Source organism: Burkholderia sp. PAMC 26561, assembly GCF_001557535.2.
Taxonomy (GTDB): Bacteria; Pseudomonadota; Gammaproteobacteria; order Burkholderiales; family Burkholderiaceae; genus Caballeronia.
Map to the genome: position 1 here is coordinate 1,147,836 of NZ_CP014315.1, position 56,378 is coordinate 1,204,213.

Sequence of the window (56,378 nt, forward strand, 5' to 3'; positions counted from 1 at the left end):
GCGCGTGTTGTTTGGTTCCGTGCGCATCACGGAAGAGCGCCTCGCGCAGCATTTCAACGTGAGCCGTACCGTCGCACGCGATGTGATGGCGCGCATGCACAGCGTGGGCGCGTTATCGAAGGATCGCATTGGCCACTGGGTTGCCGAACGCGTGACGGCCGAGCGCATCGGGCATTTGTTTGAAATGCGGCGGCTGCTCGAACCGACTGCTTTGATGCACGCGGCCCCCTTTGTAAGCCGTGAAAAGCTGGAGATCATGCGCGAGCGTCTGGAGGCTGAAATAGCGCGTGGCGGCTCGGATATGGACACGGCGGAAACGGATCTGCATATCGATCTGCTTTCGCATTGTCCGAATCGCGAGATCGTCCAGGCGCTCTCGCGCACGCATGTGCTGTTCGTGCCGACGCGTTATCTTGCGGACCCTTACTTGAGCATACCGGGCGAGCTTATCGACAACGCGTTTGCCGAGCACCTGCGCATAATCGATGCGCTCCTTGCAAACAAGCCGGCGCGCGCTGCAAAGGAACTGCAAAAGCATCTGGACGAAGCCGATACCCGCTGGATGCTGCGTTTCGATCTCGTCAGCCGCCTTGAACAGCCGGAACTGCCGTCTTATCTGAGCGCGATTGTTTCGTGAAGCTGGTACGGACCGCGCTGTTGTTTCTGCAAATTCGGCCCCATATGGGTAAGCTCTTGCGATGTCGCGTGCGCAATGACCGCGCCCCAAATTTCAACACTTACGCCAGCCGATAAACTGTTCCGCCAGCGATTTGTCGTGGCAGGATAACGGGATCGTTGCTACGACCATCCGGCGTTCATTGTAAAAAGTGCAAGTATGGAAACAGGTGATATGAGCCTCCTTCCCGAGGCGCACGCTGAATTACTGTGTTATGTCGTCGCCACGGCAGCGGCGACGTACGCGCTCACGAGCGACTGGCGCGTGGATCATGTCGTGATCGCATGCCGGTCATGGCTTTCGAGCAACCGCCTCCATTTACCGTGGCTCGACCGTGTTCGCCTTGGGCAGCTCGCGTTGCAAATTGCACAACGCGATCTGATCGGCGTCGGCATTGCGTTGAAACGCGCCGATGTGCAGGGCCTTTTCACCGGCGACATGAAACTGAACCCGGCAAGTACCGTTGTTCAGCGGATGTTGCAGGTGTGCCGCCATGCGCTGGAGGATCATCGGTTTGCCTGAACGCGGACCGGCCGTCATGCGCCGGCCCAGCGAGGGCATCGAACTGTTAGCTGACCGCGTAACGCTCCAGCCAGTGCGCGTAGGGCGCCGGCAGCGTCCAGGCCGCACGTTCGATCCCCAGTTTCTTCGCCGCGTAGTACGGCCAGTGCGGATTGGCCAGATGCGCGCGGCCTACCATCACGAGGTCGAGCTGGTTGTCGCGAACGGTGCCATCGGCGAGTTCGGGGGTATCGATTCCCCACGCCGATGCAACCGGAATCTGCGCTTCACGGCGTACCCGCTCGGCGACAGGCGCAAGGAACGCCGGCGCCCACGGAATGTTCGCGGTCGGCGTGGAAAACCCAACGCTCACGCTCAATAGATCCAGACCACCACGCTTGAAATTGCGGGCCAGTTCGATGGACTCTGCAAGCGTCTTTTCATCACGTCCGTCATATTCGATCACGCCGAAACGCGCCGTCAGCGGCAGATGCTGGGGCCACACTTCGCGCACCGCGGCAAGCGTTTCCAGCAGGAAGCGGCTGCGGTTTTCAAGGCTGCCACCGTAAGCGTCATCGCGCTGGTTCGAATGCGTCGAGAAGAAACTCTGGCCCAGATAGCCGTGCGCGAAGTGCAGTTCCAGCCACTCAAAGCCTGCATCACGAGCGCGCTTTGCAGCGGCCACGAAATCCTGGCGCACGCGCGCGATATCGTCGAGCGTCATGGCTTTCGGCACCTTGGACAAGCCGCCGCCAAACGCAACCGCCGACGGCGCGATCGTCGCCCAGCCGCGTGGATCGCTTTCCGCGATATGGTCGTCGCCTTCCCACGGACGGTTGGCGCTCGCCTTGCGGCCCGCGTGACCGATCTGGATGCCGGGCACGGCGCCTGCCGCCTTGATGGACGCCACCACCGGCACGAAAGCTTGCGCCTGTTCGTCGTTCCAAAGTCCCGTGCAGCCCGGCGTAATGCGGCCTTCCGGCGACACCGCCGTCGCTTCCACGATCACGAGCCCGGCGCCCCCACGCGCAAGCGCAGCCAGATGCACGCGATGCCAGGCGTTGATCAGCCCGTCGTCGGCCATGTACTGGCACATTGGCGGAACACCGATGCGGTTGCGAAGGGAAACGTCTTTCAGCTTGAACGGCTCAAACAATGTCGGCATCTGCGAGGCTCCAAAAAATGCGCTGTTTCGATAGTTCGATAAAAATCGAATAACCGGAGTATCGCAGAATCCTTTACCATTTGCTTTATGCGCAACTATAACCATCCCGCCCCCAAGGACTTCGCCCTCGAGCGGATTTTCAATGCTCTCAGTGACCCGGTGCGTCTGGACATCGTGCGGCATCTGGCGCGCGTCACCGAGGCCACGTGCGGCGAACTGGACGGCGGCCGCCCGAAGTCGAGCATGTCGCATCACTTCAGGATCTTGCGCGACGCGGGTCTCGTGCAGACGCGCGTGGCTGGCACGGTTCACCAGAATACGTTGCGGCTCGATGAACTGGAAAGCCGGTTCCCTGGCCTGATGAAGGCCATTCTGGAACACTTGCTGGTGGAGGAGATGGCCTAAGGGCGTCGCGCAGATTCAGATCATGCTGCGCGAGGGAGCGCAGTATCGGAAAATATGATCAGTCATCCTTACCACGCTGAAATGCCTTTACGATTTCAGCCTTGTGCGCGTGGTAGAACGCCATGTTCTCGGCGCTGGGGATCTTGGCTTTATCGACGTATTTCGCCTGCTTTGGATCGGCGAGCATTTCGTCTGTCATCTGCACGCGCATCAGGACGATCGCGCCGAGCGCGGCCTGACGCGGAGTCAGGCCGTGTCTGTCGAGCGCGGCCTTGCTCGCGGGCGTCTTTGCAATCGACGCGCTCATTGCATCGATCGACGACAGCATCGCCGTGGCCTTTTTCGGATCATTTTCTTCGGCCCGCGCGCCGCCTTCAGCGGCGGCTGCTTCGAAGCGCTTGAGGAAGTCGTCAGTGAGCGTGAAGTTTTGAACCTCTTTCTGATCCGCGGGCGTGAGTGCGCGGGCGGGAAGGGAGGTTGCGAGCGCCACTGCAGGGAACACAATGACGCTCGCAAGCTTCAACAACCGTTTGATACGGCTTTTCATCACAACGCTCCTCTCAGGCATGCCGGCACGGCCGTCTCCGGCAATTCAGTTGATCTTCAGTTGACCTTCAATTGACCACCGCGGCCCAGGCCACCTTGAACGTCCTGCGCCTTGTAGCTGCGCAGGGCGACGACCATCTTGTTGTAGGCATCGATAAACGCCGCCACCGTCGCCTTGCCTTCCGGCGTCTTCGAAAAGCCGCCCAGACCGCCCGCAGCGCCACCGCCCAGTCCCGACAACGCTGCGCCATAGTTGGTCGCCGTCGCGTTACCTTCGGCGGCCGAAATCTGGACCGCCGAGCGTACGTCGAACAGCGTCAGGGTCACGACGGACGCGCGGCTCTGCATGCCGCCCGCCAGCCTGGCAATCGCAGCGTTCCCGACCAGGCCACCGAGCACGCCGGTGACGCCGCCAATGGCCGAGTCGTTGATGACGATCTGCGGTTCCATGTAGTAATCGGCCGCGACGCGCTGTCCTTTCTGCTGTTTCGACCCCGCCCGATATTCCCCCGAATTGCGCTGCAGCGACGTGATGCGCGAAATGCGCGCATCGGATTTCTGGTTGCCGATGGACGTGATCACAAAGCAGTTCGACTGCTGTACCGCGAGCCGCAGCAACGGGTCGATCGACGTCACTTGCGTGGCGCTGCCGAACGCGCCGAACCAGTCGGCGTTGCGGCCGTCATCGACCGCGATCGTGCCGAGGGGCGCAGTGCAACGTTCGAGCGTTTCATCGGCGCCGGCGCTCGTCGCGCCACCCGCTGCGCCCGAGACACCCGCGCTCTGACCGCCCGTGGATACCATGCCGCCGCAAGCGCATAGCGATACCGTCAGGAGGACCGCAAGTACTTTCTTCACGCCGGGAAATTCTGAACTGAGAGTCATGTTATTAGCTGCGTTGTGAGTGATCGGCATGCGACTCGCCCGGCTTCGCGAGAAGCCGCAACCAGCCGTCTAAAAAGGAATGCTTAGTATCCGTACCAGCTACGCTGCTGCCAGCGACCGTAGTACGGATAGCCCGAAGACCAATAGCCGTAATAGACTGCTCGCCATTCGGTTTGCCATTTGTAGTAGGTCTCCTCTGACTTCTTTGCAGCTCTCGCTTGCTCAAGAAGTTTGCGCGACTCAGCATCGCCTCGCCCCGATGCAATCAGCAGCCATTTCTCGGCCTCGCGGGGATCTGATCCCATCTCTTCGAGGCCGAACAAATAGAAATTTCCCAGCGCTTTTTGCGCTTCGAGATCGCCGCCTTCAGCGGCCTTTCGCATCCACACGAGCGCTTGATAACTATCCTGACGCACACCGTCGCCGCGGAAATACCGAAGCCCCAGGTCGTAGGCCGCGCGAGGCTCTTTTTGCGCCGCCGACTCAAGCGCGGTGATGCGGCCATCGGTGTCCGCGTCATTGCCGTTTCCTGATGCCTCGAACGACACCTGACTTTTTGAGCGGTTGCTGCAACCCTGGTCGTCGCAAATCCGGACTTGATTGCTGTGTGACGGATTTTGGGCGCAGGCTGCCAGCGCCAGGGCGGCGCACAGCGCCAGCCAGCGAGACTTCATCTTGATCCCCGATGCGCTTTGTTTATTGAAACACTTTAGCCTGACGAATAAGCCTGACGAATAAGGCGAGAAAATGGTAACAGCGAGGCGGCGATCCAATTTGCCTCACAGTCTCCAAAACCTGCCTGAGCGTCTCAAAAGCGGCGAATCAATCAAGCTTTCCGAGTACCTCTTTTAATGAGCCAGCGTATTGGGCTGTATCGGTGGGACTAGAAGCTGATTTCTCAAACGAAGATCCCCGGTCGCGCGCCTCACGGGGCGAATAGCCGAATGCCTGGCGAAATGTCCGGCTGAAGTGCGATTCACTTTTAAAGCCATATTCGAAAGCGAGGGTGGAAATCCGATAACCCGCACCAGCCGGGCTCTCGAGTATCTGGCGGATTTTGTCGAGCCGACGTTGTTGAATGTACGAAACAACGCCCGATTCACGACTAAACAACCGATAAAGCTGTGCGCGGGAAATGCCGACATCGCGGCAAATCAATGAGGGTGTGAGATCGGCCGATTTTAGGTTTGCATCGATAAACCGGCGCACCCGGTTAAAGACAGTTTGATTGATCTCGTCTTCCGCGTCCGCCAAAGTTGCGATACATGGCGCGAGGGCGGCCGAAACCATGGCGAGTGTCGCTTGTTCCACATAAGGCATTTCCGCTGGCGCCAGGTTGGGCAATTGCCTGCGCAGCGCATGCATGTGATCGCCGAGCAGCGTGCTGAGCGCGCCTTGCAGTACGGTTCCGTGCAGGTTCGCCGACTTGATGCGTGGATCAAGAAGATCGCGTGCGATCGTCAATATGATCGTGTCGCCGGCAATGATCTCCGAATCGAGTTCCCGCGCGAGATCGAGGATATAAATCTTCGACGGCTCTGCATTGATCGTCGCCCGGGCGGCATATCCCGACAATGAATGTGTAATGCCGAGACAAAGGTAGAAGTGATCCAGTCCATCCCGTCGAATCATTTGCGATGGACGTTTGACGCTATACGCAACCGGATCATCCTCACCTGCCCACGTGCCGCATCCCATTAACAGCGAACCGACGTAACCGGTCGACAAATTGTAGTTAAAGCGCTGGGAAGCCGGTTTTTCGATGCCTACGTCGAATATCGCATTGACTTCGTCCCGCCACACGTCGAACCGCTGGTCCTCGGAATAGGCGTCCGTCGAGAAATGGAAAAGATAGGGATTCAAATTTGAACTCCGAAGTCATGCCTGCACGAAGGGAAGTGATGAGAACCATGTGAACGAATCTGAATAAGCCATTACGAGACGCATTATCCGTTTCTTACAGTGTTTGTGCAGACCGCGCAGCTTTCGTTGAGCGCGGAACGTTGGCGAGATCGAAAACAGACAAGGGTAAACCCCCTCTATCCGGCGTGTTTTTGTGCTCATCTAATAAAAATGAATGTTGTTGACGACGTACATTTAGTCCCGGGCGATGCGCTGTCGCCCGTCGTTACCGCCATAGCACTTGCGTTACACCGCACCCCATTCAAACGAAGGAGCAAGACGATGGCCAAGGAAATCCTGGTGGCATTTGGTATTGACGTGGACGCTGTTGCCGGATGGCTCGGTTCATACAGCGGCGAGGATTCACCTGACGATATTTCCCGGGGCCTGTTCGCGGGCGAAGTCGGATCGATGCGCCTGCTCAAGCTCTTCGAGCGCGAAAAGATCAGGACAACGTGGTTCATTCCAGGTCATTCCATCGAAACATTCCCGGAGCAGATGAAAGCCGTCGCGGACGCCGGACACGAGATCGGCATTCACGGCTATAGCCACGAGAACCCGATCGCGATGACACCGGAACAGGAAGAGGCCGTGCTCGATCGCAGCATTGAACTGGTGACGCAGTTGTCCGGCCGTCGCCCGACCGGATACGTGGCGCCGTGGTGGGAGTTCAGCCCGGTATCGAACGAGTTGCTGGTCAAGAAGGGCATCAAGTACGACCACAGCCTGATGCACAACGACTTCCACCCGTACTACGTGCGCGTGGGCGATACGTGGACCAAGATCGACTACAGCAAGCATCCGAGCGCGTGGATGAAGCCGCTCGTACGCGGTCAGGAAACCGATCTGGTCGAGATTCCGGCGAACTGGTATCTCGATGACCTGCCGCCAATGATGTTCATCAAGAAGTCGCCCAACAGCCACGGCTTCGTGAACCCGCGTGACATCGAGCAGATGTGGCGTGATCAGTTCGACTGGGTGTATCGCGAGCATGACGACTATGCCGTGTTCCCGATCACCATTCACCCCGACGTTTCCGGCCGCCCGCAAGTGCTCCTGATGCTCGAGCGGCTGATCGAGTACTTCCGTGGTCACGAAGGGGTGCGGTTCTGCACCTGCGACGAAATCGCCGACGACTTCCTGGCCCGCTTCCCGCGCGGCAAATAATCCGCTGCACCCACTCTTCGAAGAGAGCCATGATGAAAGAAAATCCGCTCGCTGCGTCCGGATTCAAGCTGGAAAAGATCCTGCCGGTCGATGTCAAACGCGCCACCATCGTCGCGTTTTTCGCCTGGGTGTTCGCTGTCTACGACTTCATCTTGTTTGGCACGCTGTTGCCGGAGATCGGCAAGCACTATGGCTGGGATGCCGCGATGCAAGCCGAGATCGCGACGCTGGTTGCCATCGGCACGGCAGTGATCGCGTTTGCGATCGGACCGGTGCTCGACCGTGCCGGGCGTAAGGCGGGACTGCTCTGGACGGTGGCGGGCGCGGCCCTGTGTTCTGGCCTGACGGTTGTCGGCGGAGCGCTCGGACAATGGCCGCTCGTGCTGATCCGCTCGCTATCGGGCCTGGGCTACGCCGAGGAAACCGTGAACGCGACTTACCTCAACGAGCTGTATTCGGCCGCCAACGATCCGCGCCTGAACCGCAACAAGGGCTTTATTTATAGCCTCGTGCAAGGCGGCTGGCCGATCGGCGCACTGATTGCGTCGGGACTGACGGCCGTGCTGTTGCCGCGCATCGGCTGGCAGGGCTGCTTCATCTTCGCGACGTTTCCTGCCATTGTGATCTTCTTCATGACGCGCCGCCTCAAGGAGAGCCCGCAGTTCCTGCTGCACAAGCGCATCAAGACTTTGCGCGAATCAGGCGATGACCACGGCGCACGAGCGCTCGCCGGCGAACATAGCGTGGACTACGAGCAGCACAGCCGCGCCGGGCTGCGTGAAGCGTTTCGCGGTACGTCGCTGCGCGCGACGCTCGTGCTGGGCGGCGGGATCCTGCTGAACTGGTCCGCCATCCAGGTCTTCAGCGTGCTCGGCACCACCGTGCTCACGCGCGTGCACAACGTGTCGTTCGAGAACTCGCTCTTGATCCTCGTGTTGTCGAACGTGATCGGCTACTGCGGGTATCTGAGCCACGGCTGGATTGGCGACAAGATCGGCCGCCGCAATACGCTCGCAATCGGCTGGATGCTCGGCGGGCTCGCATTCGCCGGCATGCTGCTCGGGCCGAGCAGCACAGGCGTGGTGGTCGCGTTGTATAGCCTCGGGCTCTTCTTCCTGATCGGGCCGTATTCGGCGGCGCTGTTTTTTATCGGAGAAAGTTATCCGACGTCCATTCGCGGCACGGGCAGCTCGATCGTCCACGCGATGGGTCCAATCGGCGCGATTCTCGCGGGCGTCGGCGTCACCGCGATGCTCAACCACGGCGGCGACTGGATGCACGCCGCGATCTGGTTCGGCGCGGTGCCGTGCTTCCTGTCCGGCGTGCTGATCTTCTTTGCAAAACACGTCAATCCCGAGGAAGTCAAATGAGCGCGGAACAAGGGGTACAGAACAAAGGAGTGCGGCGGGTCGCGATCGTGACCGGTGCGGCAAGCGGGATTGGCCACGCGCTTGCCGTCGCTTACGCAAAGGCTGGCGTGGCAGTTGTCGGCGGTTATTTTCCCGGCGATCCGCACGATCCTTCGCAGACGGAACAAGCGGTGCGCGAGGCGGGCGGCGAGTGCGTGATGCAGCCGGTCAACGTGACGTCGGCTGACGAAGTCGAGGCCTTCGCCACGCTCGCCGTGGAGCGTTTCGGCAGGCTTGACTACGCGGTCGCCAACGCGGGCTTGCTGCGCCAGGCGGCGCTCACCGAGATGAGCGACAACCAGTGGTTCGAGATGCTCGACGTCGACCTGAGCGGCGTGATGCGGACCTTCCGCGCGGCGGCGCGTCATATCGAGGATCATGGTTCGATGGTCGCGGTTTCGTCCATTGCCGGGGGTGTGTACGGTTGGGAACACCATGCGCATTATTCTGCTGCGAAAGCAGGCGTGCCGGGTCTGTGCCGGGCGGTCGCAATGGAGCTGGCTCCGCGCGGTGTGCGCTGCAACGCCGTGATTCCCGGGCTGGTCGAAACGCCCCAATCGCTCGATGCCGTCAACTCGCTCGGTCCCGATGGCCTGCGCGAGGCGGCGCGCACGATTCCGTTAAAACGAGTCGGGCGGCCCTCCGAGATCGCGGCGCTGATCCGCTTCCTGACAAGCGATGACGCGTCCTACATCACGGGCCAGTCGATCATCGCCGACGGCGGCCTCACCGTGCGCTGGCCGGGCTAGGGAGAATTCGAATGACCACTTTGTTTTCACTCGATGGCCGCCGCGCGGTCGTCACGGGCGCGGCGAGCGGCATTGGCGCGGCGATTGCGAAGCTGTATGCATCGGCGGGGGCGCGTTTGCTGCTTGCCGATCGCGACGCGGCACGCCTTGCCATTCAGGCCGATCTATGTCGCGCGGCCGGTGCAACCGTGGAAACGGTGCAGGCCGACGTGGGCGTTGAAGCGGAGGCGAACCGCATTATCGATACATGTATTGAAGCGTTCGGCGGCATCGATATCCTCGTGAACAACGCCGGTATGCTCACCCAGGCGCGCTGCACGGACCTCACGACCGAGATGTGGGACGACATGATGCGCGTCGACTTGCGCAGCGTATTCTTGTGTACGCGGCGCGCGCTGCCGTTCATGACCGCGCAACGCTGGGGCCGCGTGATCAACATTGCGTCGCAGCTCGGCATCAAGGGCGGCGCGGAGCTGTGCCATTACTCGGCGGCGAAGGCGGGCGTGATCGGCTTTACGAAATCGCTCGCGCTGGAAGTGGCGCCCGACAACGTGCTCGTCAACGCAATCGCGCCGGGACCGATCGAGACGCCGCTCGTGGACGGCATCAGCGAAGCGTGGAAAAAAGCCAAGTCCGCGGAATTGCCGTTGCGCCGTTTCGGTCTTGCTGATGAGGTTGCGCCGACGGCTTTGCTGCTGGCGTCCGATCCCGGCGGCAATATTTTCGTGGGCCAGACGCTCGGACCGAATTCCGGCGATGTCATGCCGTGATGCATCACTGATCTTCAGGAGGAACAAGCATGTGCGGCATGTGCGGACTGCTTGGCGGCGGTAACCATTGGTCGAACACGACCGCGCCGGCGGCAGGCGCGAACCCGCGGCGCCAACGCCTTATCCAAGCCGCGCTCGCCAATCGCGTGCTGGTGCCGTTGCGGCTGAAACTCGATGACTTTCACGGGCAGTCGTTCCTGTTGTCGTCGCCCACGGGCGCGTGCGAACTGGTCAGTGATTTCTCTCAAGTGTGGCGAGTCGCCGAGCGCATGCTCGGGCGGCCGCTCGATCCATTGACGCTCTTCACCGACATCGGTAACGATAAGGCCGCCCCATGAGCCTCGCTTACGACATCCTGCCGCTCACGCTCGTGACGGGCTTTCTCGGCAGCGGAAAATCGACCTTGCTCGCCGATGTCCTGCAAGGCGACGCCGCGCGTGACACGGCGGTCCTCGTCAACGAGTTCGGCGATGTCGGCCTGGACCATCTGCTGATAGGTGAAGTCGATGCACGCACCGTCCTGCTCGATAACGGTTGCGTCTGCTGCTCCATTCGCGGGGAGTTGAAAGACGCGCTCGCCACGCTTTTTTCACAGCGCGCGCGTGGCGACGTGCCGCCGTTCTCTCGCGTGGTGCTGGAGACAACGGGACTGGCGACGCCTGCGCCGATCATCGCAACCTTGCTCGCCGATCCGGTGATCCGCAGCCACTATGCGCTCAACGCGACGATCACCGTGGTCGATGCAGTGAACGCGCACGAGCAGCACGCACGGTATCCGGAATGGCTCGCGCAAGTAACGGCGGCCGACCGCTTGCTGATCAGCAAACCGGATCTCGTCGATGAACTCCGGCTCACGGAACTGGCCCGCATGCTCACGGCGCTCAATCCGGCCGCCGACGTGCTGATCCGCGGCGATGCAGCGACCGCACAAGGCGTGGATGGCCATGACGGGCGGGCGCTCCTTGACATACTGTTTGCATCGGCGAGTTCCATTGATCTGATCGGGCGGATTGGCGGCGCCCAGCGTCGCGTTGCTGTGAAAGGCGCGCTTGCGCATCGCGGCGAGCAGGCATCGACCATTCAATCCTTCTGCATGCAGGTCGATATACCTCTCGACTGGCAGGTCTTCACCCTCTGGTTCACGATGCTTCTCAACCGTCACGGTGATAAGATTTTGCGTGTGAAGGGGCTGCTCTGCATTGCAGACTCGGACCGTCCGGCCGTGCTGCATGCGGTGCAGCATCTCGTTCATCCCGTGCTGCACCTGGATGCATGGCCGCCGGCGGGCGAGGGTCCGCGGCGCTGTTCCCGGCTCGTGTTCATCACCGAAAGTCTCGGCCGCGACGCAATAGAAGCGTCGTATGCGCGGTTCCAACACCATCTGGAAGAAGCCGTTCATTGAAAGCGAAGCCAGCGTCGCCCAAGTCCAGTTCTCCCGCCTCGGCCGCGATTCATCCGGGGAAAGTCGAATTGCGCGTGCTCGGCACTTCCGTCACGTTGCAGGAACATATCCGCAAGCAGGCCGAGCAGGAGCTTGGCATCAAGTTGCGGTTTATCGTCGACGATGGTTTTGCGGTCCAGCGCGCGGGCGTCATGCATCCCGATCGCTACGAGGTCTACGACCAGTGGTTTCACAGCATCGACTGCCTGTGGCCGGCGCGTGCGCTGCAGCCCATCGATGTCTCGCGTATCCGCCGCTGGGACGAGATCAATTCCCTGCCGCGAACTGGCCAGCTCGCCAATCACGCGTGTACCAACGCGGGCAGCGTGCCCGTCGACCGCCTTTACGTGCAGCCCGATAACTCGCTCGCGCGCACGCCCACGGAGCGCATCAGCATGTTGCCGCTCACGCATAACGCCGACAGTTTCGTTTATCTGGAAGACGCATTGCCGCCCGCGCTGCAAGGCACGCCGGAAAGCTGGGCGTGGCTGCTCGCGCCCGAACTGAGCGGCCGGGTCGCGCTGCAGGCGGACGCGGCGATCGGCGCCATCGATGCCGCCCTGGCCGTTGAAGCTGCAGGGCTGATGAAGTTCGCCGATATCGGCAACCTGAGCATCGAGGAGATCGACGCGTTGATCGATACGCTGATCGGTTTCAAGCAGCGCGGGCATTTCGCGGGCTTCTGGTCCACCTTCGCCGAGGCCGCGCAACTGATGATTGCGAACAAGGTCGCGATCCAGAGTATCTGGTCGCCGGCGACCGTGGAACTCGAGCGCGCGGGGCTGCGCTTCCGGCTGGCGAGTCCGCAGGAGGGGTATCGTGCGTGGTTCGGCGGCATGGCGCTTTCGCGTCTCGCGCGCGGCCGGGTGCTGGACGCCGCTTATGAGTACCTCAACTGGTGGCTCGACGGCTGGGCCGGCGCGACCATGGCGCGGCAAGGTTTCTACATCTCGAACCCCGAACGTTCACGCGAGCATCTTGACGACGCAGAATGGGCTTACTGGTACGATGGCAAGCCCGCGGCGGCCGAACTTCCCGGGCCGGTCAGCCGGCATCTGGTGGCCGCCGGCCAGCAGCGCGACGGTGGCAACTACATGGCGCGCATGGGCCGTATCGCCGTGTGGGATTCCGTGATGGACGAGCATAATTACCTGGTGCGACGCTGGAACGATTTCATGCGCGCCTGATGGAACAACGCCGGCAGCAACCATGATCCAACGATGACAAGAAGCGCACGCGGCGCGCTCAAGCAGCCGGGCCGCACTGAAAAATCCGACATCCGCGCGCCAGACTCGATGGCAGGGTCTGCGTCTGGGTCTGTGTCCGATCCTGCGCAGGAAACATCGGGCGACACCGACACGCGGCTGCGCTACCGGCTGATCCACGACCAGTTGAAAAGCGCGATTGCGCTTGGCCGTATCGCGCCTGGGCTCGTGCTCCTCGAAGGACCTGTCGCGCGTATTTTCGGCACGAGCCGCGTGCCTGTGCGCAAGGCGTTCGAGATGCTGCACGCCGGAGGTTTGCTGCATACCTTTGAAGGGCGCGGTTACCTCGTTGCGCATCCCGATGGCCGCATCCCCGATCCCGTCCGGGCACCGCTTTCGGAAGCCGCGCTCGGTTTCGAGGAGGCACAGGCGCCGCTCGAACTGCCGTCCAACAGCGAGCGGATCTATCACGCGCTGGAAGCGGCCGTTTCGATTGCGGTTGCATTCGGGCATTATCGGATCGATGAAAGCCTTGCTGCCGAGGTGTTCGGCGTCAGCCGTGGCGCCGTACGCGAAGCACTGAGCCGGCTGCGCGATTTTGGTCTCGTGGAGAAATCCGCTTACTCGCACTGGCTTGCCGGGCCGCTGACCGCGCGGGCGGTGGCTCAGGATTACGAGCTGCGTGTATTGCTCGAACCCGCGGCGTTGCGCGCCGGCTATGCGAAGCTTTCACGCGAGACGATCGATGCTGCGTGTGATGAAATTGAACGGGCGATCCTCGATCCTGATTCGATCGATGCCGATGGCCTTCAGCAACTCGAAACCACCTTGCACGTGGACTTTTTGCAGCATGCACCCAACAAGAAGCTGCTGGTCACTATCGACCGGGCGCTGATGCCGCTCACGGTGAATCATGCGTTTTTCAACGCGTTCAATCTGCATCCGGAACTTGCTACGCTGATCGAGCATCGCGCGGTTTTATTCGCGCTGCGAGACGCAGATATCGATACCGCCGCGCGGGCGCTCCTGCTGCACCTGCATGCGGCGCAGAAGCGGACCTTGCAGCGGCTCAAGGTGCTAGCGGTGCTGCCCGAACCCGACCTGCCTTTGTATATGCAGCGGATCGTTTAGCGCGCGTGGCCATGAAATGCCGTTCAACCGGGAGACGCCCTTGAAAACGCTGACGGAGCAACTCACTCAATACGCGGCCTATCATCGCGACCGTCGTAACGTCGCCACGCATTTCGTAGGCATTCCCATGATCGTCCTTGCGCTCGCGGTGCTTCTCAGCCGGCCCGTGTGGATGACCGCCGAGCTGCCGTTTGCGCTTTCGCCGGCGTGCGCCTTGTTCCTCGCGGCGACGCTCTACTATCTTGTCCTCGATGTCCAGCTTGGCGTCATCATGGCGATCGTTTCCGTGCTGTGCCTGGCCGTCGGGCAATGGCTCGCCGCACAGTCCACGGTTGTCTGGCTGGTCACGGGGGCAGGGCTCTTCCTGACTGGATGGGTGCTGCAGTTCGTAGGGCATATGGCGTATGAGCATCGCAAGCCGGCTTTCGTGGACGATGTCATCGGCCTGATGATCGGGCCTTTGTTCGTGCTGGCCGAAGCGCTGTTCCGGTTTGGCTGGCGTCCCGCCTTGCATCGTGCGATCAGGGCGGATGAGCGTGATTGAGCGCTACCGGGTCGTATAGACGCAAGAGCACTGCAACGTCCCTTCAATGCGCGCATTGCGCGGTCATTCTCGAATCTCGTCACACGGTCGTGTTTGCCGGAACGTAGAGCCAAAACTCGTGCCGCCATCCAGGCTTTTGCCGTCCTTGTCCTCGATCCTCGGGAGACAAACTGGCCGACTCTGGTTTTCTTTTGCTCTGAAGTACGCCATTGAACAGGTGTCTCGCGGCCATTCGCAAGCAGGCAAAGTCTTACCCACACGCCCAGCAGGGGATGGTTTCAGCGAGCCGTTTAATGCGATGTTATGTTGCAGCAAGCTTTCGTTGGCGATGCGCAGACCGCTTGACGAACCCATCTTCTGTACGCTCTTCCAAGCCAAATCATGTTGACGGAAAACACATCCTCTATCGGCGACGTCCTGCCCGAAAGCGACACCCCTTCCTCGCTGCGCCAGTGGTTATCGGTGGCGGCGGTGACGCTCGGCGCATTTGCATTTGTCACGACCGAGTTCCTGCCGGTGGGACTTCTGCCTTATGTATCGCGCGAACTGGGCGTCTTGCCCGGTACCGCGGGCCTGATGGTGACGACGCCCGGCATCATCGCAGCGATATCGGCGCCCGGGCTGATGCTCGGAGCCGGGCGCATGGATCGACGGCATGTTTTTCTACTGCTGACGGCGATATTGCTGGCATCGAACCTGTTATCCGCATTCGCTTCCAACTTTGGCGTGATGCTGTTGGGGCGCGCGTTGCTCGGCGCCGCGCTGGGCGGTTTCTGGACGTTGGCGACATCCGCTGCAAGGCGGCTCGTCGAACCCCGCGATGCAGCCAGGGCAATGGCAACGATACTCACCGGCGTCACCTGCGCGACCGTCATTGGCGTGCCGCTGGGGACGTTCATTGCGGGGCTTGCGTCGTGGCGGGTATCGTTCATGGCAACCGGCGGTCTTGTTGCCGTTGCGCTCGTTGCGCAGTTGCTGATGGTGCCGTCGCTGCCGTCATCGACAGCACTGCGCTTCAGCGATCTCACGAAATTGCTTAAGCAATCGCATTCGAGGAAGAGCCTGCTGATGGTGGCCCTTGTCTTCGCCGGCCACTTTGCGTCCTTTACATACGTCACACCATTTTTGCTTGGCGATGCGCATCTCGACATATCGACGATCACCTGGTTATTGCTCGGCTTTGGTGTGATCGGATTCGTGTCGAACTTTGCGGCATCGGCGACCGTGGTCAAGAACCTCAAGATGACGACGGCGACCATGATCTTCATCCTGGCGGCCGCGTTGTTGCTGATGCCCGTATTTCAGCATTGGCAACTGGGCGTAAGCGCGATCGTGCTGGCATGGGGTATCGCGTTCGGCGCGCTTCCGCTTTGCTTCAGCGTCTGGATCCAGCGCGCGACGCCAGATCAACCGGAAGCAGGTTCGGCGCTCTTTGTCAGCATCATTCAGCTCGCGATTGCGGCGGGGTCGCTGGTCGGCGGAACGGTGGTCGATCGCGCCGGCATTCCCGCCGACTTCTTGCTCGGCGGCTCGCTTTCGCTGCTGGGGCTCGTGGCGCTGTTGAGCATTGGCGCGCGCAAGGAGACGGCGTCGGCGGTGCCGGTTCCGTGCAACGCGACGCCTGAGTGAAGCAGAGACTGGCGTTGTCGCGGGTTATCGAGCGTTATCGCGAGTGCGACTTGAACGCTTCGCCGCCGATACCCGCGTGATCCACCGCTGCAATCCGGTTACGGCCATTGTCTTTCGCCTGGTACAACTGGGCATCGACAAGATTGATGAACGCCGTTGCATCCATTCGGTCAGTCGGGACGATCGTGCCCACACCAAAACTCGCAGTCAAACGCTGGTTATGGGGTGAGCGCACGTGCGCAATCGCCTCGTCCGAGATCAGCGCGCGGCAGCGTTCGGCGATCCTCACGGCGTTTTCGGCGGGCATATTGGCTAGGACCAGGATGAATTCCTCGCCGCCGAATCGCGCAAGGAAAGCGTCCGGGCCGGCCGCTTCGCCCAGTACGCGTGCGACGTGCTTGATGCATTCGTCGCCTTGCAGATGCCCGTAGTAGTCGTTGTATGACTTGAAGAAATCGATATCGGCCATGATCAGCGAAAGTGGCGTGCCCGAAGCCTTCGCCGCAGCCCATTCGCGCTCCATGACGCCGTCGAACATGCGGCGATTGCCCGCGTCGGTGAGGCTGTCGTGGAATGACAGTCTTTCCAGATCTTTTTGCAATTGCGCGAGCTTTTCTTCGTTGCGTTTGCGTTCGCTGATATCGAACATGAAGCCGACCAGGGAATCGACTTCGCCACTCGCGTTGCGCACTACGTGCACGACGTCGCGCAACCAGACGTAACCGCCGTCGCGTGTGAGCGCCCGGTAATCGGCTTCATGATCGGAGCCGGCCTTCGATTGCGCGACGCAGAAGTCCACGACCGATTCGCGATCGTCTGGATGCATGCGTTCCGCCCAGTCGTTGACGTTTTTCCAGCTCGACGGCGGCCAGCCTAACAGTCCTTCGATCTGCGGGCCGATGTAGGCAAATTCCATGGTGGCCCAGTCGATTTTCCACGGGATCGCTTTGGTGGATTCGAGCAAGGTCCGGTAGACGGCGCTGTCGTCGTCTCCGAACACACGGGTGGGCGTGACGGGGGACGCGCCGTGCGACAGGAAGGCGGCCTTCAGGTTGCCTGGATTGTCTTGGTTGCTGTCGGAACTGTCTTGGTCGGTCATTTGGCGGCGGTTTTTGATTTTGTGGCTTTGCGGTTGCGGGAGTGCCTGATGATGTTAACGGCAGCGGACGCCTGTCAGTAAAGATTTTGTTTTGAAGCGTTCCACAAATGATGCGCACAGGCGTTCTTGTATCATCATGCGACCTTCTTCATGCACGCACGCCAAACGCACATGTCAGACTATCTCGACGCTCCAGCTTTTCTAACGATCGCATTGGCCGCAGAATCGCAAGCCGCAGCGCCATGCAATTGCACACGAACACCGCTTGACGGCTGGAACTCGCAGCCAGTTTCCCTCGATGAGGAGCGGCTTCAGGAAGTGGGCACGCTTTGCGTAGCCGGCGACCCTGAGCCGAGCTATCAGGAATACCTGCCCCAAGGCGTCGATTACTGGTCATCAGAAGCACCTATCGCACCGCGATATTTTCCCTACAACCGCTGCACCGTATGGCAGTGCACGCAATGCAGCCGGCTTTATCTTCGATACACGGAAGGCGGCGGTTATTTCGTCGATCGCCGGATCCGTGCAGTGCGTTCCGCACTCATTCAGGACGTTCCCCTTTAGAAGGTCCAGATCGGAGTATCGTCCGGCGGAAGATTCGCTAGCGTCCACGGCACGCTTCGAACCGCTCGCGAGAGCCTTCCGCAGCGGCAGACCCGAGGTTCGGCTGACAGCGTCAGGAATGTCCGAAAACGTCCTGTACTCGTCTGCTTCAGGCCTCGCGTGAACGCCTCCTTCGTTTTAGCATGAGAGTCATCCTGCAACGAACCAAGAGGTAGAACGAAAGCCCATGACCACCACTGCACTCATCGTCATCGATGCACAGGAATCATTCCGACATACTCTCTATTGGTCCGAAACGGACCTGTCTTCATACATCGACCGGCAGCAGGCGTTGATTGACGGCTGCGTTGCGCACGGCGTACCGGTGGTCCGTATATTCCATGTCGAGGAGCAGGGGGCGTTTTCACTTGCGTCCGGCCATGTCAGGACGCTGGAGGAGCTGTCGATCTCACCCGCCGCGACATTCCACAAGCATCACCACAGCGCGCTGGCTGGCACTGCGCTCGCGTCCTGGCTGATCGCACAGGGAATCGGACGATTGATCGTCAGCGGGATCAGAACGGAGCAATGCTGCGAAACGACCTCGCGCCACGCATCCGACAGCGGCTTTGAAGTCGACTTCGTTAGCGAAGCGACGCTGACCTTTGCAATGACCCATCCTCGTATCGGGCGGACGTACACTCCACAAGACATCCGCGAGCGCACTGAACTCGTGCTCGAGGGACGCTTCGCTCGTATTGCGACTGTTGGAGAAGCACTCGAGGCGTTGCCTCGACCCTTGGTCGCGTAGTTTCGAAGACGCGAGCGCTCATTGCATACACGATGTGAATCACTGAAACCGGTACGACCGATGCAGAAGTTGTCGCAACGAAAGGAAAGCGGTCCAATGAAGCTGAGAACTCGTACCGGTCACGCGAAGGACCGTGCGATTCCGGTGTTGTTCGTGCTGCTGCCCAATGTGCTGATGCTCGATCTCGCGGGTCCTGCGGAAGTGTTGAGGCTCGCATCGCAACTCAATGCAGAGGAAGCGGGTGGCCCCTTCCGCCGCTTCCAACTGAGCTACGTCGGCCCGGTTGCTTGCGTGCAGACTTCGATCGGCTTGACGCTTGAGGGTATCAAGCCGTTGCCCGAATCGCTTCCCGCAGACGCGATCGTTGTGATCGTCGGAGTGAGTTCGTCCATCGATACCATCAGGCGGCGAAAATTCGACGCGGCGTCCGACGCGGTCACGAACTGGCTGACCCACGTAGTCGCGCCCATCAAGAACCGCGTGATGTGCGTGTGTTCGGGGGCTTTGATTGCCGCGCGTGCGGGACTGCTGAATGGGCGGCAGTGCACCACTCACCATGCGTTGTGTGACGCGTTGCAAGCCATTGCACCCACTGCGAAAGTACTGGAGAACCGGCTTTATGTATCGGACGGTTTGATCAGCACCAGTGCCGGCATCACGGCCGGGATCGACCTGATGCTCCAAATGCTCGCTGAACTCGCAGGCCCGCGCGCAGCGTGCGCAGTCGCGCGTGACATGGTGGTCTACATGCGCCGTACCGGCACCGATCCTCAGTTGTCGCCATGGATCACCGGCCGCAACCATCTGCATCCTGCGCTGCATCGGGTACAAGATGCAATTGCGGTCGACCCGGCGCGCGACTGGAATTTAGCGCAGATGGCGAGCATTGCTTGCAGTAGCACGCGGCACTTGGCGCGTCTATTCCATGAATATGCCGGAATGAGCCCTGTAGACTACATTCACGGCCTGCGTGTAGCGCTCGCACGCGAATTGATCGCCCAATCTTCGCTCGACATGGAGGCGGTGGCCGAGCGTGCTGGTTTCAGGTCTGCACGGCACATGCGACGTATCTGGCGCAAGTACAACGAGGCAACGCCGTCGAACAGCCGTCGTACAAGCGCAGAGGTTTCGTGATCGGGCGAGACATGGCAGATGGCAGTCAGATCGCGGTGCAGCGGAACTTACGTCTCCGGATTTGCGATGTCAGCTTCAACGATCTGCATGCCGAGCGCCGTCGCTGCGCGAAGCGCTTGCTCCTTGTCGTCGAAGGGACCAATCGCGGGGGCGCCTTCAAAAGGAAAAAGGAGCCGGCTATCGGTCTTCCTGACAACTTTGAGCGAACCCACGAAGCGACCATGCATCAATCGGTAAGTGGCATAGATTGCAAAGTCGTCATGGCTCCTGGCTTCACGTGCGGTAACGATGGCATCGTTGCGGGAAAACAATAACTTGGGTTTTATTCCAGCTTGTCGCATGGGATTCCTCCGGCGATCGAACTGAAAGGTGCAGCGTTGTTGATGTGATGAAATGCCCGTCATGCTTCAAGCTTGACGGGGGCATTCCGGCTTGATGGCAAAAAGTCGCTGCAGGTCGCAACGCGTTTTGCTTTAGTCATTTGACGGATTGTCCGGATCGACAGCGCCTTTGCTTACGTTGTCTTTGAAGTCCGCCAGATCTTTTTTATTCGAGCCGTTCGTAATTTCGACTTGTCCCTTGAGTTCGAGATCTTCGTTGCCAGTGAGCTTGCCTACCGTGAAATCAGCAACTCCTTTTAGCTGCTCCTTTACACCCTCGACCTTATCTCTGTCCATTTCCCTCTCCGATGGTCAATTGCAAACCGCATATCGAACCGCTTGATACCTGGTTGCGTTGTTAAATTGCTGCTTGTCCCAAGCCGAAATCAGTGCCAGGAAGACCGCGACGTCGGCCTTATCCTCGCCGACAGTCGCGAGGCCATTGCCGCCATCGTGGCGAGAAATTGCCGTTTTATATAAATGCAACTGCCGCCTTGCATTCGGCGTGCCACGAAGGTCCGCAACTCGCGATCGGCAAGTTTTTCCCGTTCAGCGCACTCGTTAAGCTCGCAAACGGAAAAAAGAGGCCGCCCTGAGAGCGCCCTAAGCCCAATATGATCTGCCGCGAAATGTGTAGCGATTCAAACGGGACCTCTCTGGTTGATCGCGTGACGTTATTCCGGATGCGTCGCCAGCTCGTCCAGATGGTCCAGCAAATCGGCAGGGTCTTCATATACGCGGATCGCGCCTGCTCGTTGCAATTCTTCCTCTCCCACTCCGCCCGATTTCAAGCCAAGGCCCAGTGCGTGACAACGCCGCGCGCCAAGCAGGTCCCATGTGCTGTCGCCGACTACATAGACGCACTCGATAGGCACGCCCAAACGCTCGGCCGCGGCCAAGAAGACGTCCGGCTCAGGCTTTCCCTGGCTGACTTCGTCGCCGGTCAGAACCGTCGCTTTATCGGGGTCGATGCCTAGCTTCTCGAGGCTGGATGCTGCCGCATCGGGGCTGCCACTGGTGGCGATCGCCCAAGGAATGTTTGCCTGGCTCAACGCATCTAAAAGCGCGCGGGCGCCTGGCAAGGGTTGGATTTGCGACTCCTGTTTGCCAAATACCTCGGCTTGGCGTTCTTTCACGCGTGCGATACTTTCGGCCGTGACGTCGCCTCCCAGCTCCTTGAATATTTGCTTTGCAAACAATTCGCTGCTCATGCCAATCTTCCGATGAATCCGCGAGATTGGCAGATTAAAGCCTGCGCTGGTCAACGCTTCGCTCCATGCGATGACGTGTTGATAAACGCTGTCAATCAGCGTTCCATCGAGATCGAAAACAAATGCCGTTTTCATCGAACGCCTCCTGGCGCATGCGCGATATTACGGGAACCTGCCAGCACCGCGAGCAGAGTCAGGCTCGCCAGGGAGAGCGCGAGGATTGGGAAAGCGCCCGCGCTGTTGACCGCAATCTCGGCGGGGCGGCCTGCCACCAGTTGCAGCCGGCGCGTGTTCATTCGCGCGCCGAGACGGCGAAGCTCGGAGGCAAGAATGTCCTCTGCCATGGGAAGCAGGATGGTTTCCTCGTCGGCTACGTGATGAATCACTTCCCGCATCAGCTCCATGACCGTGTCGTCGTACCCGGGCGTCATTGGGTCCATCGCGCGCAATTTGGCGATGTGTTCGCGCATCGCGTTGTGCTCGGGAACGCTTTTATCGATTGCAATAGCGGTCGGTTTTGCAGCGCGAAGCGCGGGGTAGAAGATTTCTTCTTCGAGTTGCGCGTGAATTTCGAGCGCTGCGCAGATGGTGTTGACGATCGCTGTTTTGCGCCAGTGAGGCGCATCGGTGCGGTATCGGTGAAAAGCCGCCAGGACGTGGGTGTGGTCCAGCTTTATCATTGTGGTAATACGGGGTGACAGCCTGAAGGATTGCAAATTCATGGTGATTCTCGCCGGTGAGCACGATTTCTGGGTATCGGCATCTCTTGCAAACGCTATGCCATCGAATGAGTCTGCTAGTCACCGATACACGTATTTCGCTGGAACCCCTTAAAGTTTCGCACCGATGCGGCCGTTAGAGATGATTCGAGCTTCTTCCACTCGTTCGGATTTCAGAAATTTCGAAGTAAAAGGTTCATGTCATGCCCCCGACTCCAGGTGCTGGTTCGTTTCCTATCCACAGTGAAAAGGTCAGTTGTACCGGATGCCGATCCGACGCGAGTGCAGGCATTGAGTTGGCTTTTGCGTTTCAACCGATTGTCGATACCGCGTCCGAAACGACCTACGCATGTGAGGCGCTCGTGCGGGGTCCCAACGGTGAGGGCGCGCACTCCGTGCTTTCCAAAATTGACGAAGGCAACAGGTACGCATTCGATCAATTATGCCGAACCACGGCTATCGCCCAGGCTGCCGCGCTAAGCCTCGACTCGTTTTTATCGATAAATTTCATGCCCAACGCGGTCTACCGTCCCGAAGCGTGTATTCAAAGCACGCTCGCGGCAGCGGAGAAGTACGGCTTTCCCATAGACCGGATCATCTTCGAGACCGTGGAAGGCGAGAATATCGTCAGCCGGCCTCATCTGGTCGACATCTTCAAAGCCTACAAGCGCTTCGGTTTTCAAACGGCGATCGATGACTTTGGCGCCGGATACTCCGGACTGACGCTTCTGGCAGATTTCCAGCCCGACCTCATCAAGCTGGATATGGAACTGGTTCGCGGCATCGACGTCGACGTTGTGCGGCAACATATTGTTCGCGGGGTAGTGGCCATTTGCCGCGATCTGGGCGTCAAGGTTATCGCGGAGGGCATCGAGTCCCATGGCGAGCGCGATTTTTTCGAAGCGCATGGCGTCACGCTGATGCAGGGATATCTCTTTGCCAAGCCTGCGTTCAAAACGATTCCGGAACTCAGCGAAAATTCGTTCACGCATTAGCACGTGCGCTCACTTCATGTGCGTCTGATCTGCCCTTAGCGTGCGCACGCCGTCGAGTGCTTCCGCAAAGAGCGTCTCCACCAAAGCAGAACGATGCGCCAAGACCGCGCGCATGCTGATGGTTCCTTTGTCGGTCAATTCTCCTGCTTCCGCGCAGGGAGCGGTTTCCAGCAAGTGAAGCCAAGCGATGCGGGTGGCGCTGCCGGTGGACCCTTTGTTCAGCGTTTGCAGCAGGTCCGCGAAGTAGGCGCGCACCTGCGACGACGAATGAATGCCCGATTCGAAAGTTTCCCCGAGTGTTGCGCAGGCGACGACGTCCGGAAAAACGAGCAGACCCACCTCGCTATGGCCCATGCCGGCGGGTATCGCGTCACGGACATAGGGCGCACCGAGAGCCACCGCCCGCTCGCGTAGCGCTGTTGCATTGACGAAGACCCCGGTATTCAGCTTGAAATCGTCGGCTATGCGTCCGTCGAACAGCAGTCCGAGTTCGGGACGAACCGGGTCGTAAAAAACGGCCGCGTCGCCGCTGCAGAAGAAGCCTTCTTCATCGAAAGCGCCTGCCAGCGAATTCGCGGGGCCCGTCATGTACTGATGCATGACGTGCGGGCCGCGATATCGAAGCTCCAGCTTTCCGTGGACAGGTGCGAGCTTTACCTTGCATCCCGGCGCAGGCAGGCCGATATACCGCTCCTGCTGTACGTCGCCAATGGTAAACAGGCATGCCGGCGAGGTTTCGGTCATCCCGAGTCCCGATACCACGCGCACACGTTCGCCGCAGTACCGCTTGCTCACCTCGTCCATGCGATCGCGCACTGTCCTGGATAGTCCAGCGCCCGCGAAGAACATCAGCTTGAGCCGCGAGAAAAAGTGATGGCCCAAACCTGCATCCACCTCGAGCGCCGCGACCAGGTCTTCCCATCCCTTGGGCACATTGAAATAGGCAGTTGGCGCGATGTCGCGAAGGTTGCGCAGCGTCTGCCCGAAACGCTCCGCTATCGGCTTTCCTTCGTCGATATACAGCGTTCCGCCGTTATACAGCGCGATGCCCACGTTGTGACTTCCGCCATAGGTATGGTGCCACGGCAGCCAGTCCACCAGCACGGGCGGCTCGATTGCGAATTGAGGAAAGGTCTGCAGCAGCATCTGCTGGTTACTGCAAAGCATGCGATGCGTGGTCGGCACGGGCTTCGGCAAGTTCGTCGAGCCGGAGGTAAAGAGGATCTTCGCAATGGTGTCCAGGCCGATACTGCCGTGAACCGTATCGATTATGGTCGGATCCACCTCGCACAACGTGTCGAAGGACAAAGACCGGCCGGTCTGTTCGCGGCTGACAACAAGTACATCGGGATGCACGGCCGCCTCGATCGCTTCGGCGTACAGTGAGTATTCGTCCGCAAACACCATGGCAGGATCGAGGAAGCCGATCGCGTTCTGCAATCTGACGAACCCATTGAGCGGCAGCGCCCAGGCGGGTGAAAGCGGCGCAACCGGGATGCCCGCGAACATTGCACCGAGCATGAGTTGCAAATGTTCGAGGCTGTTGCCCGACAGGATCACAATGGGGCGGCCGGAGGGCAGTTTCAGGTCCAGCAGACCTTGACCGATCGAACGAGCACGCTCGAGCATCAACGCATATGAAATGCCCGTCCACGATCCGGTGATGTTGCGACTGGCAGCAAGCCATCGCTCAGGATGCCGCAGCGCGCCGCCGACCAGGCAGTCGGTCAGTCGTTCGGGGTAGGGACGCAGCGGGTCGAGTGGCTCCAAATACCAGGCATCACCGATTTGCTCGATGCCTGGCGCGCCGACATGCACGGCGACGGGCCGGAATCCGGACCCCGCGGTCTCCTCACGCAGCATTGATCTGTCCGCTCGGTTTTTCATATTCGTACGTTGGTTTTGCGCCTGACACCGTGAAGCATTCACCGCGCATGCGTTCTGGCGACCGCAGACAGGGATTATTGCACTGGTCCATGGCATTCCCCCGCTAAAGGTACGGCCGTTGCTGCCGTAAATACGCCTTGAAGATTCTGATTGCCATGGACGGAGAACGCAACAAATGATCAGCGACAACGACAAGGTAGACAAGCAATTCGATACCGTTCTATTCGAAGACTTGAGCACCGCTGACAGTCAAAAGCTGGACGGGTATTCCTTTGGCCTCATTGGGTTTGGCGCGGATTACGTCGTCAGTTCGTACAACGCCGTGGAAGCCGCAAGCGCGGGCCTGAGCCCGGCGCGGGTCATCGGCAAGCATGTCTTCGAGGAAGTCGCGCCTTGTATGAACAACTTTATGATCGCCCAGCGGTTTCAGGACGAGCCTGAGCTCGACGTGATCGTTCCCTACGTCCTCACATTGCGCATGAGACCCACGCCTGTTCGCCTGAGGCTGCTTCAATCCGCTCACGGCTCGACTCGCTTCCTGCTGGTCGAGCGCAAGGCAGCAACATGACGCCGGCTGCAGCGGCCGGCTCGCTCGAGGAAGAACACGAAGCGTTGCTGTCGTTCATGTACTTGTCGCCAATCGGCATCATTCGCAGCTCGCTGACTGGTGAAGTCGACATGCTCAACCCCTTATCGGTCCAATTGCTGATGCCGCTCGCAGGGCTGCTTGGCGTCACCAACATATTTGAAAGCCTGAGCCACGTGGCGCCGGAGCTTCGTAATCTGGTGTCGAGCTTCAATGGGGAGCGTGGCCCGGTGTGCGAGGGGCATCGGATCGTGGTGACGCCTGATCGCGAGCGATCAACCGTCCTGTCCTGCAACATCCTGAAGATAAACAAAAGCACCTTGATGACGACGCTGACCGATATCTCGCGTCAGGTCGAAGCGGAGCGCCGGGCAAGGCAGAATGAGTCGTGGCTTGCGGGTATCTTTACGAGCGTGAACGACTTCGCGTTTTTTACCCTCGACGCCAACGGACACGTGGACTCCTGGAACCCGTCCATCGAGCAAATGACGGGCTATGCCGAAACCGACGTTGTCGGCCATTCACTAGATCGCTTTTACGCGCCTGACGACGTCGACGCCTATCGTAGTCCGGAGCACATTGCTCTCACGCGCGAGGAAGGCTGGCACGTGCAGGAGTGCTGGTGCCAAGGCAAGGATGGCCGGCGTTACGCGGCTCAGATCCTCGTTGCGGTACTTCGCGAGGACGACGGTGAATTCGCCGGTTATTCGGTTGTCCTGCGCGACGTATCGGAAAGGAAAATAAGCAGCGACGAACTCACGCGTCTTTTGACGACCGATCATCTGACCGGAGCGATGAACCGCGCCCATTTTTTCAAGGTCGCAGAGAAGGAAGTTGCGCGGTCGAAGCGCTTGGGCAAACCGCTTTCGTTCGTGATGATCGATGCGGATCACTTCAAGAAAATCAACGACACCGCAGGGCACCAGGCAGGCGATAAGGTGCTGGAAAGGATTGTCGCGGAGGCGAGGCGTTCGCTTCGCTCTATCGACGTGATTGCGCGACTCGGAGGCGAGGAATTTTGCCTAATGCTGCGCGGTACGCCGGCGGATGCTGCGGCGCTGATCGCGGAAGGCATCCGGGCCAACATCGAAGCCAGCCGGATCGATACCGCCGTGGGCGAGCAGATGGTGACCGTCAGCCTTGGTTGCGCGTCTTTATCGCACGCGTTGGCGTCGATGCACGACCTGCTCGCCGCCGCCGACAAGTCCCTTTATGCGGCGAAAGCGGCCGGCCGAAACCGGGTGGCGGGTCAGTCGTAATCGGTCATCAGCTATGCGGCGGGTACGTTGAACTTGCCCGCGTGGAAATCGACTACAGCCTGATTCAGTTCTTCCTGCGTGTTCATGACGAACGGACCGCGAGCTGCGATGGGTTCATCGATCGCTTCCGCATGACTGCAAAGCAGGATAGATTCGTCCGCGGCAGTGATCTCGAGCGTGTCACCGTCGTCGTGCAGTTCAGCCAGGTTGAACGCCGAAACCTGTTGCCCTCCGATCGCAACCTTGCCGCGAACCACGTAAAGAAAGATCTGGCGACTCCCTACATTCTCGAATCTGACCCGGCCGCCAGCCGACATGCGGATGACGCCCATGAAGGTGCTCGTGAGCGATTCGACAGGTCCTTGCACGCCTTGCCATTCACCCGAAATCAACTGGACCTGCGCTGCACCGTCAGGGGTGCTCACCACGGGGATATCGTTCTCCTGCAAGCCGACGTAGCGAGGCAACGTCATCTTGAGGCGCGCCGGCAGGTTCAGCCATAGCTGCAGGATTTCAAGCTGGCCACCATGCTCCTTGAACGAACGCGGCGAGAGTTCCGCATGGATAAGGCCACTGCCAGCGGTCATCCACTGGACGCCGCCGGCGTCGATGACACTCTCGTGTCCACCGGTATCCGAATGCGCAAGGCTACCGTCGAGCACGAAAGTCACCGTCTCGAATCCGCGATGCGGATGTGGCCCAAACGGCAATCCGCCATTGTGCGGTGCGTACTTCTGCGGGCCGTGGTGATTCAGGAAGAGGAAGGGATTCAGATGCGGCAGTGCCGGCCCCGGCAGAGGACGGCGGGTGGTCAGGTCGGCGATATCATCGCGATGCGCGCGATGGATCGCTTTCAGCGTACGGCTGGGCATTCGATGGCTCCTTGCAGCGTCCGTGGCGAGATCCAGATCAAGCACACGTTGGACGAGAACGTTGATCAACCGACGCATGCTACCCGTGTGTGCGAGGCTCGGGTAGGGCGGTGGCCTTCGCGAAGCAGGTCAGGTCGCGCATCTTGAGATTCCGGGGCATCGCCGGTCGTCCGGCAAACAAGGCGGACTACTCGATCAGGCGATAACGCTAGAATTGCGGCTTTACCCCGGAATTCGCCAATGTCTTTTGCCTCGCTTGGCCTGATTGATCCCTTGCTGCGTAATGTGAAGGACCTCCATTATCAGACACCTACGCCAGTGCAGGCCCAGGCGATTCCTGCCGTGCTCAGCGGCAAGGACGTGATGGCTGCGGCACAGACCGGCACTGGCAAAACGGCGGGTTTTGCGTTGCCGCTGTTGCAACAACTGGTGCAACACGGCCCCGCGGTGTCCAGCAACCGCGCGCGTGTTCTGGTGCTGGTGCCCACGCGCGAACTGGCTGAACAAGTGCTGCAAAGCTTTATCGATTACGGCCACGGCCTCGACTTACGATTTCTTGCCGCATACGGCGGTGTAAGTATCAATCCGCAGATGATGACGTTACGCAAAGGCGTGGATGTGCTTGTCGCCACGCCCGGCCGTTTGCTGGATCTGAATCGCCAGAACGCAGTGCAGTTTGACCAGATACAAACGCTCGTGCTGGATGAAGCCGACCGCATGCTGGATCTGGGCTTTGCGCGCGAACTCAACGCCGTCTTCGCTGCCTTGCCCGCTCGGCGCCAGACCCTGCTGTTCTCCGCTACCTTTACCGATGATATCCGCGCCATGGCCGCCGCCATCCTCCGCAGCCCGGTCAACATCAGTGTCGGCGCGCCCAATGCCACGGCCAGCAAGATCAAGCAATGGGTGGTGCCGGTCGATAAAAAGAACAAGCCTGAGCTCTTCATGCACCTTGTGGCTCAGAACAACTGGGAGCACGCACTGGTGTTCGTCAAAACCCGCAATGGCGTGGATTACCTGGCGGCCATGCTGGACGAAGCGGGTTATTCGATCGACACCATCCACGGCGATAAACCGCAACCCGCTCGCCTGCGTGCGCTCGAGCGCTTCAAGACGGGCGAAGTACAGATGCTGGTAGCCACCGACGTAGCTGCGCGCGGGCTGGATATCGACGACCTGCCGCTGGTGATCAACGTCGATCTGCCGATCGTGGCTCAAGACTATGTGCACCGTATCGGCCGTACCGGTCGCGCGGGCGCAAGCGGTATGGCAGTCTCCCTTGTATGCGCCGACGAAGCGCCGCAACTGGCCGCGATTGAAGCGCTGATCCGGCAAACGCTGCGCCGTGAAGAAGAGCCGGGTTTCGAAGCCGAACACCGCGTGCCGCAAACCAGCGCGACGGGACAGATCATCAAGAAACCCAAAAAACCCAAAAAGCCGAAATTGCCACAAGCTGTGGCGGGCGTCGTGCCGGTGCTCAGCAAAAAGCCGCGACCGCAGGGTGGCAAAAACGATCGCAAGCCTCGGGTTCAACGCGCTGTTACCGGGAGTGACAACACTAGCCTCTCCAGCGCTAACCCGTTCAACGTGCAAAAGCCACGCGGCAAAGCCGTCAGCCAGCCGGTTGCGGGTTCCCATGAGTCCGCTGGCAAACCCGCTGGTGGCCGCGGCAAACGCCAACCCTGATGTGAGAGGATAATTAACGCCAGCGTTGGAACCGGCTGGCATTTGCGCGAGCGAGGTCGTCTCTGGCGAATGTGTCCGCTGCTCACACGAAATCTTAATCTGATCGGCTCGTCGCGAACTGCCGCTTCAGATCTGAAGTATAAGTTTATGCTTCATATCGCATCCCCTATTTGCCTCGCCAAATGCAAAGGCTAACCTGAGTTTTTTGCCAGAACCATTCGGCACTTTCGACAGGAGTTGCACAATGGAATATGTGAAACTTGGCCGCACAGGTCTCGATGTGTCACGTTTGTGCCTTGGCTGCATGAGCTATGGTGTGCCTGACCGCGGCCCGCATCCATGGTCGCTTGACAACGACGCTGCACGCCCTTTCATCAAACAAGCGCTTGATCTCGGCATCAACTTCTTCGATACGGCTAACGTCTATTCGGACGGCACCAGCGAAGAGATCGTGGGCCGCGCCCTCAAGGATTTCGCAAGCCGCGACGAGATCGTGCTCGCCACTAAGGTCCACGGCCGGATGCGTCCGGGACCGAACGGCGCGGGGTTGTCGCGCAAGGCGATCATGGCGGAAATCGACGCGAGCCTGAGGCGCCTCGGCACTGACTACGTCGATCTGTATCAGATCCACCGCTGGGATGACACCACGCCGATCGAAGAAACAATGGAGGCTTTGCACGATGTCGTCAAAGCTGGCAAGGCGCGTTATATCGGCGCCTCGACCATGTATGCGTGGCAATTTTCCAAAGCACTGCATGTCTCCGAACGCCATGGCTGGACCCGCTTTGTAACGATGCAGAACTACGTGAACCTGCTGTATCGGGAAGAAGAACGCGAGATGTTGCCGCTGTGTGAAAGCGAAGGTATCGGCGTGATACCGTGGAGCCCGCTCGCACGGGGCCGTCTGACGCGTGACTGGAACAGCAGCAGCGCACGCTCGGAGACCGACGAATTCGGCCGCACCCTGTATGCCGCGACCGAAGAGGCAGACCGTCAGATCGTCGAACGGGTGAGCGAGATTGCGACGAAGCGAGGCGTGCCGCGGGCGCAGGTCGCGCTTGCGTGGGTGCTGCAGAAGAAACCGGTCACGGCGCCAATTGTCGGCGCGACCAAGCTGCACCATCTGAGCGATGCGGTCGCGGCTGTCTCGCTTAAATTGACTACGGACGAAATCCAGCTGCTCGAAGAGCGCTATGTGCCGCATGCGGTGACGGGTTTCAAATAGACAATCCTGCTAGCGCTTGCCATCGGCTCGCTGCGCCTCTCAGCAGCTTGCAGGATGCTGAGCTGACCAAGGATTTCATCAGGGACGCGGTTGAAGTCCACGAATCGCTCGATTCAGGACTTCCTGGTTGTAGCAAGCCCTGAATCGCTGATTGGCCGGCCGCGAAGACGATGCTTGCCGGCTTACTGCTTGAACTTGGCAGGCACTTGCGTCATGTCGATCTTGACGATCTCGCCGAAGTCCTGGGTCTTGCCATCTGGCAGGAACTTCTCGCTGGGCGGGAAGGGGTTCGAGGCCGTGGCCATCGATACCGTGCTCGGCTCGTCCGTGATGCCGAAGTCCGAGTCGTTCGACAGGTAGATCTTGGTCGGATCCGCCGGATCGATCGCCACCCCCTCGACCTTGTCGTGGCCAAAGTACATGCCTTTCGGATCGATGGCAGTGAAGAGCGCGGCATAGTTGAGGAACATTGCCTCTGTGCCGACCGTGATGCCGGCCTTGCTCAGCGCTTGCACAGCGGCAGGCGCGTCAACCGTGCCCGCAAGGTCTTCGATGGTCTTGCCACCCACCGTGAGGCCATTGGTCGAATTGTAGATTACCGCTCCGCCGGCGATGGTGGTGCCTATGAGAGGGGATTTCGGGCCGACATCAGTGGCCTGGCTCAGGTCGAGTTTCCACAGGTTCTTGTCGGCCCTGGCCTTGCCGCTCGCCGTGCCGTCGCTGGTGCCCTCGAAGTTACCGTCCCGCTCGTCAACGATGAACGTGCCGTCTGTGAGCGCCGTGATCTCGCTCACGGCCTGACCCTCGGGATTGCCTGCGCCGTTGGTGTGCAGGGAATACAAATATTCGTGCACGTCGGATATCGGGTCGGCTAGGGAGACTTTGACGACGCGTGTGATTGCACCCTTGCCGGAGGCGACCGCTGCCGAGCCATTCTTGTCCAACGGTGACTGCATGATGCCAACGAGGTACTTGCCGTCAGGCGTGAGGGTGAGACCTTCCATGCCCTTGTTCGGCTTGCGTTTCTTCAGTTCGCCGGGCAGCGGCAGGTTGTTGCCCGACGAGGCGGTGGAGTAGGGGTTGAGCCGGGAGATCTCCTTGCCGTTCGCGTCGAAGTGAACAATATAGGGACCATACTCGTCGGAGACCCAGAAGGTGCCGTTGGGCATGGCCACGAGGCCTTCGGGATCGAGCCCGGCCACGCTTGGGGGCAGCGCGTTGCCGTTCAAGTCGTAGATGATCTCGGCAGTGGTTGCCTCGGGATTGACGCGGCCATTCATGGGCGTGCCGTCAGCCAGTGAAAGACCGATGACCCTGGAAACGTCAGCCTTGCCGTTGACGAGTTGAAACAGGGCGATTGCCGGTTGGAATGCCAGATCCGGCTCGATCTTGTTGGTGCCGTCGGGCGCGGTGACGTTGGGACCGCGATCTGTCATGCCGTAGAAATAGCCGGCCCGGTTGGGGGCGGGCGTCAATGCCGAGCCGTAGCCCGTGCCGACGATGGGCACGTTACCCCAACTTGAATACGGAGCAATGGATTGGCTGAAAAGCTGGGTACCTTGCTGAGTGCTGGCGGAACTTGCGGGCGCATCATCGCCGCCGCAGGCGCTGAGCGCCAATATTAACGTCAGGCCCACACACGTCTTCTTGTTGAACATCGCCCCGTCTCCTTTTTGTGTCGAGCTGCTGGAAAACGTAAAGCTTATATTTGGTAAATGAAAAGTTTGTGGCAGGAGAAAAAAAGACGGGTGTCGGTCCAGCAAACGGATTGACGCATCGATTGCGTGGACTGCGGTCAGTTCCGCGCCGTATGAAAGGTGATCGCGTAGGCATCCGGATCGCCGGCGACAAAGAAGCGGCCGAAGGGGCCGCCGGCAAGCGGACTTGGGATCACACCGCCCCGCCCTGCAACGAGGTCGTGCAGCGCATCAGCGTCGGTGCAGGCGATCCAGAGGACCATGCCAACACCAAGTGGCCCCGCTTCGGGAAGCGCGCGCAGGGGCGCTCGCAGCGCCAACCGGACGGGGTCGGTCTTGAAAATGATCGCTCCAGGAGGACAGTGCGTCGAGGCTTCAAAACCGAAAGTTTCGACGTAGGACTTGCGGGACGCAACGAGGTCGCGCACCTGCAAGGCGATGAAGTCGGGGCCGATTGGCTGACTGCAATCAGTCTTTCACGACCGACCGTTTCGGCTCATATGTCTGACGGTGAAGGAAGTCGACTCCGAGTCTGCAACTCTCGGATTCCTGAGCGAAACGCATCATCTGCACGATCCGGTGTTGCATCAGTCGAGTTCAGTGACGGTCGGTTCGTCTAAAGGGACGAAGGTATGCGTTGTGGTCTCGGCGACCAAGCCGCATTGACCCTGCGAACGACAGTCAGGTCGGACAACCTCCCGCCCGGCTGAAACTGATGTTCTCGGGTGTCTCCCGGTTTGATTACAACCATGATTGCGCGAACGACGGCATCATCGTGTCGTGTGCGGTTTCAATCGATGACGGATTCGTTCGCTTCGAATGCGACGAATGTGACAGTGATTCAACTCACTTGTCCGTATCCAGCAACATCCCGGCAGTGATCACGGTGCAGTATTCCGGGTCGAGATTGGCAAGCGACATCGCGTGTACGTCGTCCGCGCTTCTCAAGGTGCCATTCCAGTCCCTTCGATCAAACGTAAAGCAGCCATCGGCTACGAGGTAGGTTGTGAAGCCTAGGTTGCCGGCCATGCGAACCGTCGCCTCTACAGAATTATTGGTGATGACGCCCGCTACCACTAGCGTGTCATGGTCTTGAGCGCGAAGCCGCGCTTCCAGATTTGTACCTAGAAACGCATTGTTGGTCGATTTCGGGATCACCGGCTCGCCGGCGACGGGAGTGGCCTCAGGCTTGAAGTCATGCCCGCTCTGCCCGGGTCGATAATGCGAGCCAGGTTCGGTGGAGTCGTGCCGAATGTGCCATACCGGCCAGCCGTTACTCCGCCAGTGCCGAAGCAAACGTGCAATCTGAACTTCCGCAAGCGGATTGTTTCTCTGCCCCCAGCTTGGGTGGTCTATTGCTTTTTGAAGATCCACCAGCAAGAGGAGGGCACCGGCCGGGCGTTGTAAGGCAGTCATTTTGAATTCGGCGTAAGCGGTTGTTGTCGTGGTGCGATCCGATCCTATTTGGACTTTACTGCACGTTGGTCGCGAGCCGGGTTCTCGTTGTCTGATCGGCCTGGTTCGGCCACGAGGCGTCAGCCGCCCGCACCGCTGTTCGGCCAATCAGGTGTCGGTTCCACCCTGATTGCGGCCCACTTCGACGAGGGGGTTCCGCTTGTCGGATTTACTGACAGCCTTCTAATACTGATTGATTGCTGAATGTAGAGCTAATTCCGACCACGCAGTCCGTGCGCAGCATACGGGAAGAATTGTATATAAACGCGGCCAATGTCCTTGCTTCCCGCCTTGCCTTTCTTGAGGAGCAAGGAATTCTCTCGAGGGCGCCCAGCCCCGACGACAGGCGCCGTGACTTCTACAAGCTGACAGAGAAGGGGCTGGACCTCATTCCCATCGTGTTCAACATAGTCGTTTGGAGTGCGAAGCATGATTCGAAATCGTACGTGCGACGCTGCAAGGAGTTCATCGCTCGATTGAATCGAAACCCCATGGAAGTGAGCGAGGAGGTAAAAGCGCTGGTCCGTGAAGGCGGATGCCTCTTTCCTGAGAGCAAGGGGTGAGCAGTACGGCAAGCACGACCCGTCACGTCGCACGAACGATGTGCACACACCACCGGCTACGACACCTTCAGCGCTTCGAGTCCTCCTCGACGTCCACAGGATTGGAGGAACCGCCGACTACATTGCGCCCCTTCAACAACCCGCAGCCGCAACAGTGATCGAACCCTCTCCCCGATAGCTAGCACCGCTCGGATGGTCGTGCACTTATTAATCCCTGCTCTTTACACGTAAATGACCGTTGTTGCGCGCGCCGACCGTTCGTTCGTGGCCCCGCAGCCGAAACGCCCATTGCGCCAGTGCCCACCTTGCTTTGTGGCCGGCAGGCGCCGCAAAACGCAAGCGGCTCTTCACTCGTACCGCCAGAAAAGAGACCGCCCTGTACGTCGGTCGGCTATCATGCGTGTCCTCTTCGAAGTAACTCCTTATGATTTCCGTCCGTAATGTCACCCTGCGCCGCGGCGTCAATGTCGTACTCGACAGCGCGTCCGTCACCTTCACTCCAGGCGAAAAGATTGGCCTTGTCGGCCGCAATGGCGCCGGCAAGTCGTCATTCTTCGGCCTTCTCAACGGCACGCTGCACGAAGACGGCGGCGAGTTCTCGATTCCTGCTACGTGGAAGATGGGCCAGGTCGCGCAGGAGATGCCGGAGACCGAGCAGAGTGCGACGGACTTCGTAGTCGACGGTGACACCGTGCTGCTGGCCGCGCAGGCCGAAGTGGCGGCCGCCGAGGCGAGCGACGATGGCATGCGCATGGCGCACGCCTACATGGAGCTGCACGATGCTGGCGCACACGATGCCCCCGCACGGGCCGAAGCGCTGATCCAGGGCTTGGGCTTCAGCGCTGCGCAGCTTAGCCAGCCGGTCAACAGTTTCTCCGGCGGCTGGCGCATGCGACTGCAGCTGGCGCGCGCGCTCATGTGCCCGTCCGACTTGCTGTTGCTCGACGAACCGACCAATCACCTAGACCTCGACGCGCTGGTCTGGCTGGAAGCGTGGCTCAAGCGCTACCAGGGAACCATGGTCGTGATCAGCCACGATCGCGAATTCCTCGACGCAGTGACGCAGGTGACGGTGCACGTCGACAACGCCAAGCTCGTGCGTTATGGCGGCAACTACAGCAAGTTCGAAGAGATGCGCGCCGAGCAGATGTTGCTGCAGCAGGCCTCGATGGCCAAGCAGGCAGACAAGATCGCCCACCTGCAGAAATTCATCGACCGTTTCAAGGCCACGGCCTCGAAGGCGAAGCAGGCGCAGAGCCGGGTCAAGGCGCTCGAACGCATGGAAAAGATCGCCCCGGTGCTTGCCGATGCGGAGTTCACCTTCGAGTTCAAGGAGCCGCTCAACGTCCCGAACCCACTGTTGTCGATGCTGGACGCAAGCTTCGGCTATCCGGCGCCAAGCGACGCGACGCCGGGCACGCCGCCGACGGTCATCGTGCGGGGCATCAACCGGTCCGTGCTGGCCGGGCAGCGCATCGGCATTCTCGGTGCCAACGGCCAGGGCAAGTCCACGCTGGTGAAAACGGTGGCGCACGAGCTGGCGCCTATTGCGGGCGAAATCAGCGAAGGCAAGGGCCTGAACATCGGGTACTTCGCTCAGCAGGAGCTCGACGTGCTGCGTCCTCTCGACACGCCGCTGGAACACATGATCCGCCTCGCCAAGGACACGCCGGCCAACATGCGTGCCCCTGGCCAGAGTGGCACCGAACAATCGCTTCGCACCTTCCTCGGCACCTTCAGCTTCAGCGGCGACATGGTCCATCAGGCAGTCGGCACGATGAGCGGCGGCGAAAAGGCGCGGCTCGTGTTGTGCATGATCGTGTGGCAGCGTCCCAACCTGCTGCTGCTCGACGAACCTACCAACCACCTCGACCTGGCCACACGCGAAGCGCTGGGCATGGCACTCAACGAATTCGAAGGCACGGTGCTGCTGGTCAGTCACGACCGGTCCCTGCTGCGCGCAGTATGTGACGAGTTCTGGCTCGTCACCAAGGGTGGCGTCGAGCCCTTCGACGGCGATCTGGACGATTACCAGCAGTTCCTGCGCGACGAAGCGCGTCGCATGCGCGAGCAGACTGCCGGGGAGCAGAAGGTCATCGCCTGAGTTGAACGGCGGGCAGTTCCGCATGGCTTGAGCTGCCCTGCCGGTGACGAGGGGTTTCTTCCTATGTTTAGGATGCGGTGGTCACTGCTGTGGCAGTGTCAAAAGTATCGACCCGCTTTGTAAAGCATGCTTGTAGGCATGCGCTCTTAAGCGTTGGAGAATGATACGGCCCGCGGCTTTCATCTGCAGAGAGCCTAGTCGAAGATCCACGCTTCAAGCTCTGAGCGCGATCCGTATCGCGGAGCTTCCAGCCAGGCGACCAGATCGGCGTGCAGCCGATTGCAGGTACGCTCGTCGAGGTCAAACTTGGCGTGCAGGAACCCGCTCCCGTCGTCGCCGATCTCAGCGCCTTTCGCCCATTGACCGTCCCAAAATACGACAGTGCGCTCGTTGAGTTCCGCCGTCGTACAACGAGGCATGCTTCGAAGCAACGTTGCCAGATGCGCCTGAAAGGCCACACAACCCATGTCCATGACCGGGCTCCAAGAATAAGATTTTTAAAGGTGTGGGCTCTGATAGCAAGCAGCGTGCCGATTGTTTGCGATCTGGTCCTGCTTGATAAGTAAATCAACGAAGCCAAATCACGGATCGTCGTCTCAACGTTCCAGGACACTGCAGCGCGACAGACTCTTAACCCAACTGAAGGAACAAAGACACGGCGATCCGGGAAACCTTTGACTCGGGTCCTTGACTCGGGTCCTGTGGGCCCGCACTCAAGTCGTTGGCCAGCTTACAGTGAAAAAAACATTCTGGATTCCTTATCAATATCAACATGACATTTCGTGGGGCCAGGCACGATCGTATGTCGGTTCATTGCAGCACGACTGGGTTCCTGCTTCGTGCGCGTGAGTTGTAAGGAACCAGTTTGGGACGCGTTGCGAGCGATAGCCATCGATTATCAAAGCCATTGCAGTAAATACATTCTTTTATTCATTGCGGTATCGTATATTTTCGGCTGTGACAAGCAGTCCGGCAGCCTGCAACCGGGCCAGCGAGGCGGATTGCGTCGCTGAACAAAACCGTACTTGTCATGTATTCAATCGTAGAAACCCATAAATGCCGGGCAAGCAGACTTTGAACGCTATTACGCAACTATCCGGCTATTTGATTTCCATGCCGGACGCGAAGCCGAACACCTGCCGGGCAAATCCCTATAGGAGATAAGGCATGTCAACCGAAGCAAAGTGCCCAATCAACCACGCAGCCGGCGGCGGCACAACGAACCGCGACTGGTGGCCGAAGCAACTGCGGCTGGACTTGCTCAGCCAGCACTCGGGGAAAGCAAATCCTCTTGGTAAGGACTTCGATTACGCCGAGGCGTTCAAAAGCCTTGATCTATCCGCGGTGAAGAAGGATCTCGCCGCATTGATGACGGATTCGCAGGACTGGTGGCCGGCGGACTTCGGTCACTATGGCCCATTGTTCATTCGCATGGCGTGGCACAGCGCCGGTACTTATCGCATCGCCGACGGCCGGGGCGGAGCCGGGCGAGGCCAGCAGCGGTTCGCGCCGCTCAACAGTTGGCCCGACAACGTCAGCCTCGACAAGGCCCGGCGTCTGCTTTGGCCTATCAAGCAGAAGTACGGTCAGAAGATTTCCTGGGCAGACTTGTTGATCCTGACCGGCAACGTTGCGCTAGAAACCATGGGCTTCAAGACTCTCGGATTTGCGGGTGGCCGCGAGGACACATGGGAACCGGACCAGGATGTTTACTGGGGAAACGAAAAGACCTGGCTCGGCGGCGATGTCCGCTATGGCAAGGGCGCGGCCGGCAATGACAAGGACGGCGGCGTGCTCGTGGCAGACGAACAAAAGCACGGCGAGGAAAAGAGCCGTACCGACAACGACCGCATTCTCGAGAATCCACTCGGCGCAGTGCAAATGGGTTTGATTTACGTCAATCCTGAAGGGCCCGACGGCAATCCTGATCCACTTGCGGCCGCGCATGATATCCGTGAGACGTTTGCACGCATGGCGATGAACGACGAGGAAACCGTCGCGCTGATCGCCGGCGGGCACACGTTCGGCAAGACGCACGGCGCGGGTCCGGCCGACAATGTCGGTCCCGAACCCGAGGCTGCGGAACTCGAAAACCAGGGCCTTGGCTGGAAGAACAAGTTTGGCACCGGAAAGGGCGGCGACACGATCACGAGCGGGCTGGAGGTGACCTGGACCAGCACGCCTACCCAGTGGGGCAACGGGTTTTTCGAGAACCTGTTTGGTCATGAATGGGAGCTGACCAAGAGTCCCGCCGGCGCGAACCAATGGGTTGCGAAGGGCGCGGATGCGACGATTCCCCACGCGCATGATCCGTCGAAGAAGTTGGCGCCCACTATGCTCACTACCGACCTGGCGCTGCGCTTCGACCCGGAATACGAAAAGATTTCGCGCAATTTCCTGCAAAATCCCGACCAGCTTGCCGATGCCTTCGCGCACGCGTGGTTTAAATTGACGCACCGCGACATGGGTCCGCGGCTCCGGTACCTCGGGCCGGAAGTCCCTGGCGAAGAGCTGATCTGGCAAGACCCAATCCCAGCAGTCGATCACACTTTGATCGACGAGCAGGACATTGCTTCTCTAAAGGAAAAAATCGCGGCATCGGGGCTTTCCGTGTCGCAGCTTGTCTCGACTGCGTGGGCATCGGCGTCGACATTTCGTGGCTCGGACAAGCGCGGCGGTGCGAATGGCGCGCGCATCCGGCTGGCTCCGCAGAAGGACTGGGCGGTCAATCAGCCCGCTGAACTGGCAAAGGTCCTGCAGATTCTCGAAGGCATTCAGAGCGGCTTCAACGGTGCGGCCACTGGCGGCAAGAAGGTGTCGATAGCGGACCTGATCGTGCTGGGCGGCAGTGTGGGCATCGAACAGGCGGCGAAGGGCGCGGGACGCGAGGTCAGCGTGCCTTTTACAGCAGGTCGTATGGACGCTTCGCAAGAGAAGACCGATGTGATCTCGGTATCGGCTTTGGAACCGCTAGCCGATGGTTTTCGCAACTACGAGAAAGCGAAGTTCGGTGTTCCGGCCGAAGCGCTGTTGATCGACCGTGCACAGTTGCTCACGCTGACAGCACCTGAAATGACTGCGCTGATTGGCGGCTTGCGCGTTTTGAACGTGAATGCTGGCAAGAGCAAGCATGGCGTGTTCACTGATCGTCCGGAAACGCTCACCAATGACTTCTTTCGCAACTTGCTCAGCATGGATACGGAATGGAAGGCGCTAGCAGCAGATCGTGATGTGTTCGAAGGACGAGATCGCAAGAGCGGCGAGGTGAAGTGGACGGGCAGCCGCATCGATCTGGTGTTTGGCGCGCAAGCTCAACTGCGAGCGCTGGCCGAAGTGTATGCAAGCGAAGATGGGAACGAGAAGTTCGTTCACGATTTCATCGGTGCATGGGTCAAGGTGATGAACCTGGACCGATTCGATGTTGTTACTGCCGGTTGATCCTTGACTGAAGGCAGGCAGTACGGCTTCGGGATTTACCGGAGCCGTACTGGTTTGCGGGAGCAGGCCTGCAAGCGTCGTCTGCCTCCCCGTAGTTCGACGACCTTGATCAAAAAATAACGTACACCTTGCGCATCGCTTCTTCGACTTCCCACAGACCCTCTGTGTTGGCTTCGAAGAACAGCGTATCGCCGCTGGCAAAGTGGATGGTGTCTTCGCCGTCTGCCGTGAAACGTCCGCGGCCGGCGAGAAAGTGCATGACCTCCGCTTGCTTGACCGAGCGCCTGTAGGTGCCCGCCGAACATTCGAAAATGCCGGTGTCGATGGCTTCACTGCCTTTGATTACCGTCTGCAAACCGGAAACCTGTATGGGCGCGGTGCCCGGCAAACCTGCAGTTCCCCAGTCTTCGAGGCCTTTGGCATTGACGCTTTGTTTGATCTGCTGGACCTTCACTGATGCCCCTCTGAATTCGTTCTGCCGCAATTGATTGAAACGTAAGGAATCAAACCGGACTGACGGTTCGCTCGATCTTGCCGAGCCGCACCACGGTCACACCCGGAAGCAATTGCCTGAGCGACGGCATGACAAGCACGCAATCATCGTACGGCGTAAGGACGGGTTGTCCGTTGGACCACGCAATCACGCTGCCTGCCTTCGGAAACACTTCGAGCCCGGTGTACGCATCCGCAAAGCGAAAATCCATGCTATCGGCGACGACGGGCTGCGTCACGCGAACCACATTCATCTCGCTCGGCGACGGCTGGAGCCAGCCCTCTGGAAGGTCACTTTCGTCGACCACACCTGAGTGCTGCAGAAAACGCGCGGTGGTATCGCGGGCGACCGTTACCGCGCTCGCTTCCCAGTGCTGACCGCATTCAATCAACAATGCGTTCTTCGCGCTGCCGGCGTCGCCGAATTCGCCATAGTCACGCATCCTGCGGCCCTGGGGATGACCTTCATCCACGATCACGGTGGCCGGCGTCCCGATTGCAAGCGCAAGTTCGATGCCTTTTTCCAGCGGCCCCGAAACGATCAGCGGCCGGCTCTTCTCGTGCATTGAATGCAAGTCGAGCAGCAAATCGACAGTGTCGATGACCGGGCGCATTTCGCGGGCGCGTGCGAGTTCGCTCGACGTGCGCGCAGTATTGTCGAGCACGGCCTCCGTCCAGACGCGATTGAAGTCCTGGTCGACAAAACGGGCGGCGTCGGGCGTTTCCGGATCAAAGCGTTCGTAGGCCGCGATGTTCGCAAAAGCAAGCGTCAGGCGGCCGCGACGCGGGCGCAGCCTGGCGCGCAGCAACGCATCCACCACGATCGCGCCGCAGACTTCATTGCCGTGCGTCAGCGCGTTGATCATCACGTGCGGCCCGGCCATGCCGGAATCGAACGTATGCACATACGGCACGCCGCAAGCCGACGCCTCGTGCGGCGAGAGAACGGGGAACGTGACTTCGATTGGATAGTTGGCGGCGGCGCTCATGCAAGATTCCCCTGGCAGATGTACTTGATCGACAAATAATCGTCGAGACCATATTTGGATCCTTCGCGGCCATAGCCCGATTCCTTGACGCCGCCGAACGGCGCGGCTTCGCTCGCCAACGCGCCTTCGTTCACACCGACAATGCCGGTTTCGAGCGCGCGCGAAACGCGGTCGATACGCTTCGGGCTTTCGCTATAGAAATACGATGCGAGCCCGAAGGGGGTATCGTTGGCGGCAAGAATCGCTTCTTCCTCGGTCTCGAACTTGAACATGGCGACGACCGGTCCGAAGGTTTCTTCACGGCACAAGAGCATGTCGTGGTTGGCGTCGGCGAGTACGGTGGGGGCGTAGTAATTCGGACCGAGCTCCGCCAACTGTCTGCCGCCCGCAAGCACGCGGGCGCCGTGCTCGACGGCGTCATCCACGTGACGTGCGATCTTGTCGAGCGCGCGCGCGTTGATCATCGGGCCGATCTGGGCGGCCGCGTCGGTCGCGGGCGCAACCTTGAGCGCGGCGACGCGACGGCTCAGCATCTCGCCGAATCGTTCATACACGCCGGCTTGCACGTAGACGCGGTTCGGGCATACGCAGGTCTGGCCGCCGTTGCGAAATTTCGATACCAGCATGCCGTCGACGGCTGCCTCGAGGTCGGCGTCATCGAAGACGATGAACGGCGCGTTGCCGCCAAGTTCCAGCGACAGTTTCTTGAGCGTGCCGGCGGATTCGCGCGCCAGATATTTGCCGACCGGTGTCGAGCCCGTGAAGGTGATCTTGCGCACGCGCGGGTCTTCCAGCCAGTCCGCGACGGCGGCGATCGCATGTTCGCGCGATGCCGTGATCAGGTTCAGCGCGCCCGCGGGCACGCCGGCTTCGTGCGCAAGCAGTACCAGTGCCGAGGCCGTCAGCGGTGTATCTTCGGCGGGTTTTGCGACGACGGTGCAACCGGCCGCGAGTGCCGGCGCAATCTTGCGCGCGATCATTGCAAGCGGGAAATTCCATGGTGTGATGGCGGCGACCACGCCAATGGGTTCGCGGATCGCCGTCATGCGCTTGCCGCGTTGCTGCTGCGGAATGATGTCGCCGTAGATGCGCGTGGCTTCGTCGGCGAACCAGCTCACATAAGACGCGCCATAAGCGACTTCGCCTTTGCCTTCGGCGAGCGGCTTGCCCTGTTCAAGCGAGATCAAAGCGCCAAGCGAATCCTGGTTCGCCATGATCAAAGCGGCCCATTTGTGGAGGATCACTGAACGTTCCTTCGGCAGCCGGTCGCGCCAAGCGGGCAGCGCCCGTGCGGCGGCATCGGTTGCGGCGCGCGCGTCGGCGGGACCGCTGTCGGCGACTTGTGCAATGGATTCGCCTGTAGCCGGGTTCGAGACGCTGAAGCGGGCGTGATCGGCGGCCTCGAGCCATTTGCCATCGATAAAGTTATCTGACTGGATCAATTCTTTCAGTTCGTATTGGCGGTTCATGTTTCCCTCCGGATTCGCGCGGCACGCGCAGTCGTGCGCGTGGCCGGCATCGGTAATGTTCGGGGTGAATAGCGTTGCCTGCATCTTGTCGATGCAACCGGTCGACGAATATCAGTCGTGGTTCTGCGAAAACAGGGATTCGAGCGGGTAATGAGTTTTGACGAACGGCGATTTGATGATCACGAAGCTGAAGTATTTCTCGATACCAATGTTGCGTTCGAGCAAACCTTCGATGATGCTTTGATAGTGGCTGACGCTGCGGGTGACGAACTTGAGCAGGTAATCGTAGCCGCCGCTTGCAAGATGACATTCCACGATTTCATCCACGTCGCGAATGGCGTCCACGAACTTGATGAAGTCTTCCCGGCGATGATCCGCCAGCGTCACTTCGGTGAACACGATCTGCACGTCGCCGAGCTTTTCGAGCTGGATCTGCGCGCCGTAACCGACGATATACCCCGCTTTTTCCAGCCTCTTCACCCGGATGAGGCAGGGGCTGGACGAAAGCCCCACAGCGTCCGCAAGCTCGACGTTCGTTATGCGACCTTTCTTTTGCAACTGCGAAAGAATGCGCAAGTCTATGCGGTCGAGTTTGCAGTCGCTGCTCATGATGGGTGTAGCTCCGGCGGGAAGATTGTCGTGAGAAGCGAGACGATCTTATCACGCAGATTTGCGGCAAAACGGTTCCGCCATCAGGCTGTGACCGCTGGTTGCGTCTTTAATGCGGCGCGCACATCGGCTTCGTTGAGCACGTCGTCGAGTGTCTTTGCAAGGCGCTCGAACATCTGGTCGAAATCGCTGTCAGTGAAGCTCAATGCGGGCGCAAAGCCGAGAATGTTGTCGCCGAAAGCGCGGAAGACAAGCCGGTTTTTGTATGCCGCGGCAGCAATCCGTTCCGAAAGTTTCAGCGATGCATCGAAACCTTGTCGCGTGGTTTTATCGGAGACGAGTTCCAGCGCGCCAAGCAACCCGCGATGGCGCGAGTCGCCCACGAGCGGATGATCGAGCAGCGCGTCGAGGCCCGCCGCGAAACGCGGACCGTGCGCCACGCCGTTTGCGAGCACGCCGCCTTCGTGATACAGGCGCAGCACTTCCAGACCGATCGCCGCGCTCACCGGATGCGCTGAATACGTGTGTCCATGCCCGACGATCGCGCTCGCGTCGCCGTCGGCGATTCCCTGATAGACGGCGTCGGACATCAGCACGGCGCCCATTGGCGCATAGCCCGAGGTCAGGCCCTTTGCAACGGTCATCAGGTCCGGTTGCACGTCCTCGGCCTGGCACGCGAACAGCGGGCCGGTGCGGCCGAAACCGGTGATGACTTCATCGGCGACAAAGAGGATATCGAGCTTGCGGCACGCTTCGCGCATGGCTTTGAGCCAGCCGGCCGGCGGCACGATCACGCCGCCCGATCCCTGGATCGGCTCGCAGAAAAACGCCGCTACGTTGTCGGCGCCGATCTCGGCAACCTTGGCTTCGAGCGCGGCGACGGATGCGGCGATCAGCGCGGCGTCATCGGGGAAATCGTTGCGGTACGCATAGGGCGAAGGAAGATGATGCTGGGTCGGCAGGGGCAGGTCGAAGTTGCGATGAAACGCGGGCAACGCCGTCAGGCCCGCGCCGACAGAAGACGACCCGTGGTACCCGCGATGCAGTGCAATGATGTGCTTCTTGGCCGGCCTGCCGGTTGCGTTGAAGTAATGTGTGATGAAACGGATTGCGGAATCGACTGCATCCGAGCCGCCGAGCGTGAAATACACATGCTGCAGGGATTCCGGCGACATTTCGACCAGCTTCTGCGCCAGTTCGATCGCAGGGGCCGAGCCGAAGTGAAAGTAGCTCGTGGCGTAGGGCAGGCGGCTCATCTGTTCGGTCGCCACCTTGACGATACTTTCCTGTCCGTAGCCTACGTTCACGCACCAGAGGCCGGAGAAGCAGTCGAGCAGTTCGTTGCCGTCGGCATCGCGCAGATAGGCGCCCTTTGCGGACTCGAGCACGGTGACGCCGCGGGCTTCGTGTGCGCGGTAGTTGATGACCGGATGAATCAGATGCTTGCGGTCGGCTTCAATGAGCGATTTGATCGACATGGTTTTCTCGGACGCTGGATGGGCTGTTGACTGCTCCAATATTACTCATGGACGGCCATTGCCTGACGCGCTAAAAAACTCCCCAAAGCACGCGGATGTCGCGTTTCGCAGGCTCCGCGCAGCATTTTCTGCGGCGCGGGCCTTCGAGGTGCGTTTGAGGTGCGCTTGGTGAGCTGTCTTAGGCGAGCTGTCTGGCCGGTCAATAACCCCGGCTGCGATCGACCTGCCCGATCAGCGGCAGGCCTCGTTCGTGGCGCCGCAGATTCTCCAGGACGGTCTCGACCGCGCCTTCGGGACGCGTCGCGCTGGCAATGTGCGGCGTGATCCGCACGCGCGGGTGCGTCCATAGCGCATGACCGGCGGGAAGCGGCTCGGGGTCGGTCACATCGAGGATCGCGGTGTCGAGCTGGCCGCTCTCTAGTGCGGCGAGCAGATCTTCCTGGTTCAGGTGTGGGCCGCGGCCGGTTTGGATCAGCGATGCCCCTCGCGGCAGCTTGTTGAAAAGTGCTGCGTCGAGCATGCCCTGGGTTTCCTGCGTGAGCGGCAGCAGGCAGACGAGGATATCCGTGCGGGCAAGGAATGCATCGAGTGCGGCGGCGCCTGCATGACATTGCACGCCCTCGATCTGTCCGCCGGATCGGCTCCAGCCCGCGCAATCGAAGCCGAACAGCCGCAGCCGCTGGAGAACGGCTGTCCCCAGCATGCCAAGACCCAGGACACCGATTCGCCTCGACGATGCCGGCCGGACGTGCCGTGCCTTCCATTCCTGCCGGGCCTGCTGCGCGGCGTAATCGGCAACGTCGCGATGAATCGTCAGCACGGCTTGGGTGACATATTCGACCATGCCTTGCGCGATGCCCGGCTCGATCATGCGCACCACGGGAATATGCTCAGGCACGCGCGAGAGGTCGAACTGATCGACGCCCGCGCCCACCGAGAAGATGACCTCGAGGTTGGGCAGGGCTTCCAGCGGATTGTCGGGCGGCTGCCACGCGGCCAGGTATCTGATCGCCGCCGGATCGCCGACATCGGGCCACAGATGAAACGCAATGTCCGGCGCTTGCTGCGCGAAGAGCGCGCCCCACTGGGCGCCCCGAACGGGATCGGCTTTGTAGAGGAAGGCCATGGGGAGTTACAGCATTGCCTGATTGATGATCGCGAACTGGCGGCAATCGTCGTCCGGGTTGTCGCGACCGGTCGCGGCGGGTGCGTTCAGCACCATTTTCATCACGCTATCCACGCGGGGCAGTCCGAGGCCGTCGAGCCATTCGGTCAGGCCACATTCCGCGGGTGTATCGATACGAATGAACACGCCCTCGTTCAACGACAGCCAATGGCTGATCAATGCCTTCGCGCGCACGGGATCGGAACCGGGCGCGACCACCGGGCCGATAGCGAAACCGCGTCCGAACCGGCGAAATAGCGAGAAGCCGATCAGTTCGCCGTCGCGGTCGAGACCGATGCCGTCGGCGTTTGCGAGCAGCGCCGGCAATGTCTGCGTGCGGTCGAGCCCGCATGCGCGGGACGCCAGATCTATGAGACGGGCGGTATCGTTCGTACCCAGCGGCCGCAGCCTTTCCCCCGACGGCAACGCCATCAGCGGCGGCTGGAACGCCGTTCCCTGATGCTGGTCGAGCGTCCCGACCGCGCGAAAGCCAAGTTTCTCGTAAAGCGGCTGGCCGGCGAGCGTGGCGTGCAAAAACGTCACGCGGCCTTCGAGTGCTTCGAGCACGCTTTCCATGAGCTTGCGCCCGATCCCGAGACCTTGCCGCGCCGGCGACACGATCACCATGCCAAGCGATGCCCGGTCGTCGCCATATGTCCAGTACAACGCCGTGCCCACGACCTCTCCGGCTTCAATGGCAACGAACCCGGCGCCGGCCTGCGCCACGAACTGCCAGTCTTCCGCGCGATGCGGCCATTTCAGCTCGACCGTGAGGGCATGCGCGGCGGCAATATCTTCGTCTGTGAAGGGTCTATATGCAACTTGGTCGGACACACGGCCTCCGTGAATGGCTTCGGACTACACGCGCTTACTCTGGCATTCGTCGCGGCGCGTGAATAGGACGATCTTTTCGTCGCGTCCTTTGCGAACGCAAGCAGGACGCAACCAGGCACTTTCGATGCAAATTGCACGGTCTGCGTCCTCATAACGCGTGGTTTGTGCTGAACGCGGATTTTTGTCGGTGAGATGTGCGGTGCTGCCGGCACTACGATTGAAGTGATTCCAGAGACCCTTCTTTCTCGAGGATATTGCAATGGACCAGTTCGATCCCGCCCGCGTTGCCGTGCGCACCGGGCATTTCATAGGCGGCGACTATGTGGACGAAGGCGAGCGCCGGATCGACGTCGCACGGCCCTCGGACGGCGTGATGTATGCATCGGTGCCGGTGGCCGATGCAGCCATGATCGACCGTGCCGTGGAAGACGCATGGCGTGCTTTCAAGGCGAGTGGCTGGGCCAGCATGGCGCCGCGCGAGCGGGCGAAGATCCTGCGCCGCTTCGCCGACCTGGTCGCAGCGGACGTGGAAACGCTCGCGCCACTCGAATCCCTCGGCTCGACCCGCCCGATCCGCGACGCCAGCAACTGGGACGTCCCGTTCACCGCAGAGGGCATCCGGTTCTACGCGGAATTCGCCGACAAGCTCGGCGGCGATGTGACGGCGACAGATCACGATCATCTCGGCATGACAATCGCCGAACCGTACGGCGTGATCGGCGCCATTGCGCCGTGGAATTTTCCGCTCGTGATGGCGTCGTGGAAGATCGCGCCGGCGCTCGCGGCGGGCAACGCGGTCGTGCTGAAACCCTCGGAGATGACGCCGTTCTCGGTGCTTCGCCTGGCCGAGCTGGCTGTGCTGGCGGGCGTTCCGAAGGGAATTTTCAATGTGGTCCAGGGCGACGGCCGCACGACCGGGGACGCGCTCGTGCGGCACCCGAAGATATCGAAGGTCACGTTCACGGGTTCCACGCGGACCGGGGCAGCGATCATGGCCGCGTGCGCCGAGTCGGGCACCAAGCCCGTGACGCTGGAACTCGGCGGCAAGAGCCCGCAGATCGTGTTTGCCGATGCCCCCCGTCTCGACGATGTAGCGCGCCGGATTGCGGGTGCGATCTCGGGCAATGCGGGGCAGGTCTGCGTTGCGGGCTCGCGCCTGCTGGTCGAGCGCGCGCTTGCCGAACCGCTTGCCGAGCGGATTCAGAAAGTTTTCTCCGAGCTGAAGGCGGGTCACACCTGGAGCGCCGGCACGACGCTCGCGCCGATCATCTCGGAACCGCAGACGGCGCGCATCGAATCGATTGTCGGACGCACGGTTGCTGCGGGCGCCACGCTGCAATGCGGCGGGACACGCGAAGGCGCGTCTTATCGGCCAACCTTGCTTACGGATGTCACGTCGTCGTCGGAAGCCGTGCGCGAGGAAATCTTCGGTCCGGTGCTGACGCTGCAGACATTCGACACGGAAGCCGAAGCGCTGGAACTTGCGCAGCACCCCGAATATGGTCTCGCCGCCGGCGTGCACACGGCGGACCTTGGCCGTGCGCTGCGCTTCGTGCGAGGTCTGGAAGCGGGCACGGTGTGGGTGAACCGTTATGGCCGGAGCGCGGATTTCATGATCCCGACCGGCGGCTACAAGCGCTCGGGGATCGGCAAGGATCTCGGACGCCAGGCTTACGAAGCCAATCTGCGCTTCAAGAGCGTGCTGATCGATCTGCGCCAGTAACGCGAGACGCAAGGCCCGGTGTCCGCGGGTGAAGCCCGATGCCGAGGCAGTCTTTCGAAACAACGCCGCAGACTCTGCTGTCGCAGTACCTCAAAAACGCATCTTTGTATTTTTGGCGCGCCCGAATGAAGAAACATCTATGTTTTTGCGCTGGTTAAATTCTTATCAGGGCAGCACTGGAGCGCAACGCTGGAGATGGACCGCGCGGTCCGCTGAATTCACCACTTAGTTAATTTTTACCACAGGACCATGAACATGATCGACTTCGAACCCAAATACATCACCTTCGATTGCTACGGCACCCTGACCAAGTTTCACCTGGCCGACATGACCCGTGAAATGTACGGCGACGTGCTCAAGGGCGAAGACATGGACCGCTTGATTGCGTTCTTTTCCGGGTATCGGCGAGACGAAGTGCTGGGCGCGTGGAAGCCGTATCGCGATGTGATCGTGAATGCGTTCAGACGTGCATGCGAGCGCATGAACGTGGCGTTCGACGAAGCGAAGGCTGAAGCGTTCTACACCGCCGTGCCGACCTGGGGTCCGCATCCGGATGTTCCCGAAGGCCTGTCGCGCCTCGCGAAGAAGTACAAGCTCGTCATTCTCTCGAACGCGTCGAACGACCAGATCCAGAGCAACGTCGACAAGCTCGGCGCGCCTTTTCACGCCGTGTTCACAGCCGAGCAGGCGCAGTCGTACAAGCCACGCATGCCGGGCTTCGAGTACATGTTCAAGCAGCTCGGCTGCAATCCGGAAGACGTGCTGCACGTGTCGTCGAGCCTACGTTATGACCTGATGACCGTGCACGACATGGGCGTGAAGCACAAGGCGTTTGTGAATCGTGGCCATGAGCCGTCGACGCCTTACTACCAGTACACCGAAGTCAAGGACATTCCGGATCTCGCCACGCAACTGGGCCTGTAAAAGGTCTTGAGGATCGCATCGATGAAGCTCGACTCCTACTGGCTCGATACCTCGCCGCCGCTGCGATCGGCAAGCGCGGGTCCGCTCGACGGACGCGTGGATGTCGCCGTGATCGGTGGGGGCTTCACCGGTTTGTCGGCCGCGCTTGCGCTCGGCAAGCGCGGCGCTTCGGTGGCGGTGCTGGAAGCAGGGCGCATTGGCGGCGGTGCATCAGGGCGCAACGGCGGACAGGTAAACACCGGTGTCGCGCAGGATTTCGCGGCGCTGGTCGAGCAGCTTGGCGTGGTCAAGGCCCGCGCCTGCTACCGCGCTTATGCGAGCGCCGTCGATACGGTCGAGCGGCTGATACGCGAAGAAAACATCGATTGCGATTACCTGCCGTCGGGCAAGCTCAAGCTGGCCTCGAAACCGCATCACTTCGCGCATCTGGAAAAGACCGCCGAAGTCATCCGGCGCGAAGTCGATACGAACATCGAGATCATCGGACGCGAGCAGCTACGCTCCGAGATCCAGTCGGACAGTTTCCACGGCGCATTGCTGCAGCGTCATGGTGGCCAGATGCACATGGGCCGATTCACTGTCGGTTTGGCGGATGCCGCCGCGCGATACGGCGCGAAGCTTTATGAAAACGCGGGCGTGAGCGTGATCGAAAAAGACGGCGAGGGCGCCTACCGGATCGTGTCGGCGCGGGGTGAGATCAGGGCAAAACAGGTGCTCGTGGCTACGGGGCCTTCACGACAGGGGCCGTTCAACTGGTACAGGCGCAGGCTCGCGCCGGTTGGATCGTTCATCGTGGTGACGGAGCCGTTGCCGGCGCACATGATTGCCGAGGTGTTTCCGAATCGCCGCGCCTATACGACCACGCGGCTGATGCACAACTACTTTCGCGTGACGCCGGATTCACGCTTGTTGTTCGGTGGACGCGCGCGTTTCACGGCGTCAGAACGGCCATCGGACGCGAAGAGCGGGCGGATCCTGCAGCAAAACCTTGCCGCGATGTTCCCGGCGCTGGCGCAGGCGCGCATTGATTACTGCTGGGGCGGTCTTGTCGATATCACCGCTGACCGCCTGCCCCGCGCAGGTCAGCACGAAGGCATTTATTTCTCCATGGGTTACAGCGGCCACGGCACGCAGATGTCGACGCACATGGGCCAGGTCATGGCTGATGTGATCGATGGCCGCGAGAGCGCAAATCCATGGCGCGAGTTCGAGTGGCCGGCCATTCCAGGCCACACCGGCAAACCCTGGTTCCTGCCGCTCGTTGGCACGTATTACCGCATCAAGGACGTGTTCGTCTGAGCCCGCAGGGCACCCGCTGTTTCCCCCAATACGCTGTATTCCAGACACTCTCGCGGAGAAGTTCGAATGAACAAGCAACACATGGAACATGCCAATGCCGCGCTCGCATCCGAACTCGAGAACCTGACGCGGCGCGGTGCGTCGCGGCGCGACGTCTTGCGGGCAATGGCCGCAGCGGGTATGGCGACGCTTACCGGCGCAGGGCTTCTCACTGCCAGCAGCGCAGCTCAGGCGCAGGCTGCAGCGAAGCCGCAACAAGGCGGCAAGATACGGGTGGCGACGCAGTCGGCGTCCGCGGCCGACACCCTCGACCCCGCGAAGGGCGCGCTCGGCACGGACTACGTTCGCGCGAACATGTTCTACAACGGCCTGACTGAACTCGACTCCCATCTCGGCGCGACGATGGGGCTCGCCGAATCGCTGGACACCAAGGACGCGACGGTATGGATCGTCAAGTTGCGCACTGGCGTCCAGTTCCACGATGGAAAGTCGCTGGCACCCGCTGACGTGGTCTATTCGCTGATGCGTCACAAGGACCCGGCGACGGCATCGAAGGCCAAGACGCTGGCGGACCAGTTCAAGGAAGTAAAAGCGACAGGTCCGAACGAAGTCACGATCACGCTGGAAGGCGCGAACGCCGATCTGCCAGTGATCCTCGCGGACTCGCATTTCCTCATCATCAAGGACGGCACGACCGACTTCAAGACGGCGATCGGCACGGGTCCTTACAAGGTGAAGGATTTCTCGCCCGGCGTGCGCACGGTCGGTGTAAAGAACGAAAAATACTGGAAACCGGGCCTGCCGCATCTGGACGAGATCGAACTGATCGGTATTGGCGACGAATCCGCCCGCGTGAATGCCTTGCTTTCCGGCGATGTCCAACTGATCAACGCAGTCAGCCCGCGCTCGACCGAGCGCATCAAGACCTCTCCGGGCTTCAAGGTGCTGGAAACGAAAACGGGCCAGTACACCGACCTGATCGTGCGCGACGAAGGCGGAATAACCGGCAACGACGATTTTCGTCGGGGTATGTTCTATCTACTGGATCGCGAGCAGATCAAACGCGCGGTGTTTCGCGGCTTCGGCACGATTGCGAACGACCAGCCAATCGACCCGACGAACAAGTACTACATGGCGGGCATTCCCCAGCGTCCCTACGACCCGGAGAAGGCCAAGTTCTATTTCAAGAAGGCGAAGCTCGGCAGCGATCCGATCCAGATCTTTGCTTCCCCGGCGGCCGAAGGTTCGGTCGAGATGGCGACGCTCATGCAACAGGTCGCGCCGGCAGCGGGCTTGAACCTCCAGGTGACGCGGGTTCCATCCGACGGTTACTGGTCGAATCACTGGATGAAGCATCCGCTCGGCTTTGGCAGCGTGAACGCGCGTCCGAGCGCAGACGTGCTGTTCACACAGTTCTTCAAGTCGGACGCGCCGTGGAACGAAGCCAACTGGAAGAGCCCGAAATTCGACCAGATGCTGGTGGCAGCGCGCGGTGAACCCGACGACGCGAAGCGCAAGAAGATCTACGGCGACATGCAGGTGCTGGTGCATGAAACAGGCGGTATCGGCATTCCGATGTTCCAGAGTTCGCTCGATGCCTACACGAGCAAGCTGCAGGGACTCGGATCGATTCCGCTCGCAGGCCTGATGGGTTTCGCGTTCGCGGAGCATGTCTGGCTCACGAGCTGAACGCGGGCCGTCGGCTAGCCGTTGTCAGGCGGTTCGGCCAGGTATCAGGTGTTGCGCGCGCCGCGTACTGCGAGCGCGCGGTCTCAACGAAGGAGGCGAATCCATGCAAGCTCACGCGCAAAGACTCATCGCCGCGCGCCTCGGCATTGCGCTGCTCACGTTGCTGCTCGTGTCGGCGGTCGTGTTTGCCATCACGGGCCTGCTTCCCGGCGACGCCGCGCAGCAGGCACTCGGGCAGGCTGCGACACCGCAAGCCGTGACGGCGCTGCGGCATCAGCTTGGTCTCGACCAGCCTGCGCTGCAACGCTACTTCGAGTGGCTCTATCAAATTTTTTCGGGCAACTTCGGCACGTCGATGTCGAACAGCTTGCCGGTCAGCCAGATGATCGCCACGCGCCTGCCTAACTCGCTCGTGCTGGCGGGACTCACGACGATCGTGTCCGTGCCGGTAGCCTTGCTGATCGGGATTTCATCGGCGATGTTCCGCGGTTCGCTGCTCGACCGCGTGCTCAACGTGCTGACGCTTTCCACCGTCGCGGTGCCGGAGTTCCTGATTGCGACCATCGCAGTGCTGGTCTTCGCGGTGAAGCTGCGCTGGCTGCCGGCGTTGTCCTACTTGTCGGAAGTGTCGTCGTTCGGCGGTTTGCTGCGCATCTATGCCATGCCCGTGATGACGCTGTGCTGCGTGATCGTGGCGCAGATGTCGCGGATGACGCGCGCCGCCGTGCTCGACCAGCTCAATAGCTCGTATGTCGAGATGGCGATCCTCAAGGGTGCGTCGCCCATGCGTGTCGTGCTGCGCCACGTGTTGCCCAATACCATTGGTCCGATTGCCAACGCCGTGGCGCTGAGCCTCTCCTACCTCTTCGGCGGCGTGGTGATCGTGGAATCGATCTTCAATTATCCCGGTCTTGCGAGCCTGATGGTCGATGCCGTCACCAACCGCGACATGCCGCTCGTGCAGGGTTGCGTGATGGTTTTTTGCGCGGCTTACCTGGCGCTCGTGCTGATTGCCGATCTGGCTCAAATCGTTTCAAACCCGAGGCTGCGTCAACGATGAACCGACCTGCCCATCCCCCTCTGCCGCATGCCGGCACCGAGCTTTACAGCGACCCGGCGGTCGACGCGACAGGCATACCGGTCACGCCGGGCGCGCCCATCGTGGAAATCGCCCCGAAGAGGCAAGGCCTCTTCAAGAGGCTCCTGCGGCGCTTCTCGGTGCTGGGTCTTATCGGCCTCGTGATCGTGCTGTTCTGGATGATCATTGCATTCATTGGACCGCTGATCGCGCCTTACAAGGCCGGCGCGCTTTCTTCGGTCGACGTGTTCGGGCCGTCGAGCCGCGCCTTTCCGCTGGGAACCGATTACCTCGGCCGCGACATGCTCAGCCGGATTCTCTACGGCACGCGCTATACGGTCGGCCTCGCGTTGATGGCCGCGCTGCTCGCGAGCGTGATCGGCACGTTCTTCGGTCTGCTCGCGGCGGTGTCAGGCCGATGGCCGGATGAAATCATGAGCCGTCTCTTCGATGCACTCATCTCGATTCCGAGCAAAGTGCTCGCGCTGGTCGTGATCGCGGCATTCGGTTCGTCTATTCCGATGCTGACCGGCGTCGCCGCGCTCGCCTACATTCCCGGCGCGTTCCGGATCTCGCGCTCGCTCGCGGTGAACCTGATGACGCTGGAATACGTGCAGGTCGCCCGGGCGCGCGGCGAGGGCCTCTTCTATATTGCGCGCCGCGAAGTGTTGCCTAACATGATCCATCCCATGCTCGCCGACTTCGGCTTGCGCTTCGTGTTTATCGTGCTGCTTTTGAGCGGACTGAGTTTCCTCGGTCTTGGCGTGCAGCCGCCCAATGCCGACTGGGGGTCGCTCGTGCGCGAAAACATTGGCGGCCTCGCGGACGGCTCGCTCGCCGTGCTGATGCCGGCCATTGCCATCGCGACGCTCACGATCGGCGTGAATTTGTTCATCGACAACCTGCGCCGCCGAGGCTCGCGTGCGCAAGGAGGTGCGTGATGTCAACTTATACGGCCACTCATACGTCCACTTATACGAACCCCGAAGCCGATACGGGCAGCAGCATGATCGAGGTCAGGGGCTTGCGCGTGGTTGCGGGCGCGGCGCCCGATCCAGTGGTCGAGATCGTGAAGGGCGTGGACTTCACGGTCAGGCGCGGCGAAGTGCTGGCGCTGATTGGCGAGTCGGGGTCGGGGAAGACGACCATCGCGCTGGCTCTCCTCGGCTACGCGCGCGCGGGATGTTCGATCAGCAGCGGCTCCGTGCGAGTGGGCGAGTTCGATGTGCTCTCGCTCGACGTGAAAGGCCGGCGCGCGCTGCGTGCCCGCACGGTAGCGTATGTTGCCCAGAGCGCGTCGGCGGGTTTCAACCCGGCGCGCACCATCATGGATCAGGTCACGGAACCGGCGCTGCTGCACAAGCTCATGTCGCGCGATGCGGCGCGTGCGAAAGCAGTCGGCTTGTTCCGCGCCCTCGCGTTGCCAGAGCCGGATACGATCGGCGAGCGCTATCCGCATCAGGTCTCGGGCGGCCAGTTGCAGCGCGTGATGGCCGCAATGGCGCTGATCACGGACCCGCAAGTGGTCGTGTTCGACGAACCCACCACCGCGCTCGACGTGACGACGCAGATCGAAGTGCTGGCGGCCTTCAAGAAAGTGATCCGTGAGCTCGGAACGACGGCAATCTACGTGTCGCACGATCTTGCGGTCGTCGCGCAGATGGCCGACCGGATCGTCGTGCTCAACGGCGGCTGCGTGAAGGAGAACGGGCCGGTGGCGCAAGTGCTCGACGCTCCCGCCGATGCCTATACGCGGCAATTGCTCGCGGCCACGCGCAGGCCCGAACCCGAAGCAATCGTGCGCACTCGTGCGGAGTCGCTCAAGGGTCCGTTGCTCGAGATTCGCGCGCTCTCGGCGGGATATGGCCGTGTCGACCGGTTTGGCGTGCCTGCGGTGCGCGTGCTGGACGACGTCGGCCTGTCCATTGGACGCGGCAGCGCGCTTGGCGTCATCGGTGAATCGGGTTCTGGCAAGACAACGCTTGCGCGCGTGGTCGCGGGACTTGTCGGCCGGGCGCGCGGCGAAGTGTTCTTCGACGGCAAGCCGCTGCCCGCTCAGTTGTCGCAACGCACGGCAGAGCAGTACCGGCAGATTCAAATCGTGTTCCAGAACGCCGATACCGCATTGAACCCGAGCCATACGATTGCCGACATTCTCGGACGTCCGCTCAATTTCTATCACAAGCTGCGCGGGTCGGACGCGCGCAAGCGCATGCTGGAACTGCTCGACCTGGTGAAGCTGCCGGCGTCGATTGCCGGGCGCACGCCTGCGGCACTCTCGGGTGGACAGAAGCAGCGGATCAACCTCGCACGCGCGCTCGCGGCGAAACCGTCGTTGATTCTCTGCGACGAAGTCACCTCTGCCCTCGACACCGTGGTCGGCGCGGCCATCCTGGACTTGCTCGCGGAGTTGCGCCGTGAGCTTGGTGTGTCGCTGATGTTCATCAGCCACGATATTTCGACCGTGCGTTCCATCTGCGACGAAGTGATCGTGCTGTATGCGGGTCATCGCGTGGAAGCGGGCCAGCGCGACGTGCTCGCGGCGCCTCCGTACCACCCGTACACGGAATTGCTGGTCGGCTCGGTGCCCGCGTTGCAGCCGGGCTGGCTCGATGCGCGCCGCGAGATCGGCGAGACCGTGCTGCCTGCAATGGGTCCGAGCGAGGATATTGCAGAGCTGTGCAGTTTCCGCGGGCGCTGCGGGGTTCGTATCGACGGAATGTGCAACGCCACGCCGCCTTCCATGAAGAAGCTGCCGTCGGGCGCTGAGATTCTCTGTCATCACTCGCTCGCCGAACTCAACCGCATGCAAACCTCGGAGACCGTCGCAGCATGAGCGG

General features: G+C 60.6%; 55 protein-coding genes (2 of these 55 cut by a window edge). 32 read left to right on the forward strand and 23 right to left on the reverse strand.

The window, feature by feature from the left end:
- Positions 1-637: the 3' portion of a GntR family transcriptional regulator gene (locus AXG89_RS39805; protein WP_075357624.1), read on the forward strand. 362 nt of this gene lie to the left of the window's left edge; only the last 637 of its 999 coding nucleotides appear in the window; its start codon lies beyond the left edge, outside the window; it ends in the stop codon at positions 635-637.
- A 198-nt stretch (positions 638-835) separates the two neighbouring features.
- Positions 836-1,198, forward strand: a complete 363-nt coding sequence (locus AXG89_RS39810) for a hypothetical protein (protein ID WP_075357623.1) — start codon at positions 836-838, stop codon at positions 1,196-1,198.
- Between the two features lie 46 nt (positions 1,199-1,244).
- Here AXG89_RS39810 and AXG89_RS39815 read toward each other — a convergent pair whose 3' ends face one another.
- On the reverse strand, positions 1,245-2,342 hold the full coding sequence (locus tag AXG89_RS39815) for an NADH:flavin oxidoreductase/NADH oxidase (RefSeq protein ID WP_075357622.1): 1,098 nt from the start codon (positions 2,340-2,342) through the stop codon (positions 1,245-1,247).
- An 87-nt stretch (positions 2,343-2,429) separates the two neighbouring features.
- Here AXG89_RS39815 and AXG89_RS39820 point away from each other — a divergent pair, with 87 nt between their 5' ends.
- A complete protein-coding gene (locus AXG89_RS39820; protein WP_062001957.1) occupies positions 2,430-2,747 on the forward strand; it encodes an ArsR/SmtB family transcription factor in 318 nt (105 codons plus the stop codon).
- 58 nt (positions 2,748-2,805) lie between these two features.
- Here the strand turns inward: AXG89_RS39820 and AXG89_RS39825 are convergent, their stop codons facing one another.
- From AXG89_RS39825 to AXG89_RS39840, 4 genes are all read right to left on the reverse strand, one after another.
- Positions 2,806-3,294, reverse strand: a complete 489-nt coding sequence (locus AXG89_RS39825; RefSeq protein WP_119024837.1) for a hypothetical protein — start codon at positions 3,292-3,294, stop codon at positions 2,806-2,808.
- Positions 3,295-3,350: 56 nt separating this feature from the next.
- Positions 3,351-4,097, reverse strand: coding sequence for a hypothetical protein (locus tag AXG89_RS39830; protein WP_372237037.1), 747 nt, complete (start codon positions 4,095-4,097; stop codon positions 3,351-3,353).
- A gap of 164 nt (positions 4,098-4,261) precedes the next feature.
- Positions 4,262-4,852, reverse strand: coding sequence for a tetratricopeptide repeat protein (locus tag AXG89_RS39835; RefSeq protein WP_075357619.1), 591 nt, complete (start codon positions 4,850-4,852; stop codon positions 4,262-4,264).
- 148 nt (positions 4,853-5,000) lie between these two features.
- A complete protein-coding gene (locus tag AXG89_RS39840) occupies positions 5,001-6,041 on the reverse strand; it encodes a helix-turn-helix domain-containing protein (RefSeq protein ID WP_075357618.1) in 1,041 nt (346 codons plus the stop codon).
- 321 nt (positions 6,042-6,362) lie between these two features.
- Here AXG89_RS39840 and AXG89_RS39845 point away from each other — a divergent pair, with 321 nt between their 5' ends.
- From AXG89_RS39845 to AXG89_RS39890, 10 genes are all read left to right on the forward strand, one after another.
- Entirely contained in the window at positions 6,363-7,247 is an 885-nt protein-coding gene (locus tag AXG89_RS39845) for a polysaccharide deacetylase family protein (protein ID WP_062001952.1), read from the forward strand.
- Positions 7,248-7,276: 29 nt separating this feature from the next.
- On the forward strand, positions 7,277-8,617 hold the full coding sequence (locus AXG89_RS39850; RefSeq protein WP_075357617.1) for an MFS transporter: 1,341 nt from the start codon (positions 7,277-7,279) through the stop codon (positions 8,615-8,617).
- Positions 8,614-9,405, forward strand: a complete 792-nt coding sequence (locus AXG89_RS39855; protein ID WP_075357616.1) for an SDR family NAD(P)-dependent oxidoreductase — start codon at positions 8,614-8,616, stop codon at positions 9,403-9,405. The genes AXG89_RS39850 and AXG89_RS39855 overlap by 4 nt, the downstream gene beginning before the upstream one ends.
- Positions 9,406-9,416: 11 nt before the next feature.
- Entirely contained in the window at positions 9,417-10,175 is a 759-nt protein-coding gene (locus AXG89_RS39860; protein ID WP_075357615.1) for an SDR family NAD(P)-dependent oxidoreductase, read from the forward strand.
- Positions 10,176-10,204: 29 nt separating this feature from the next.
- Entirely contained in the window at positions 10,205-10,513 is a 309-nt protein-coding gene (locus AXG89_RS39865; RefSeq protein ID WP_075357614.1) for a hypothetical protein, read from the forward strand.
- Positions 10,510-11,577 carry a CobW family GTP-binding protein gene (locus tag AXG89_RS39870; RefSeq protein WP_075357613.1) on the forward strand — a complete coding sequence of 356 codons (1,068 nt, stop codon included), beginning with the start codon at positions 10,510-10,512 and terminating at the stop codon, positions 11,575-11,577. The genes AXG89_RS39865 and AXG89_RS39870 overlap by 4 nt, the downstream gene beginning before the upstream one ends.
- A gap of 47 nt (positions 11,578-11,624) precedes the next feature.
- Positions 11,625-12,803 carry an ABC transporter substrate-binding protein gene (locus AXG89_RS39875; RefSeq protein ID WP_075357701.1) on the forward strand — a complete coding sequence of 393 codons (1,179 nt, stop codon included), beginning with the start codon at positions 11,625-11,627 and terminating at the stop codon, positions 12,801-12,803.
- A gap of 33 nt (positions 12,804-12,836) precedes the next feature.
- The gene (locus AXG89_RS39880) at positions 12,837-13,952 is read left to right on the forward strand and encodes a GntR family transcriptional regulator (protein ID WP_083637603.1); all 1,116 of its coding nucleotides are present in this window, start codon (positions 12,837-12,839) and stop codon (positions 13,950-13,952) included.
- Between the two features lie 40 nt (positions 13,953-13,992).
- On the forward strand, positions 13,993-14,496 hold the full coding sequence (locus AXG89_RS39885) for an Mpo1 family 2-hydroxy fatty acid dioxygenase (protein ID WP_075357699.1): 504 nt from the start codon (positions 13,993-13,995) through the stop codon (positions 14,494-14,496).
- A 381-nt stretch (positions 14,497-14,877) separates the two neighbouring features.
- Positions 14,878-16,125 (forward strand): MFS transporter, encoded by a 1,248-nt coding sequence (locus AXG89_RS39890; RefSeq protein ID WP_075357612.1) that lies wholly within the window; start codon positions 14,878-14,880, stop codon positions 16,123-16,125.
- A gap of 34 nt (positions 16,126-16,159) precedes the next feature.
- Here the strand turns inward: AXG89_RS39890 and AXG89_RS39895 are convergent, their stop codons facing one another.
- Positions 16,160-17,224, reverse strand: a complete 1,065-nt coding sequence (locus AXG89_RS39895) for a sensor domain-containing diguanylate cyclase (protein ID WP_083637600.1) — start codon at positions 17,222-17,224, stop codon at positions 16,160-16,162.
- Positions 17,225-17,395: 171 nt separating this feature from the next.
- Here AXG89_RS39895 and AXG89_RS39900 point away from each other — a divergent pair, with 171 nt between their 5' ends.
- The 3 genes from AXG89_RS39900 to AXG89_RS39910 all read left to right on the forward strand — a co-directional run bounded on the left by AXG89_RS39900 (position 17,396) and on the right by AXG89_RS39910 (position 19,712).
- Entirely contained in the window at positions 17,396-17,788 is a 393-nt protein-coding gene (locus AXG89_RS39900; RefSeq protein WP_075357697.1) for a hypothetical protein, read from the forward strand.
- Between the two features lie 226 nt (positions 17,789-18,014).
- Positions 18,015-18,578 carry a cysteine hydrolase family protein gene (locus AXG89_RS39905; protein ID WP_075357611.1) on the forward strand — a complete coding sequence of 188 codons (564 nt, stop codon included), beginning with the start codon at positions 18,015-18,017 and terminating at the stop codon, positions 18,576-18,578.
- Between the two features lie 96 nt (positions 18,579-18,674).
- Positions 18,675-19,712, forward strand: coding sequence for a GlxA family transcriptional regulator (locus AXG89_RS39910; protein WP_075357696.1), 1,038 nt, complete (start codon positions 18,675-18,677; stop codon positions 19,710-19,712).
- A gap of 47 nt (positions 19,713-19,759) precedes the next feature.
- Here the strand turns inward: AXG89_RS39910 and AXG89_RS39915 are convergent, their stop codons facing one another.
- The 4 genes from AXG89_RS39915 to AXG89_RS39930 form a co-directional block, all read right to left on the reverse strand.
- Positions 19,760-20,053 carry a DUF6723 family protein gene (locus AXG89_RS39915; protein ID WP_231941551.1) on the reverse strand — a complete coding sequence of 98 codons (294 nt, stop codon included), beginning with the start codon at positions 20,051-20,053 and terminating at the stop codon, positions 19,760-19,762.
- Positions 20,054-20,185: 132 nt separating this feature from the next.
- A complete protein-coding gene (locus tag AXG89_RS39920) occupies positions 20,186-20,389 on the reverse strand; it encodes a CsbD family protein (protein WP_075357610.1) in 204 nt (67 codons plus the stop codon).
- Positions 20,390-20,766: 377 nt separating this feature from the next.
- The gene (locus AXG89_RS39925; RefSeq protein ID WP_075357609.1) at positions 20,767-21,438 is read right to left on the reverse strand and encodes an HAD family hydrolase; all 672 of its coding nucleotides are present in this window, start codon (positions 21,436-21,438) and stop codon (positions 20,767-20,769) included.
- Positions 21,435-22,025, reverse strand: coding sequence for a hemerythrin domain-containing protein (locus AXG89_RS39930; protein ID WP_075357608.1), 591 nt, complete (start codon positions 22,023-22,025; stop codon positions 21,435-21,437). The genes AXG89_RS39925 and AXG89_RS39930 overlap by 4 nt, the downstream gene beginning before the upstream one ends.
- A gap of 200 nt (positions 22,026-22,225) precedes the next feature.
- Here AXG89_RS39930 and AXG89_RS39935 point away from each other — a divergent pair, with 200 nt between their 5' ends.
- The gene (locus tag AXG89_RS39935) at positions 22,226-23,017 is read left to right on the forward strand and encodes an EAL domain-containing protein (protein WP_075357607.1); all 792 of its coding nucleotides are present in this window, start codon (positions 22,226-22,228) and stop codon (positions 23,015-23,017) included.
- Between the two features lie 9 nt (positions 23,018-23,026).
- Here AXG89_RS39935 and AXG89_RS39940 read toward each other — a convergent pair whose 3' ends face one another.
- On the reverse strand, positions 23,027-24,880 hold the full coding sequence (locus AXG89_RS39940; protein ID WP_086386304.1) for a feruloyl-CoA synthase: 1,854 nt from the start codon (positions 24,878-24,880) through the stop codon (positions 23,027-23,029).
- Between the two features lie 199 nt (positions 24,881-25,079).
- On the opposite strand from AXG89_RS39940, the gene AXG89_RS39945 reads away from it, so the two are divergent.
- Positions 25,080-25,472, forward strand: a complete 393-nt coding sequence (locus AXG89_RS39945; protein WP_062001940.1) for a hypothetical protein — start codon at positions 25,080-25,082, stop codon at positions 25,470-25,472.
- Positions 25,469-26,749 (forward strand): sensor domain-containing diguanylate cyclase, encoded by a 1,281-nt coding sequence (locus tag AXG89_RS39950; RefSeq protein ID WP_075357604.1) that lies wholly within the window; start codon positions 25,469-25,471, stop codon positions 26,747-26,749. Before AXG89_RS39945 ends, AXG89_RS39950 begins: the two co-directional genes overlap by 4 nt.
- An 11-nt stretch (positions 26,750-26,760) precedes the next feature.
- Here AXG89_RS39950 and AXG89_RS39955 read toward each other — a convergent pair whose 3' ends face one another.
- Positions 26,761-27,621 (reverse strand): pirin family protein, encoded by an 861-nt coding sequence (locus AXG89_RS39955; protein WP_075357603.1) that lies wholly within the window; start codon positions 27,619-27,621, stop codon positions 26,761-26,763.
- A gap of 240 nt (positions 27,622-27,861) precedes the next feature.
- On the opposite strand from AXG89_RS39955, the gene AXG89_RS39960 reads away from it, so the two are divergent.
- The gene (locus AXG89_RS39960; RefSeq protein ID WP_075357602.1) at positions 27,862-29,307 is read left to right on the forward strand and encodes a DEAD/DEAH box helicase; all 1,446 of its coding nucleotides are present in this window, start codon (positions 27,862-27,864) and stop codon (positions 29,305-29,307) included.
- Positions 29,308-29,551: 244 nt separating this feature from the next.
- Positions 29,552-30,532 (forward strand): aldo/keto reductase, encoded by a 981-nt coding sequence (locus AXG89_RS39965; protein ID WP_075357601.1) that lies wholly within the window; start codon positions 29,552-29,554, stop codon positions 30,530-30,532.
- Between the two features lie 182 nt (positions 30,533-30,714).
- On the opposite strand, the gene AXG89_RS39970 is transcribed toward AXG89_RS39965, so the two are convergent.
- The 3 genes from AXG89_RS39970 to AXG89_RS39980 all read right to left on the reverse strand — a co-directional run bounded on the left by AXG89_RS39970 (position 30,715) and on the right by AXG89_RS39980 (position 33,645).
- Positions 30,715-32,190 (reverse strand): esterase-like activity of phytase family protein, encoded by a 1,476-nt coding sequence (locus AXG89_RS39970; RefSeq protein WP_119024838.1) that lies wholly within the window; start codon positions 32,188-32,190, stop codon positions 30,715-30,717.
- A gap of 137 nt (positions 32,191-32,327) precedes the next feature.
- On the reverse strand, positions 32,328-32,657 hold the full coding sequence (locus AXG89_RS39975) for a VOC family protein (protein ID WP_236873698.1): 330 nt from the start codon (positions 32,655-32,657) through the stop codon (positions 32,328-32,330).
- Between the two features lie 418 nt (positions 32,658-33,075).
- Positions 33,076-33,645: a cysteine hydrolase family protein gene (locus tag AXG89_RS39980; protein WP_075357598.1), complete on the reverse strand. Its 570-nt coding sequence runs from the start codon at positions 33,643-33,645 to the stop codon at positions 33,076-33,078.
- 272 nt (positions 33,646-33,917) lie between these two features.
- Between AXG89_RS39980 and AXG89_RS39985 the strand changes: the two genes are divergently transcribed.
- Positions 33,918-34,247 carry a winged helix-turn-helix transcriptional regulator gene (locus tag AXG89_RS39985; protein ID WP_236873699.1) on the forward strand — a complete coding sequence of 110 codons (330 nt, stop codon included), beginning with the start codon at positions 33,918-33,920 and terminating at the stop codon, positions 34,245-34,247.
- A gap of 424 nt (positions 34,248-34,671) precedes the next feature.
- Positions 34,672-36,351, forward strand: coding sequence for an ABC-F family ATP-binding cassette domain-containing protein (locus AXG89_RS39990; protein WP_075357596.1), 1,680 nt, complete (start codon positions 34,672-34,674; stop codon positions 36,349-36,351).
- A gap of 194 nt (positions 36,352-36,545) precedes the next feature.
- Here AXG89_RS39990 and AXG89_RS39995 read toward each other — a convergent pair whose 3' ends face one another.
- The gene (locus AXG89_RS39995; protein ID WP_062001928.1) at positions 36,546-36,824 is read right to left on the reverse strand and encodes a hypothetical protein; all 279 of its coding nucleotides are present in this window, start codon (positions 36,822-36,824) and stop codon (positions 36,546-36,548) included.
- A 694-nt stretch (positions 36,825-37,518) separates the two neighbouring features.
- Between AXG89_RS39995 and katG the strand changes: the two genes are divergently transcribed.
- Complete coding sequence (gene katG, locus AXG89_RS40000; protein WP_075357595.1) at positions 37,519-39,789, forward strand: catalase/peroxidase HPI; 2,271 nt, start codon at positions 37,519-37,521, stop codon at positions 39,787-39,789.
- Positions 39,790-39,898: 109 nt separating this feature from the next.
- On the opposite strand, the gene AXG89_RS40005 is transcribed toward katG, so the two are convergent.
- The 7 genes from AXG89_RS40005 to AXG89_RS40035 form a co-directional block, all read right to left on the reverse strand.
- A complete protein-coding gene (locus AXG89_RS40005) occupies positions 39,899-40,243 on the reverse strand; it encodes a cupin domain-containing protein (RefSeq protein WP_062001926.1) in 345 nt (114 codons plus the stop codon).
- A gap of 49 nt (positions 40,244-40,292) precedes the next feature.
- Positions 40,293-41,270 (reverse strand): succinylglutamate desuccinylase/aspartoacylase domain-containing protein, encoded by a 978-nt coding sequence (locus tag AXG89_RS40010; protein WP_075357594.1) that lies wholly within the window; start codon positions 41,268-41,270, stop codon positions 40,293-40,295.
- Positions 41,267-42,739, reverse strand: coding sequence for an NAD-dependent succinate-semialdehyde dehydrogenase (locus AXG89_RS40015; RefSeq protein WP_075357695.1), 1,473 nt, complete (start codon positions 42,737-42,739; stop codon positions 41,267-41,269). The genes AXG89_RS40010 and AXG89_RS40015 overlap by 4 nt, the downstream gene beginning before the upstream one ends.
- Positions 42,740-42,850: 111 nt before the next feature.
- Positions 42,851-43,348 (reverse strand): Lrp/AsnC family transcriptional regulator, encoded by a 498-nt coding sequence (locus AXG89_RS40020; RefSeq protein ID WP_075357593.1) that lies wholly within the window; start codon positions 43,346-43,348, stop codon positions 42,851-42,853.
- Between the two features lie 83 nt (positions 43,349-43,431).
- Complete coding sequence (locus AXG89_RS40025) at positions 43,432-44,826, reverse strand: aspartate aminotransferase family protein (protein ID WP_075357592.1); 1,395 nt, start codon at positions 44,824-44,826, stop codon at positions 43,432-43,434.
- Between the two features lie 199 nt (positions 44,827-45,025).
- The gene (locus AXG89_RS40030; RefSeq protein ID WP_075357591.1) at positions 45,026-45,952 is read right to left on the reverse strand and encodes a 2-hydroxyacid dehydrogenase; all 927 of its coding nucleotides are present in this window, start codon (positions 45,950-45,952) and stop codon (positions 45,026-45,028) included.
- A gap of 6 nt (positions 45,953-45,958) precedes the next feature.
- A complete protein-coding gene (locus AXG89_RS40035) occupies positions 45,959-46,825 on the reverse strand; it encodes a GNAT family N-acetyltransferase (protein ID WP_075357590.1) in 867 nt (288 codons plus the stop codon).
- Positions 46,826-47,084: 259 nt separating this feature from the next.
- On the opposite strand from AXG89_RS40035, the gene AXG89_RS40045 reads away from it, so the two are divergent.
- The 8 genes from AXG89_RS40045 to AXG89_RS40080 form a co-directional block, all read left to right on the forward strand.
- Positions 47,085-48,548, forward strand: coding sequence for an aldehyde dehydrogenase family protein (locus AXG89_RS40045; RefSeq protein WP_075357589.1), 1,464 nt, complete (start codon positions 47,085-47,087; stop codon positions 48,546-48,548).
- Between the two features lie 255 nt (positions 48,549-48,803).
- Positions 48,804-49,472, forward strand: a complete 669-nt coding sequence (locus AXG89_RS40050) for a haloacid dehalogenase type II (protein WP_075357694.1) — start codon at positions 48,804-48,806, stop codon at positions 49,470-49,472.
- A gap of 21 nt (positions 49,473-49,493) precedes the next feature.
- A complete protein-coding gene (locus tag AXG89_RS40055) occupies positions 49,494-50,771 on the forward strand; it encodes an NAD(P)/FAD-dependent oxidoreductase (RefSeq protein ID WP_075357588.1) in 1,278 nt (425 codons plus the stop codon).
- A 66-nt stretch (positions 50,772-50,837) separates the two neighbouring features.
- Positions 50,838-52,460 carry an ABC transporter substrate-binding protein gene (locus AXG89_RS40060; protein ID WP_075357587.1) on the forward strand — a complete coding sequence of 541 codons (1,623 nt, stop codon included), beginning with the start codon at positions 50,838-50,840 and terminating at the stop codon, positions 52,458-52,460.
- A gap of 103 nt (positions 52,461-52,563) precedes the next feature.
- The gene (locus AXG89_RS40065) at positions 52,564-53,520 is read left to right on the forward strand and encodes an ABC transporter permease (RefSeq protein ID WP_075357586.1); all 957 of its coding nucleotides are present in this window, start codon (positions 52,564-52,566) and stop codon (positions 53,518-53,520) included.
- Positions 53,517-54,479, forward strand: a complete 963-nt coding sequence (locus tag AXG89_RS40070) for an ABC transporter permease (protein WP_062001916.1) — start codon at positions 53,517-53,519, stop codon at positions 54,477-54,479. Before AXG89_RS40065 ends, AXG89_RS40070 begins: the two co-directional genes overlap by 4 nt.
- Positions 54,480-54,544: 65 nt before the next feature.
- Positions 54,545-56,374: an ABC transporter ATP-binding protein gene (locus AXG89_RS40075; RefSeq protein ID WP_119024873.1), complete on the forward strand. Its 1,830-nt coding sequence runs from the start codon at positions 54,545-54,547 to the stop codon at positions 56,372-56,374.
- A protein-coding gene (locus AXG89_RS40080; RefSeq protein WP_075357585.1) for a (2Fe-2S)-binding protein crosses the window boundary here: on the forward strand, positions 56,371-56,378 show its start. It continues 307 nt past the right edge of the window; the window shows 8 of its 315 coding nt (coding positions 1-8); the start codon lies at positions 56,371-56,373; its stop codon lies beyond the right edge, outside the window. Before AXG89_RS40075 ends, AXG89_RS40080 begins: the two co-directional genes overlap by 4 nt.

What these genes read in the sequence shown, in the direction of transcription:
- AXG89_RS39860 (WP_075357615.1), top strand. Translation starts at nt 9,417, where the DNA reads ATGACCACTTTGTTTTCACTCGATGGCCGCCGCGCGGTCGTCACGGGC.
- AXG89_RS39830 (WP_372237037.1), bottom strand. Translation starts at nt 4,097, where the DNA reads ATGGTATCCACGGGCGGTCAGAGCGCGGGTGTCTCGGGCGCAGCGGGT.
- AXG89_RS39995 (WP_062001928.1), bottom strand. Translation starts at nt 36,824, where the DNA reads ATGGACATGGGTTGTGTGGCCTTTCAGGCGCATCTGGCAACGTTGCTT.
- AXG89_RS40075 (WP_119024873.1), top strand. Translation starts at nt 54,545, where the DNA reads ATGATCGAGGTCAGGGGCTTGCGCGTGGTTGCGGGCGCGGCGCCCGAT.
- AXG89_RS39915 (WP_231941551.1), bottom strand. Translation starts at nt 20,053, where the DNA reads ATGCGACAAGCTGGAATAAAACCCAAGTTATTGTTTTCCCGCAACGAT.
- AXG89_RS39960 (WP_075357602.1), top strand. Translation starts at nt 27,862, where the DNA reads ATGTCTTTTGCCTCGCTTGGCCTGATTGATCCCTTGCTGCGTAATGTG.
- AXG89_RS40025 (WP_075357592.1), bottom strand. Translation starts at nt 44,826, where the DNA reads ATGTCGATCAAATCGCTCATTGAAGCCGACCGCAAGCATCTGATTCAT.
- AXG89_RS39900 (WP_075357697.1), top strand. Translation starts at nt 17,396, where the DNA reads ATGTCAGACTATCTCGACGCTCCAGCTTTTCTAACGATCGCATTGGCC.
- AXG89_RS39980 (WP_075357598.1), bottom strand. Translation starts at nt 33,645, where the DNA reads ATGACTGCCTTACAACGCCCGGCCGGTGCCCTCCTCTTGCTGGTGGAT.
- katG (WP_075357595.1), top strand. Translation starts at nt 37,519, where the DNA reads ATGTCAACCGAAGCAAAGTGCCCAATCAACCACGCAGCCGGCGGCGGC.
- AXG89_RS39815 (WP_075357622.1), bottom strand. Translation starts at nt 2,342, where the DNA reads ATGCCGACATTGTTTGAGCCGTTCAAGCTGAAAGACGTTTCCCTTCGC.
- AXG89_RS40045 (WP_075357589.1), top strand. Translation starts at nt 47,085, where the DNA reads ATGGACCAGTTCGATCCCGCCCGCGTTGCCGTGCGCACCGGGCATTTC.
- AXG89_RS39920 (WP_075357610.1), bottom strand. Translation starts at nt 20,389, where the DNA reads ATGGACAGAGATAAGGTCGAGGGTGTAAAGGAGCAGCTAAAAGGAGTT.
- AXG89_RS39905 (WP_075357611.1), top strand. Translation starts at nt 18,015, where the DNA reads ATGACCACCACTGCACTCATCGTCATCGATGCACAGGAATCATTCCGA.
- AXG89_RS40060 (WP_075357587.1), top strand. Translation starts at nt 50,838, where the DNA reads ATGAACAAGCAACACATGGAACATGCCAATGCCGCGCTCGCATCCGAA.
- AXG89_RS39925 (WP_075357609.1), bottom strand. Translation starts at nt 21,438, where the DNA reads ATGAAAACGGCATTTGTTTTCGATCTCGATGGAACGCTGATTGACAGC.
- AXG89_RS39930 (WP_075357608.1), bottom strand. Translation starts at nt 22,025, where the DNA reads ATGAATTTGCAATCCTTCAGGCTGTCACCCCGTATTACCACAATGATA.
- AXG89_RS39895 (WP_083637600.1), bottom strand. Translation starts at nt 17,224, where the DNA reads ATGACCGACCAAGACAGTTCCGACAGCAACCAAGACAATCCAGGCAAC.
- AXG89_RS39935 (WP_075357607.1), top strand. Translation starts at nt 22,226, where the DNA reads ATGCCCCCGACTCCAGGTGCTGGTTCGTTTCCTATCCACAGTGAAAAG.
- AXG89_RS40015 (WP_075357695.1), bottom strand. Translation starts at nt 42,739, where the DNA reads ATGAACCGCCAATACGAACTGAAAGAATTGATCCAGTCAGATAACTTT.
- AXG89_RS39910 (WP_075357696.1), top strand. Translation starts at nt 18,675, where the DNA reads ATGAAGCTGAGAACTCGTACCGGTCACGCGAAGGACCGTGCGATTCCG.
- AXG89_RS39850 (WP_075357617.1), top strand. Translation starts at nt 7,277, where the DNA reads ATGATGAAAGAAAATCCGCTCGCTGCGTCCGGATTCAAGCTGGAAAAG.
- AXG89_RS39965 (WP_075357601.1), top strand. Translation starts at nt 29,552, where the DNA reads ATGGAATATGTGAAACTTGGCCGCACAGGTCTCGATGTGTCACGTTTG.
- AXG89_RS39950 (WP_075357604.1), top strand. Translation starts at nt 25,469, where the DNA reads ATGACGCCGGCTGCAGCGGCCGGCTCGCTCGAGGAAGAACACGAAGCG.
- AXG89_RS39865 (WP_075357614.1), top strand. Translation starts at nt 10,205, where the DNA reads ATGTGCGGCATGTGCGGACTGCTTGGCGGCGGTAACCATTGGTCGAAC.
- AXG89_RS40030 (WP_075357591.1), bottom strand. Translation starts at nt 45,952, where the DNA reads ATGGCCTTCCTCTACAAAGCCGATCCCGTTCGGGGCGCCCAGTGGGGC.
- AXG89_RS39835 (WP_075357619.1), bottom strand. Translation starts at nt 4,852, where the DNA reads ATGAAGTCTCGCTGGCTGGCGCTGTGCGCCGCCCTGGCGCTGGCAGCC.
- AXG89_RS39855 (WP_075357616.1), top strand. Translation starts at nt 8,614, where the DNA reads ATGAGCGCGGAACAAGGGGTACAGAACAAAGGAGTGCGGCGGGTCGCG.
- AXG89_RS39970 (WP_119024838.1), bottom strand. Translation starts at nt 32,190, where the DNA reads ATGTTCAACAAGAAGACGTGTGTGGGCCTGACGTTAATATTGGCGCTC.
- AXG89_RS39845 (WP_062001952.1), top strand. Translation starts at nt 6,363, where the DNA reads ATGGCCAAGGAAATCCTGGTGGCATTTGGTATTGACGTGGACGCTGTT.
- AXG89_RS39990 (WP_075357596.1), top strand. Translation starts at nt 34,672, where the DNA reads ATGATTTCCGTCCGTAATGTCACCCTGCGCCGCGGCGTCAATGTCGTA.
- AXG89_RS40050 (WP_075357694.1), top strand. Translation starts at nt 48,804, where the DNA reads ATGATCGACTTCGAACCCAAATACATCACCTTCGATTGCTACGGCACC.
- AXG89_RS40020 (WP_075357593.1), bottom strand. Translation starts at nt 43,348, where the DNA reads ATGAGCAGCGACTGCAAACTCGACCGCATAGACTTGCGCATTCTTTCG.
- AXG89_RS39820 (WP_062001957.1), top strand. Translation starts at nt 2,430, where the DNA reads ATGCGCAACTATAACCATCCCGCCCCCAAGGACTTCGCCCTCGAGCGG.
- AXG89_RS39890 (WP_075357612.1), top strand. Translation starts at nt 14,878, where the DNA reads ATGTTGACGGAAAACACATCCTCTATCGGCGACGTCCTGCCCGAAAGC.
- AXG89_RS39825 (WP_119024837.1), bottom strand. Translation starts at nt 3,294, where the DNA reads ATGAAAAGCCGTATCAAACGGTTGTTGAAGCTTGCGAGCGTCATTGTG.
- AXG89_RS39810 (WP_075357623.1), top strand. Translation starts at nt 836, where the DNA reads ATGGAAACAGGTGATATGAGCCTCCTTCCCGAGGCGCACGCTGAATTA.
- AXG89_RS39955 (WP_075357603.1), bottom strand. Translation starts at nt 27,621, where the DNA reads ATGCCCAGCCGTACGCTGAAAGCGATCCATCGCGCGCATCGCGATGAT.
- AXG89_RS39940 (WP_086386304.1), bottom strand. Translation starts at nt 24,880, where the DNA reads ATGCTGCGTGAGGAGACCGCGGGGTCCGGATTCCGGCCCGTCGCCGTG.
- AXG89_RS40070 (WP_062001916.1), top strand. Translation starts at nt 53,517, where the DNA reads ATGAACCGACCTGCCCATCCCCCTCTGCCGCATGCCGGCACCGAGCTT.
- AXG89_RS40010 (WP_075357594.1), bottom strand. Translation starts at nt 41,270, where the DNA reads ATGAGCGCCGCCGCCAACTATCCAATCGAAGTCACGTTCCCCGTTCTC.
- AXG89_RS40065 (WP_075357586.1), top strand. Translation starts at nt 52,564, where the DNA reads ATGCAAGCTCACGCGCAAAGACTCATCGCCGCGCGCCTCGGCATTGCG.
- AXG89_RS40055 (WP_075357588.1), top strand. Translation starts at nt 49,494, where the DNA reads ATGAAGCTCGACTCCTACTGGCTCGATACCTCGCCGCCGCTGCGATCG.
- AXG89_RS39880 (WP_083637603.1), top strand. Translation starts at nt 12,837, where the DNA reads ATGACAAGAAGCGCACGCGGCGCGCTCAAGCAGCCGGGCCGCACTGAA.
- AXG89_RS39945 (WP_062001940.1), top strand. Translation starts at nt 25,080, where the DNA reads ATGATCAGCGACAACGACAAGGTAGACAAGCAATTCGATACCGTTCTA.
- AXG89_RS39870 (WP_075357613.1), top strand. Translation starts at nt 10,510, where the DNA reads ATGAGCCTCGCTTACGACATCCTGCCGCTCACGCTCGTGACGGGCTTT.